The organism is Desulfocurvus vexinensis DSM 17965, assembly GCF_000519125.1.
GTDB lineage: Bacteria > Desulfobacterota > Desulfovibrionia > Desulfovibrionales > Desulfovibrionaceae > Desulfocurvus > Desulfocurvus vexinensis.
The window spans coordinates 1-55,543 of the sequence record NZ_JAEX01000016.1 but is presented as its reverse complement, the minus strand read 5'-3'; the positions used below and the strand labels follow the sequence as shown (position 1 = coordinate 55,543).

Genomic DNA, 55,543 nt, shown 5'->3' with positions numbered 1-55,543 from the left:
TGGTCCTTGTCCTGGCCCTCGAAGTAGGAGCGGATGAGCAGCTCACCCGTGAGCCCGAGGATGACCACCTGCAACCCGGAGATGAGCACCAAGGCCAGCAGGATGAACAGCGTGTCGTAGGACACGGGCAGGCCGCCCAGATCCTTGGCGGCCCACAGGGCGGCGATGCCCGCCAGCCCAAGGCCCGTGGCCTTGCGGGCGATCTTGCCGAAGAACTGGATGGGCCGGGTCATGTAGTCGGAGAAGAAGCGCACCACGATGAGGTCGAAGATGACCCGCCAGACGCGCGAAAGCCCGTATTTGGCCGCGCCGTGCACGCGCGGGCGGTGGTTCACGGGGATCTCGGCCACGCTCACGCCCAGCCAGGCCGCGAACACGGGGATGAAACGGTGCATCTCGCCGTAGATATGGATGTTCTTGACGATGCCGCGCTTGTAGGCCTTGAGGGTGCAGCCGAAGTCGCGCAGTTGCACGCCCGTGCCCTCGATGAGCTTGTTGATCAGCCGGTTGGCGGCCCAGGAGGGCAGGCGCCGCGACAGGGCCTTGTCCTTGCGGTCCTTGCGCCAGCCGTTGACCAGGTCGTAGCCCTCGGCCATCTTGTCCAGCAGGGCCGGGATGTCGCGGGGGTCGTTTTGCAGGTCGCCGTCCAGGGTGACCACGATCTCGCCCCGGGAATACTTGAACCCGGCGGACAGGGCGGCGGTCTGCCCGTAGTTGCGGCGGAACTGGACCACCCGCAGCCGGGGCTCCCCGGCGGCCAGGGCCTCCAGGGCCTCGGCTGTGCCGTCGGTGCTGCCGTCGTCCACCACGATGATCTCGGCGCGGGCCTCGATGCCATCAAGCACCCCGGCCAGTTCGCCCAGCAGCACGGGCACGTTCTGGACCTCGTTGTACACCGGGATGACCACCGACAGCGACGGCGCCTCGCCGCCCACGCCCTCGCCGAAATCCTTGACCATGCACATGGGGTCGATACGCCCCAGGGCACCGGACAGGCTCAGGGCCAGGGCCGGAGCCAGGGCCGGGCCCGGGGTGGGGGCGCCGGGAGCCGGAGCCTGGGCCAGCAGGGCCCGGCGCAGGGCCTGGGCCTCGGGCGGCTGCTCCCCGGCGGGGCCCGCCAGCCCGGCCAGGGCGTCCAGGGCCTCGCGGGCGCCCGGGGCGTCGCCGTTGGCCAGCAGCGCGTAGCCCAGGTTGACGCGGGCCTGGACGCTGCGGGGCGCGGCCAGCACGGCCCGGCGCAGGACGGCCTCGGCCTCGGCCAGCGCGCCGGAGAAAAAGAGCACCACGCCCAGGTCGTTCAAGGCCTCGGGGTCGTCCGGGCGCAGCTCCAGGGCCCGGCGCAGCAGCCGGACCGCGCCCGCGTGGTCGCCCGTGGCCGACAGGTGCTGGCCATACTGGGCCACGGCGTCGAAATCGTCCGGGGCCAGCTCCAGAGCCCGGGCCAGGCTGGCCCCGCTTGCGTCCAGCCGCCCCAGCCCGCGCAGCAGCACCCCCGCGAAGAGGTGCGGCTCCACGGCGCCGGGCCGCAGTGCCGCAGCCTTGTCCAGGCTGTCCAGGGCCTGGTCCGCCTCGCCGCGCTCGTGGTGCACCAGGGCCAGGGCCAGGTGCAGGCCGTAGGCGTCGGGGGCGGCCTTGAGCCGGGCCAGCAGGCCGCGCAGGGTATCGTTGGGCTGGGTGGTCATGCCACGCTCCGGTGACGGGTTTCAGACGCTTCCTGCGTCGGATGGCTTCTCAGGAAAAAACTTGCAATATCCGTACCCCCGGCGTCAGCTCCGCGCGGACTCCGCGCCGCCGCCGGGGGTGCCCAGGGCCACGATGTCCGTGCCCAGCCCCGCCGCGTCGAAAAAGGCCGCCAGGGGCGCAAACTCCCTGGCCCGGGCCGGATTTTCCGACGACAGGAACGCCTCGGCCTGCCCGCGCACGCCCTGGGGGGCTGCGGCGAGCAGCCGCCGGGCGTGGCTCAGGAACAGGGCGTAGATGTTGAACGGGTGCGGCGTCTGCGTGCGCAGCTCTAGCACCTCCAGCCCCGCGGCGGCCAGGAACCGCTCCAGGGTCGGCGGCGTGAAGGCGAACAGGTGGTAGGGCACGTCCTCGGCCCGGCGGAACGCCTGGCGGACCACCCCCGCATGGTTGGGCACGGCGACCACCAGCAGCCCGCCGGGCCGCAGCACCCGCCGGGCCTCGGCCAGGGCCCGCCCGGGGTCGTGCAGGTGCTCCAGAACGTGGTTGAAGCGCACCACGTCGAAGCTGGCGTCGGGGAACCCGGCGTCCCAGAGCTGCCCGCAGGCCACGTCAAGCCCCAGCTCCCGGGCCCGGGCGCAGGCCTCGGCGCTGGGCTCCACCCCGTGGCACGCGAACCCCCAGCGGCGCATGGCCGCCAGCCAGGCCCCGCGCCCGCAGCCCACGTCGAGGATGGCCCCGATGCGCGTGATGCGCTCCAGGCGGTGCGTGGCCAGAATGCGCCGCCAGGTGCGCTCCCAGGGCCAGGCCAGGCGCCGCACCGCCGCCCGCGCGGCGCCGCCGCCCTCGTAACGCAGGCGCAGCAGCACCCGCAGCAGGGCGTACACCGGCTGCCGCCAGGCGGGCTCGCGGTAGACGGAATGCCGGGCGTTGTAGGCCAGATCATACCACGCGGGCATGTCCGCCTCCCGGGGCCTGCGCGCCAGATAGCCCAGCCCGCAGGCCGCGCACTCCACCAGGGGAAACGCCTCGCCCGCCACGGTGTACTCCTCGAAGAGCACCCGCTCCCGCCCGCCGCACAGGGGGCAGGCCGCGACCTCCTCCATGGCCCCCGGGGGCCGGAGCGGCGCGCCGGGGCTCACCGCTTCCTCGCCAGCACGTGGTAGCCGTAGCACAGCAGCTCCGCCGAGCCCGCGTCGGCCCGCGACAGGCGGCCCAGCATGGCCAGCACCACGCGCAGGGCGGCGGATTCCCATTTGCGGGGCCGGGCCCGGGCGTAGCGCGCGGCCACGGTATGCACCCGGCGCAGCTCCTGGGCCAGGTATTCGAAGAAATTGCCGTTGGCCGCCAGCTCTTCGATGTCCAGGCCCAGGGCGGGCAGGTGGTGCTCGTAGAAATAGCGGTTGAAGCCGCTGGCGTGGTGGTAGGGCGCGTAGTGCGTCAGGCTGCAGAACGGCGCCGTGAGCACCAGCGTCCCGCCCGGGCGCAGCAGGCGCGCCAGCTCGGCCAGGGCCGCCAGGGGGTCGGGCAGGTGTTCCAGCACCTCGGTGCACAGCACGGCGTCGAAGCTGGCGTCCGGCTCGGGGATGGCCGTGATGTCGCAGACCAGGTGCAGGCCGCCGTGATCGCGCGCGCCGGTGTGCAGGCCCCGGCCATCGCCCGTGCCCTCGTAGCGCCCGAAATCCTGGGCCACATACTCGAAGCGCGCGCACAGCGGGGCGTAGCGCCCGCTGCCCGCGCCCGCGTCCAACAGCCGCGCCCCGTCCGGCAGCGCCTCCAGCACCCGGGTCACCCAGGCGTGGCGCGCGGCCTCGTTGGTGGTGCCTGCCGCGCTCATGAGCCGCCCTCCCCGCCCGGGCTCCCGGGCGCTGCGGGTTTCACGAAGCAGAAACAACCGCAGCCGTACTGCTGGGCGTCGGCCTGGGCAAAGGGCGCCCCGGGCAGCAGCCCGCCGTCCTTGGGGTCGTCGGGCACCAGGGCGAACTGCTCCAGGGCCAGCCCCGGGAACAGGGCCAGCACCTGGGCGCAGGCATAGACGCGGTGCAGGTTGAATTCCACCCGCGCCCGGCCCACGGGCACCGCCACCAGCAGCGTGCCCCCCGGGGCCAGCACCCGCGCCAACTCCGCCGCCGCCCGGCGGTCGCCGTCCGGGTCCAGGGCGTCGCCGTAGCGCCCCAGGCCGACGTGCTCGATGACGTGCAGGCACGACAGGCTGGGCACCGACGCATCGGGAAACGGCAGGGCCGCCAGGTCCGCCCGGGCGCAGCCCAGGCCCGGCAGGGCCAGGTCCGGGGGCCGGTAGTCGTAGAAATCCACGGGCACGAAGGCCGACACCTGGGCCACGAAATACAGGGACGAGGCGATGTCCACATGGCGCGCCGGGGCCAGCCGGGCCACCTGGCGCGCGGCCCAGGCCGTGTGCAGCACGTAGTGGCGGTCGAAGCCCTGCTCCGTCTCCCCGCTGCGCACCCCGGCCCCGGCCCACTGCGCGGGCAGTCCCCGGCCCGCGTGGCCGGGCATGGCGCAGAAGGCCGCGAACTGGCGGGCCACGGCGGCCCTGGCCCGGCGCCGGGCCAGGAAGGCCCCCAGGCGCCCGGCGGCGCTTTGGAAAAGACCGCTCACGGCCTGCCCCCTGCGGCGTCCAGCAGCTCCAGCAGCCGCCGGGCGAAGGCCTCGGCCCGGTGGGTCCAGGTATGCCGCGCGAAGACCTCGGCCTGGGCCGCCAGGGCCCGGCGCGCGGCCTCGTCCGGGTCGGCCAGGGCCCGGCGCCAGGCCTGCTCATACTCCTGCGGGCCCTCGGCCACGAACAGCCCGTCCAGCCCCAGGCGCAGGGGCAAAAGCCCCGGGCGGTCCACCACCTGGGGCACGCCGCAGGCGGCCAGCTGGTAGGTGCGCTCGTTGAGGTCCGCCGTGCGTGCGGTCTGCACGTCCAGGTGCAGGTTGAGCCCCGTGCGCGCCCGGGCGTAGACGTAGCGCTGGGCCGCCTGGGGCGCGTCGCACAGCAGGCAGCGCCCGGCCCAGGGCCAGCCCGGCCCGTCGATGAACCCCGGGCCCGAGGCCGCCACGGGCCCCAGCCAGGCCCGGTAGCGGCTCCACTTGCTGCGGTTCACCGAGCCCAGGAACACATGGCCCAGGTCGCGGGCCACCCCGGGCACGGGGTAGTATTCCAGCACGTCGGCCCCGAACTCCAGGGAGACGATGGGCCCCCCGGCCTCGCGCAGGGCCGCGAACCCGGGGTCGTCGCGGTAGTGCTCCGGGCAGCAGAAGCCGTAGTGGAAGCCCGCGCCCAGGGCCCGGGCCCGGCGGATGCGCCCGGGCAGGGGCGTGTTGCCGTCGGCCTCGCCCGACGCCGTGAGCCCCAGCAGCAGCGGCCCGGCCTCGCGCCGCCAGGCGGCCACGGCGCCCCAGTCGATGCGCTCCAGGTAGGGGTCGTTGTCGCTGGTCAGCAGCACCGTGGGCCGGAAGGCGGCCAGGGCCCCGGCCACGGGCTCGTCCCAGCCCAGGGCCCGCGCGGGCACGCCGAGGAGATCCAGGTTGCGCACCAGGTTGGAAAACAGGGAGTAGCCCCCGGGGGAAAGACCCGGCGGCGGCACGTGCACCAGCACCCGCAGCCGCTCCTCGCGGCGCAGCAGGCCCCGGAAATGGTCCAGCACCTCGCGGCGCAGGGCGTGCCCCTGGCGCACCAGCGGGTCGGGCGAGGCCGCATAGGCCGCGTCGGTTTCCAGCTCCTGCGCGCGGCGGGCCATGGCCACGGCCCAGTCCAGCACGGCGTCGTGCCCGGCGCGCGTGGCGGGATGCACCACGTCCAGGAAGCGGTGGAACTCCCAGCCCGGGTCGGGCCGGCCCAGGGCGCGCTTGGCCAGATGCCGGGCCAGGGCCAGGGGTGCGGCGCTCACGGCGCGGCCCTCCCGGCCACCCTGCGCAGCCGCCCCCAGGCGCGCCCGGCGGCGTAGCGCGCCAGGGTCAGCGGCGGGAAGCGCAGGGCCGTGCGCGCGGGGTCGGCGTGCTCCAGGTACACGGCGCCGCCCTGGTCCTCGTGGGCGCCCCAACGCTCCAGGTAGGCCGCCCAGTCGCGCTGCTGGACCTCCAGGTTGCTGCTGCGCACCGCCGAGGCCACGTGCGGGAAATGCTCCACGAAAGCCCGCGGGCAGTCGGCCACCTCCCAGCCGCGCGCCCACATGCGCAGGCACAGGTCGCCGTCGGCGTGGTAGAACACGTAGTGCTCCTCGTCGGCGAAACCCACGTCCTGCAGGGCCGCGCGCAGGTAGAGCCCGTGGTTCACGAACAGCCTGCCGCCCAGGGTGGTGCCCACCCAGTAGCGCTTGTGCAGGAAGGTGTCGCGCCAGTAGAAGGCCATGGCCCCCACGCGGCGCCCGGCGGCTTCCAGGGCCGCGAACTGGTCCAGGGCGGCGGCCAGGGAGCCCGGCACCAGCAGGCAGTCGTCGGAGACCATGCACACGAACCGCCCCCGGGCGGCGCGAAAGCCCAGGTTCATGAACGCGCCCCAGCCGCGCCGCTCCAGGGGCCGCCCGCGCCAGGCGCCCCGGTTGTGCTGCACGATGGTCAGCACGTCCTTCTGGCGCGTGAGCCAGCCCACGGCGCCGTCGGTGGACCCGCCGTCCACCACGATGATCTCGTGCTCCAGGCCCCGGCCCTCGGCGCGCAGCGAGGCGATGGTGGCGCGCAGCAGGGCCCGGCGGTTGTAGGAGCCAAGCACGAAGGAGACCACGGGCGCGCTCATGGCAGCAGGGCCTCCAGGCGGTCGCAGAAGGCGGCCATGGGCGCGCGCGGGTCCAGCCGCTCGGCGTAGAAGCGCCGGGCTTCGGCGGCGTAGGCCTCGCGGCGGGCGGCCATGCGCGCCAGCAGCTCCCCGGTCTGCTCCAGGCGGGTGTAGACCTCGCCGCAGCGGTAGGCGGCGAACTCGCGGCGGAAGACCGCCAGGTCCGAGGCCAGGATGGGCAGGCCGCACAGCGCCGCGTGGGCCACCTTGCCCGAAGACAGGCCCAGGTGCGCGATGTTGGCGCAGCTCGTCCAGTCGTCGGGCACGGGCATGTAGGGCGCCAGCAGGAAATCCGCCGAGGCGTACAGGGCGCCCAGCTCCGCTGCGGGCACGGGGTCCGGCGAGATTTCCACCCGCCCCGTGGCGCGCAGGCTGTCCAGCCAGGCGCGCATCCTCGGGCCGCTGGCCGCGCGGCTGTGCAGCACGAGCACGAACTCCCCGGGCCAGTGCCCGACCATCTCGCGCAGCAGGTGCAGCGAGGCCCAGCCCGCCAGGGAGCCCGTGTAGAGCACGATGCGCCGCTCCGGGGCGATGCCCAGGCGGCGGCGCAAGAGGTCCGACTGCGGCACGGGCTCGGGCGCCGGGGCGTTGGGCACCAGGGCCATGGCCGCGCGGGGCAGGCCCGTGGCCCCGGCCAGGGCTGCGGCGCGCTCCTCGTCCTGGACCAGGGTCAGGGCCACGTCGGCGCAGGCCGCCAGCTCGGCGGCCTTCATCCCCGCCTCGGCGGGCCCGACCTCCTCGCGGAAGAGAATCTCGAAGGACAGGTAGACCAGGGGCAGCCGGGCCCGGGCGTTGAGCCCCCGGGCCAGGGCCAGGCCCCGGGGGTCCACTCCCAGCAGCACCCCCCGGCGCCGCGCGCGGGCCAGCAGCGCCGGGCCCAGGGCGCGGCGCAGGCGGTCGGCCAGCCGCGCGCCCGGCCCGGCCCCGCCGCGCGGCAGGGGGTTGAGCACCCCGGGCGGCCCGGCGGCCCCCAGGCCCGGGCCACGCACGTCCGCCCCGGCGCACAGCAGCTCCACGTCCCAGCCCCGGCGGCCCAGCTCGGCGGCCAGGTTGGCCAGGGTCGGATTGCTGTCCGGATGCGGATAGGGATAGACCACGCGGGCCAGGGGTCTCATGGCACTTTCCGCCCGACGTAGAAGACGCTGAAGGTGCCCGGCCCCGGGGCCGCCCCGGTCAGCCACTGGCCCGAGGCCACGGGCTCCATGCCGCCGTGGGCCAAAAGCACCCGCACCTCGTCCGCGAACAGGTAGCGCATGGGGTGGCGCTCGCAGAAGGTGCCGATGGCCCCGCTGGCGCGGTCCTGCACGAAGAATTCATAGTCCACGGTGACGGTATGCGCGGCGCGGTCCCAGTGCGGCTCGCAGATGCGCGTGACGCGCATGGCCTCGTCCTCGGCGCGGCGCACGCGCACCTCGGGCGGCTCGGCCTCCACGCACGGCCCGTGCCAGCAGTCAAAAATGAAGACCCCGCCGGGGGCCAGGTGCGCCCCGGCCCGGGCAAAGGCCGCGCGCAGGTCGGCCTCGGCGGTCTGGTAGCTCATGACGTGGAACAGGGCGGTCACGGCGTCGTAAGGCCCGCCCGCATGCAGCTCGCGGATGTCGCCCCGGAGCCAGGCCAGCCGCGCGGCCACGGCGGGGGGCAGCGTGGCCGCGTGGGCCCGGGCGCGGGTGAGCATCCCCGCGCTGCGGTCCACCCCGGTGACGGCCAGCCCGGCGGCGGCGAACAGCGCGGCGTGGCGCCCGCCGCCACAGCCCAGCTCCAGCAGGGTCCGCGCGCCCGGGGCGTGGGCCGCCAGCAGGTCGAGCACGAAGCGCGCCTCGGCGGGGTAGTCCTTGTCGGCGTAGAGCAGCGCGTAGGTGCGGGCGTATTCGCCGAACACGGCGGCCTCAGGCATGGGCCAGCACCTCGCGCAGGGCGGCGGCCGCGCGCTCCTGCTGGGCCGGGGTCAGGGCCAGGCCGCCGGGAATGTAGAACCCGCGCCGGGCCAGCCGTTCGGCCACCGGGCAGCGCACCCCGGCGAACAGGCCCATGTCGCGCAGCACGGGCTGCTCGTGCATGGGCCAGAAAAAGGGCCGCGTGCCCACGCCCAGGGCCCCCAGGCGGCGCATGGCCTCCTCCGCGTCCAGGGGCACGGCCTCGTCCAGCACCACCCCGTAGACCCAGTAGATGTTCTCGGCGTGCTCCGTGGCCGCCAGGGGCAGGGTCAGCCCGGGCACGCCGTCCAGCAGCTCCGTGTAGCGCCGGCCCATGGCCCGCTTGCGCGCCACAGCCTCGTCCAGGCGCTCCAGCTGGGCCAGGCCCACGGCGGCCTGGAGGTTGGACATGCGGTAGTTCCAGCCCAGCGCATGGTGGACGAAGCGCCGGGGCGGCTCGAAGCAGAGGTTGGCCAGGGAGCGCACCCGCGCGGCCAGGGTCGCGTCGCCAGTGAGCACCATGCCGCCCTCGCCCGTGGTCACCAGCTTGTTGGGGTAGAAGCTCAGCACCGACACCGTGCCCAGCCCGCCGCAGGGCCGCCCCTTGTAGGTCAGCCCGTGGGCCTCGGCGGCGTCCTCGATGACGGCCAGCCCGTGGGCCTCGGCCAGCTCCAGCAGGGGGTCCATGTCCACGGGCAGGCCGTAGATATGCACGGCCATGACGGCCCGGGTGCGCGGGGTCAGCGCGGCCCGCACGGCGCCCACGTCCATGCACCAGGTGCGCGGGTCGCTGTCCACCACCACGGGCACGGCCCCGGCGCGGACCACCGCCGCGGCGCAGGAAATGATGGTGAACGAGGGCAGGATGACCTCGTCGCCGGGCCCCAGGCCCAGGGCGGCCACGGCCAGCTCCAGGGCGGCGGTGCCGTTGGCCACGGCCACGGCATGGGCCCGGCCCGTGCGCGCGGCAAAGCCCGCCTCGAAGCGCTCCACGAAGGGCCCTTCGGAGGAGACCCAGCCCGTGTCCACGCACTGGGCCAGGTAGCGGCCCTCGTTGCCGCCCAGCAGCGGCTCGTTGACGGGAATGAACTCGCCCATGTCCCCTTCCCGGGTTGCGGGGCTCATCGCCCGCCGCCCTTGATGCAGGCCTGGCAGGCGTCGATGCCCGCAAAGCGCGTCTTGTCCTCCTGGCCGGTGTAGGGCCCCTGCTTGACCTCGATGATCTCGGCGTCTTCGAGCATCTCGAAGCCGTGGCCGCCCGTGGCCAGCAGGATCACGTCGCCAGCCCCAAGGACGCGACTTTCCAGATAGTCCCTGTTTTGCGCGTAAAAGTCCACCCGCAGCCTGCCGCTGCGCACCAGGAGCACCTCGCGGGTGTGCAGCACCTCGCGCGGCACGGGGTTGTGCTCGTGGGCCTCGATGACGTGGCCCGCCGGGCGGCGCATGTAGGCCAGCTGCTGCGAAAAATGGTCCGGGGTGAAGAATTCGATGCCGTCCTTGCGGAACTCCGCGCGGATGATGATGCCCAGGATCTCGCCCCCGTGCTCGATGCGTTCCACCTGCGCGCTCATGGCCGCGCCTCCCCGCCCGGGCCTGCCGGGTCGTCGTCCATCCAGTTGTCGCGCCGCACCAGGGCGCGCAGGCGCGCGTCCCAGGTCAGGCGCAGCACGTAGCCCAGCCGCGCCAGGGTGGCGGCGGCGGCCATCTGCGTGTCCAGCTCGCCGGGGCCGGTGCGCCCGCGCAGCAGCCACGCCCGGGCCCAGGTGCGCCAGTGGCGCAGGGCCAGGCCCCCGGCGTGGCGCAGCAGCCGCGCCCGGCCCGGCAGGGCCCGGTGGAAGTCGGTGTACACGTCCGCCGCGCCCTGGTTGGCCATGCGCCTGCAAAAATAGACCGGGGTCATACGCTCCGGCGGAATGTGGTGATGCACCACGGCCCCGGCCAGGGCAGCCAGCCCGTGCCCGGCCCCGGCCAGCTTGCGCATGAGCCCCGTCTCGCCGTCGCCCAGCCACACGGCGCCGAAGCACTCCGGGTGGAAGCCGCCCAGGGCCACGGCCAGCTCGCGGCGCACGGCCATGTTCACCCCGTAGACGGGCGCCTCCGGGCCCCGGATGTCGGCGCCCAAGGGCTGCACCAGGCTCAGGACCGGGAACTCGCGCTGCCCGGCCAGGCGCCGCGTGAGCCAGTCCGGCGGCGGGGCCTCGAACACGGGCAACACCGGCCCCCCGGCGGCGCCCAACCCCGGGTCCGCCGCGAAGGCCCGCTGGTGGACGGCCAGCCAGCCGGGCTCGAAGGTCGCGTCGTCGTCGGTGAAGGCCAGCACGTCCGCCCCGGCCACGCGCAAGGCCAGGTTGCGCGCGCTGTGCAGCCCCGGCACGGGCTGGGCCACATAGCGCACGGGCATGGGCGCCGTGGCCGCGAACTCCCGCACCAGGGCCGCCACCTCGGCCTGGGCGGCGTTGTCCACCACCAGCACGGAAAAGTCCTCCAGGGTCTGGTGGCGCAGGCTTTCCAGGGCCCGCAGCAGGCTGGCGGGCCGCCGGAAGGTGGGGATCACCGCCGCCATGCGCGGGGCCGGGGTGCCCTGGGCGCTCATCGCCGCCCCCCGCCCGGGCGCGGGGCCAGGGCCTGCCAGGGCCAGGGCCAGGGGTAGCCCGCCCGGGCCATGTCGCGCCGCGCCGCGCGCCACACGCGCAGCATGTCCAGCCGCCCCAGCTCTTGGCGCCAGCCCCCGGCCCGGGCCCGGCGCACGAAGCCCTCGGGCTCGCCGGGGGCCGCGCCCGCGCGCGCCCACTGCCCGCCCACGGGCAGGGCGGCCCCGCCGCCCGCCTCCGCCCGGCAGGCCGCCACGGCCCGGGCCAGCCCGGCGGCGTCCAGGGGCAGGCCCAGGAAATCCACGGCCAGGGCGCGCAACCCGGCCTCGGGCGCCGCCAGCAGGGCCTCGTAGCGCACCTCAACGAAGCGCGGCCCGAACAGCTCGCGGCCCTGGGCGGCGGCGCGCACGTGGCGCGTCCACATGGCCGCAGCCCCCCGGGCCGTGGGCGGGGCCCAGCCCGCGCCCCAGCCGCGCGAGGCTGCCAGCAGCGAGGCCACGGCGTCGCGGCAGTCGCGCAGCACATGGACCACCCGGCAGCGCGGCAAAAGTTCGGCGATCTCGGGCAGGTACAGGGCGTGGGAGGGCGTCTTCTCCACGAACAGCTCGCCTGGGCCCAGCCCGGCGCGCATGGGCGCCAGCAGGCGCAGCAGGAACTGGCGCAGGATGTCCTGGAACTGCTCCTCGGTGTGGTGGCAGCCCATGCCCACGGGCCGCCCGGGGCTGGCCAGGTCGCGCCGCCAGTGGCGCAGGGCCGGGCCCACGTATTCGTCGAAGAGGTCCGACTCCTGCCCGGTGCGCACCCCGGGGCAGGCCGCCAGCAGCCGCTGGACCCAGGTGGTGCCGCTGCGCGGGCAGCCGACCACGAACACCAGATCCTGGCCCGCGTAGTCGCCGGTCATGGTCATGGCTCCTCCCCGGCGGCGCACGCCGCGCGGCCCGACAGCGTGGCCGACGCGAAGCGGCACGAGGCCTCCAGGCGCGCGGCCCAGTCCGCGAAGCCCGGGGTGCGCGCGCCGGGGTCCGCCGCCAGGTCCAGCACGGCCCGGGCCTGGCGCTGCGCCGCGCCGCCGTCCAGCCCATGGAGCATGGCGTCGTAGTACGGCCGGGCCAGGGCGCGCACGGCGTCGGCGGCCATGGGCTCGGCCACGGCGGCGCGCACGGCGGCCACCAGGGCCGCGTCGGTGTCGGCCACGGCCAAGGCCGCGAAGCCCGCGTAGGACGGCAGCCGGTCGCCGTAGACGCAGTTGAAGACCACGCGCACCCCGCAGGCCAGGGCCTCGGTGATGGCCGAGCAGTTCTGGGCCACCACCACGTCCGCCGCACGGACCACGTCGGTCAACAGCGGGTCCGGGGAAATCTGGAAATGCAGGTCGGCCCGGCCCAGGCCGCGCAGGTGTTCGCGCAGGGCGGTGTAGTCCGCGCCGTGGTGCACGCGGTAGACCAGTTGCAGCCCGGGCACGGCGTCCATCAGGGCCAGGGCCTGGCGCAGCACGGCCCGCGAGCAGTGGCGCCAGATGGTCGTCTTGGTGGTCCAGCCGCTCATGTCGCAAAAGACGCACACCGGGCGCTCCGGGTCCAGCCCGTGGCGCAGGCGCGCCGTGCGCGGGTCGCCGTCCGGGGCCAGGGCCTCCAGGCGCAGCTCGCCCACGGCGCGCACCACCCCCGGCCCCAGGCCGTGGACGCGCTCCATGGTCGCCTGGAAGCGCGCCCCGGGCACGGTGCAGCGCGCCGTGGCGAAGGTGTTGCGCACGGCGCCCATCTCGGCGGGATTGCCGTGGGCGATGTTCAGGGTCGCCACGCCGCGCAGGCGCGCCGGAAGCACGTCGGCCAGCCCCAGGGGCTGGAGGGCGAACTGCGAGACCAGCACATCGGGCGCGAAGGCGTCGAGGATGGCCTCGGCCCGGGCCAGGTCGCGCACGGTCTCGGGCAGGGTGGTGGTCAGTTCGCGGCCCAGGGCCAGTTCCAGGGGCCCGTCCAGCCCGCAGCCCTGGCCCTCGAAATAGGCGCGCGCCGCCGTGCTGCCGCGCAGGGCGTCCATGGCCTCGGCGCCCAAGGCCGCGACGCGGGCCATGCGCTCGGCCTCGCCGGGCACGCTCCAGGACGGCTTGTGGAAGCAGGCCACCCCCGCCGCGCGCAGGGCCGCGCGCTGCCCCGGGACGAAATTGCCGCCCAGCAGCCCCACGGCCAGCCGCGCCCCGGCCCCGCGCAGGTGCTCCAGCACGGGCAGGAGCTGGTGCAGGTAGTAGCCGCCCCAGGTCAGCATCAGGATGCCCGGGCCCGGGCCGGACTCCAGGAAGGCCCGGTCGCAGGGGGCGCCGCAGGCCCCGGGCCGGGAGCCCAGACGCAGGCGGCGGCGCAGACCCGAGGCCACGCGGCGCAGGGCCCGCAGGGCCGCCCGGGGCGCCGGGGCGCGCCCGCCCGCCTCCGGGCCCGGCCCGGGCTCCACCAGCTCCACGTCCAGCCCGCGCAGGCGGCACAGGGCCCGGGCGGCCTCGGGCTCCAGCCCGCCGTCGCCCGTGAGCGCCTGGAGCCAGTAGGCCCCGAAGGGATTCCCGCGCGCGGCCAGCACCACGCGGTCCGGCGCCTCGGCGTCCAGCACGGCGGCCATGAAGGCCCGGGCCTCCAAGACTTCCTTGAGGGAAAGCAGCAGCCAGCTCTGGTGCATGGCCAGCAGCGGATAGCCGCGCCAGGAGGCCACCCGGGCCACCGCAGGCAGGGCCGCCACCCCCGGGGCCTGGAACCACTCCCAGGCCAGGCGCCGGGCGCGGTCGAACAGGGCGTGCTTGTCCAGCCCCCAGGCCAGGGCCTCGTGGGCCCGGTGGGGCACACCCCGGGCCTCCAGGGCCAGGCGCGCCTCCAGGGTCGGGGCGAAGACCGTGGCCCGGCCCGCGCCCGCCTCCAGGCGCGCGGCGACCCACGCGGCGTCGCGTCCGGTCATGGCCAGCAGCAGTTCCTTCATGGCTCCAGGGCATCCTCGACGCGGTTTGCGGCAATGAACGCGGCCTCGGCGCGGACCATCCGCGCCCCGGCAGGCCCGGGCGGCACCACGCCCTCGATGGTCACCAGCGCAGGCCGCGCCTGGCGCAGGAAGCGCGCGGCGCGCTCCCCGGCCTGGGGCGCCAGATGGACCATGCTGTGCCGCGTGGAGAACCCCGGGCCCATCAGGGCCTGCGGGTAGAGGTTCCCCGGCCAGGAAAAATGCACCTGCCCCACCGCTGCCCCCAGGGCTCGCAGGAACTGTTCCGGCCCGGCCCCGCCCCGGGCCTCGGCTTCCAGGGCGTGGGCGTAGTCGAGCACCACGCCCCAGCGCGGGTGCTCGCGGGCCGCCGTCTGGCAGTCCTCGAGGCTCGCGCCCCGGGCGGCGTCGCCGTCCAGGTTCTCGAACAGCAACGGCAGGCCCCGGGGCGCGGCAGCGCGCGCGGCGGCAAAAAGCTCCGCCATGTCCAGGTGCAGGCTGGCGTGGACCACGAGCCCGGCCTCGAACAGCTCCCCGGCCAGGGCGATGCACGGCCCGAGGTCGGCCCACCCGGGCCGGGCCCCGCGCCGCGCGGCGAAATGCAGCGTATTGGCGGGAAACGCCCCCAGGGCCGCGCGCACGTCCGCGCGCTCCAGGGCCGCGCGGTGGCGCTGCATCTGATCGGTGAAAAAACCGATCTCGAAGCCGTCCACCACCCCCGCGTAGGTCCGCGCCGCGTGCAGCACCAGCGCCGCGCGGTCCTCCAGGGCCGGGTCCACCAGGCCTTGCAGGGCCAGGGATATGGCCGCCCGCCCGCTCACGGCGCTACAGCCCATGACGGAAGCCGCCGTCCCAGGCAAAGGGCGCAAAGCGCAGGCCCCGGCGGCGCAAGAAGTTGCGCAGCTCGTGGACCAGCCTGTCCTGCGGGCCGGAGAACTCCCGGGCCGCGAGGTCGAATACGGCGCACTCCGCGCCCGCCTCCGGCAGCGGGCCGAAGGCCAGCACCACGCTGCCCGGGGCCGGGGCCGCCTGCGCCCCGTGGGGCTCCTGGGCTTCGTGGGGCAGAAAAATGACGGTCCGCCGCGTGCCGTCCGCAAGCCCGACCTCCAATGCGTCGCCCTGGGCGCGCACGGTGCAGCCCTTGAAGGCCAGATGCCCGGCAAACTCGCGCAGCACGGCCCGCATGGCCTCGTCCTTGTCGACGGCGGGCAGCTCGCGGCGCAGGCCCCGGCGCGTGACCGTGGCCGGGACTCCTGCGGCCATGCATTCCGGCGGCACGGGCCCGGTGACGGTGGAGTTGGACATGACCACGGCCCCGGCGCCCACCACCACACCCGGCAGCACCTGGCAGCCCGCGCCGACCCAGGCGTTGGCGCACAGCCGCACCCCGGCGAAGGCCACGCTGTAGCCGTCCAGCACGCTCTGCCAGAAGCGGTGGGTGAACACGTAGACCCCCGGGCTCAGGGCCGATTCGTCCTCGAGCACCACCTCGCGGCAGGTGTTGACGAAGCAGCGCGGCGAGACAAGGCTCGCCCGGCCCACCAGCAGGCGCGATTCGGCACTGCGCCCGCCGCCCAGGTCCACTTCCACGCCCTCGCCGACATAGGCCCCGTCGGCAGCCACAAATTCTCCCGTGACCACGCTGGTGCGCGCCCCGACCTTGGCCTGGGGCCCCAGGTACACGGCGTCGGCCTCGATATGCGTGCCCGCGCCGACCACGGCGCCCTCGGCCAGCACCACCCGGCGGGCGACGATGCGCGCGCCCGGCGCGATGGTCGCCCCCGGCGCCACGGCCCAACCCGGCCCGCGCCCCGTGCTCCCGGGGCCCAGCTCCAGCGGGGGCGCGCCCGCAGGCAGGGGCTCCAGGGCGGCCAGGGCCGCGCGCGCCAGGCGCACGAAGTCCAGCCCGGCGCTGGGCACGGGGTCCGGTGTCCAGTTCGGGGGGGCCGGGGCGGCCTCCCGCGCGCCGTGCCCGCGTGCGCCACGCGCCAGCAGGCGTTCCTTGGCCGTGGAACGCGGGGCGGGCGGTTCTTCAGGCCCGGGTGCCCCGGCGGCGGCGCTCTCCCACTGCCCCAGGGGCTCGGCGGCGGAGTCGGAAAGCACCAGGGCCACGGCGCCCACGCGGGCCGTCTGCCCGGCGGCCACCAGCACCAGGCGCACATGCCCGGGGGCCTCGGCCTCCACGGACACGGCGGCCTTGGCCGTTTCCAGCACGAACAGTTCCTGCCCGGCGGCCACGAAATCCCCGGCCACGGGCAGAACGTCCGCCACCAGAATCTCGTCCTCGTTGGCGTTGAGCCTGGGTATGGTCACGACGTGCAGCATGATGCTCCGCTTGCGCTCCTTTCCCGCCGGGCCTCCCGGAAGGACTACAGGAAATCCTCGTCCACGGTGCGCACGGCGGCGGCCACGATGTCGCCCGCCTGGGGCAACACCCGGGCCTCGCAGTCGCGCCGCGCGGGGATGGCCTCCAGGGCCGCGCCCACGCGCTGGGCCGGGGCCGCCAACTCCAGGGGCGCCAGCAGGGCCAGCACCTCGGCGCCCCAGCCCCAGGCGCCCACGCCCTCCTCGGCTACCACCACGCGCCGCGTGCGCGCTGCGCTGGTCAGAATGGGCCCGGGGTCCAGCGGGCAGATGCGCTGCGGCACCACGAGTTCGCAGACCAGCCCTTCCTCGCGCAGCAGCGTCCCGGCGGCCTCCAGGGCCAGGGGCGTCATGCCCCCGTAGGCCACCAGGGTCACATCGGGGCGGCCCGGATGGGCCAGCACCGCCGTGCCCGGGGCGGCCCCGGCCAGGGTCAGTTCCATCCCGTGGCGCTCCCGCAGGGCTTCTGCGTCCAGAACATCCTCAAGATACAGCAGTTTGTTCTCCACGAAAAGCACGGGGCAGGCCGTGCCGAGCACGGTGGCGCGCAACAGGGCCCCGGGGTCGCAGACGTGGGTCGCGGCCACCACCTCCAGCCCCGGAACGCCGAAGAAGAGCTTCTCCAGCGTCTGGCTGTGGGTCGGGCCATAGCCCCGCCGCCCGCCCATGGGCGTGCGCACCACCAGCGGCACGGACGCGGCCTCGCCGTACATGGTCCGGAACTTGGCGGCCTGGTTGACCAGCTGGTCGGCCGCCAGGGTCACGAAATCGCCGAACATGATCTCCACCACGGGCCGCAAGCCCGCCAGGGCCAGCCCCGTGCCCAGGCCGACAATGCCCGCCTCGCTGATGGGCGTGCCCAGCACGCGCCCCGGGAAGGCCGAGGACAGGCCCGCCGTGATCTTGAACGCGCCGCCGTAGGGGTCGCGCACGTCCTCGCCCAGCACCAGCACGCCCGGGTCGTCGCGCAGCAGCCCGAGCAGGGCGCGATTCAACGCCTCGTGGACCCTCATGACGCACCTCCCTCCAGCCCGGACGCCACCGCCGCCAGGGCCGCATCGATGCGCGCCCGGGCCCAGGCCTCGGCGGCCTCCCGCTCGGCCTGGGCCAGCCGCGCGCCGTGCACGGCCAGCGGGTCCAGGGCGCACAGGGCGGCCACGGCCTCGGGGGGCCGGGTGTCGTCGCCCTTGCTGTGGGCGCACAGGCGCTGCGTGTGCACCACGGCGAACAGCGGCCGCCCCGAGTCGCGCACGGCGCCCACGGCCTCGCGCCCGAACTCGCGCAGGGCCAGAACGTCCGTGGAGTCGATCTCGGCGGTCCGGATGCCGAAGGCCGCGCCGCGCGCCACCATGGACCCGGCCACGGCATCGGCGGTCGGAGTGGTCTGGGCGTAGCCGTTGTCCTCCACCAGGAACAGCACGGGCAGGCTCCACAGGGCGGCCATGTTCAGAGCCTCGTAGAGCACGCCCTGGCCCAGGGTCCCGTCGCCCAGGCACAGGGCCGTGACCCCGCCCTCGCGGCCCGCGAGCCGCGCGCCCAGGGCCAGCCCACAGGCCACCGGCGCCCCGCCGCCCTGGATGCCGTTGGACAAAAAGCCCCCGTCGCGCAGGTGCTGGCTGCCGCCGCGCCCGGCGCAGACCCCGCCGTCCAGGCCCAGCACCTCGCCCAGCAGCCCGGCCAGGGAGCCGCCGAAGGCCAGGTAGTGCCCGTGGCAGCGGTGGTTGCTGACCACATGGTCCCGCCCGGGGTCCAGCAGGCCGATGATGCCCACGGCGTTGGCCTCCTGGCCGATGCAGGCGTGGGTGGTGCCGCTGACCAGCCCCCGGTTGAACAGCGCCAGCAGGCGCTCCTCGGTGCGCCGGACGAGCAGCATGGCGCTGTAGAGCCGCGCGTTGGCGGACAGGCCCGGGGCCAGCCCGGCGAAAAGGTGGTCGCTCACGGCGCGCCCTCCCCGGCCATGGCCAGCACAGCCCGGGCCACGCGCCCGCCCCCGGCGCCGTCCACGGCCTCGCGCCCGGCGCGGCTCATGGCCGCAAGCCGCGCGCGGTCGGGCAGCACGGCGGCGCACACGGCGGCCACGGCCCCGGGCAGGGCGTCGCGGTCGCGCCCCAGGTCCAGGCACGAGCCGCAGGCGGCGAAGAAACGGGCCGTCACCTGCTGGCGCTCGCGCGTGGACACGGCGGCGCAGGGCACGCCCAGGGCCGCCAGGTCGAACAGCGTGTTGCCCGAGGTGGAAAAGACGAAGTCGGCCCCGCCCAGGATTTCCGCCAAATCCGGCGCGCCCCGGTGAACGCGGGCCACACGGGCGGCGTATTCGCGCTCGCGCTGCGCGGCGTCGGGCGTGGCTGCGCCGAGCACGACCTCGACCTCGGCCCGCAGGCCCGAGGCCGCGATGCCGTCCAGGATCGGCCCGGTGAAACCCCGGTGGTCGTTGCCGCCGCAAAAGACCGCCACGCGCGGCACCTCGCGCGTGAAGGCCTTGCCCTGCGCGGCCAGAGCCGCGAAGCTCGGGGCCAGGATGTAGCCCTCGGGCCCCAGCAGCACGCGCGCGGCGCTGGCCTGGTACCACTGGCGGCGCTGGGCCGGGCAGGTGTTCACCAGCACTGCGGCCTGGAAATCCATGGGCCCGCAGCGGTCGGAGAACACGCACAGCGGCAGCCCGGCCCCGCGCGCCGCGCCCAGCTCGGCGTCCAGGTCCGCCGGGACGTACTGCGGGTTGTCCAGCAGGTCGTCGTCGCCCGGGTCGGGTTCGAGCAGATCGACCACCGCCCCCGCGTAGCGCCCCGAGGCGTAGGCCGCGCGCAGCAACTGCGGGTCGGCCCGCCAGGGGTCGCCCGGGCCGGACACGGGCACGGCCCGCAGCCCCCGGGCGGCCAGGAAGTCCGTCACCGGCGGCACCAGGGTCGCGCCCAGGGCCAGCACCTCGGCCCCGGGCCCGGCGGCCCGCAGGTGCTCGGCCAGGAACATGGCGCGGAACACATGGCCCATGCCGATGTGCCGGTTGCCGTCAACGCGCAGGGCAAAGGTCGGCACGGCCCCGCCTACCGTCCGCCCCGGGCCAGCACGGTGTCCAGGGTGAAGGGCGCGTCCATGGGCATGTCCGCAGCCAGGGCCCGGCCCAGGATCTGGGGCAGCAGCTCGGGCTCCAGGCCGTGCTCGCTGCACTTGCAGGCCACGTCGGCGCGCTCCAGCACCGTGCCCGCCGCCAGGGGCCGCGCGGCCACCAGCCGACGGCGGTGCAGGCGGCGCATCTCGTGCTCGGCGGCCACCGGGCGCTTGACCGGCGAGCCCAGGGCGGCCTCCACGCAGCGGATCTCGCGGGCCATGGCCGCGAAGTCGTCGGGGATGAGCGACAGGCGCTGATCCGGCCCGGGCAGGGCGCGGTCCAGGGTGAAATGGCGTTCGATGACGCAGGCGCCCAGGGCGGCGGCGGCGATGCTCACGCCGATGCCCGGGGTGTGATCCGAATAGCCCACGGGCACGTCGAAGCAGCGGGCCATGGTCTGCATGGCCGCGAGGTTCACGTCCTCGTAGCGCGGGGGGTAGTTGGAGGTGCAGTGCAAGAGGATCACCTCGCGCACGCCGTGGCGCTCCAGCACGCCCAGGGCCTTTTCCACCTCGCCCAGGTAGCACATGCCCGTGGAGAGGATCACCGGGCGGCCCGTGGCGGCCACGGCCTCGATGAGGTCCAGGTAGGGCACGTCCAGGGAGGCGATCTTGAACACCGGGACGCCCAGGCCGTCCAGCAGGGCGACCATGGAATGGTCCTCGGGGGTGGAGAAGAAGTCCAGGCCCCGGGCCTGGGCGTGGTCGCGCAGCAGGGCGTGGTTTTCCGGGCGCAGCTCCACTTCCTGGGTGGACTCGTAGGCCGACTTGGCCCCGCCGGAGGTCTCACGGATGTGCGTCGCGCTGGGCAGCTCGCGGATGAGCAGCTCGCGGGCGGTGAAGGACTGGAACTTCACGGCGTCGGCCCCGGCCTGGGCGGCGGCGTCGATCATCCGCCGGGCCAGGTCCATGTCCGCGTTGTGGTTGCGCCCGATCTCGGCGATGAGGTAGGCGGGGCAGCCCGCGCCCACCTGCCGGGACCCGATGGAAAACGTCTTGCGAAAAGCCATGATGGTCACTCCTTTGCCCGCAGGCGGTCGTAGGCGTCGATGAGTTCGGCCAGCCCGGCGCCCAGGCGGGCCTCCGGGTTCGGGCCCAGGCGCGCGGCCAGGGCCCGGGCCAGGGTCAGGTCCTGGGCGGTGTCCACGGTGACGCGCGCGTCCGGGCGCTCGCAGCCCGGCGGCGCGTCCACGCAGCCGATGCGCAGGCCCAGGTGGTTGTCCAGGAACCAGGTGTTGATATGCTCGCGGTGGCGCGGGTCCTGCGTGCGCTGGTGCAGCCCGGCCAGCAGCGGCCCGGGGAAGGCGTCGGCCCCGGCGCCGTAGGGCACGCGCGCGGCGTAGCAGTAGTCCAGCCCGGCGGCCAGGAAATGGCGCACCACGCGCTGCACCGTGGCCGGGTCCGTGAAGGGGTTGTCCGCCGTGATGCGCACCACGCAGCGCGCGGGATGCGCCTCCAGCACGGCGGCAAAGCGCGCCAGCACGTTGGCGGCCTCGCCGCGCACCACGGGCAGGCCCAGGGCCCGGCCCAGGGCGGCCACGGGCTCGTCCTCGGGCCCGGTGGTGGTGGCCAGGACCACGCGGTCCAGGGCCCGGCAGGCCAGGGCCCGGCGCAGCACCCATTCCAGCACCGGGCGGCCATCCAGGTCGGCCAGGGCCTTGCCCGGCAGCCGCGTGGAGGCCATGCGGCACTGCACCACGCCCAGGGCGGCGAGTTCGCTCATGCCCCCTCCCCGGCCCGGGCCAGGGCCGCCGGGGCCAGGGCCCGGGCGAAGTCCATGTCCTCGGGGGTGTTGATATCCCAGGCGGCGAAATGGTCCATGACCACGCCCCGGCTGGTGGGGCCGTAGAAGTGGCCCTGGCGCAGGAAGGCCTCGGGCCGCCCGGCGAAAATGCCCCCCGCCGGGTGGAACAGGGCGGGCACGTCCTGGGTGCGGGTCACGCGGGTCAGGGCGCCCTCGTGGACCGGATGGACCCCCGGGCCGCCGCCCTCGCCCAGGGCCAGGGCGAAGAACGGCGGCGAGGCAAAGGGCGCCACGCCCACGGCGAACTCGACCCCGGGCTCGTCCAGGGCGGCCAGCACCCGGCGGATGTCCCCCGCGCCCCGGAAGGGGCTGGTGGGTTGCAGCAGGCAGAAGGCTCCGGCGGGCCCGAAGCGTTCGGCCAGCCGCGGCAGGGCCCAGGCCAGCACGTCCAGGGCCGTGGCCGTCGCGGTGCACAGCGCCGCGGGCCGGGCCTCGGCCAGCACCCCGGGCAGCCCGGCGCACTGTTCCAGGATCAGCGGATCGTCGGTGCTGACCAGCAGCGGGTCGAACAGCCCCGTGGCCAGGGCCGCGTCCACGGTCCAGCGGTACAGGGGCCTGCCGTGCAGGTCCTGGCAATTCTTGCCCGCCAGCCGCGAGGAGCCCTTGCGGGCCACCACGATGCCCAGACGCCTCACGGCTCCACCCCCAGGGCCCGCACCCCGCCGGGATGCTCGCATTCCAGCGCCAGGGCCCGGCGGGCAAAGCCCACGTATTTCTCGAAATCCTTTTCATAGTAGCCATTCCCGGCCTCGCGCTCGCGCAGCACGAAGGCCAGCTTGGCCAGCACGTCCCAGGCCAGGGCCGCCAGCCCCGCCGCAGCCTCGGCAGCGGGCAGGGGCGCCAGGGCCGCATAGGCGGCCATGAAGCGGGCCATGCCCGCCGCATCGCCGCCCGAAAGGCGCAGGGCCGCGAACAGCGCGTCGGCCACCCGGGGCCCGCTGGCGAAAGAATCGTAGTCCAGCACCAGCGCCCCCTGCGGCCCGAGCAGGAAATTGCCCTGGTGCAGGTCGCGGTGCACGAGTTGCGCGGGCAGGGCCTGGGCGGCGGCGGCCAGGGGCGCCACGGCCCGGGCCAGATCGGCCAGCCCGGCGCGGGCCAGCAGCCCGGCGGCCTGCGCGGGCGCCACGGCCCGGGGGCAGGCCGCGCGGCCCGGCATCCGGGCCAGGGCCAGGTGCAGCCGGGCCACGGCCCGGGCCGCGCGGCCCAGGCCCTGCCCGGCCCGGGGCACCTCGCCCGGGGCCAGCTCCATGAGCCCGTACCAGCCGTCAGCCCCGGCCAGGACCAGGGCCCCGCCGCGCGTGCGCAGCATGGGTGGGGCCACCCCGGCGGCCAGGGCCGCGCCGAGCACGCCTTCGAGCAGCGGAGCCCGCTCCGGGGTCAGCATGCGGTGGCGCTTGGCCAGCAGGGTGCGGCCCGCGTGCTCCGCCGCCAGCAGGTCCGGCCCCAGGGGCCGCCAGGCCGTAGGGTCCGGCCCGGCGAGCCCGAAGGCCCCGGCCAGGGCCGAGAGGCCCCCGGGGCTGGCGAAACTTGCGGCGGCGGCGCGGGCCGGGGCGATGTGCATCACAAATCCTCGAAGCGGATGAAGGCCCCCGCGCGCACGGCGCGGCCCAGGGGGCGGCCTTCCAGTTCGTCCCAAAGCTCCACGCCGATGCCCAGGCGCGGCTTGCCGAAGGTCACGTTGTCCCAGGTGATGGGCTCGCCGGGGGCCAGGTCGCGCCGGGCCACCAGGGCCACGCGGTGCGGCGAGGTGGGCCGCAGCCCAGGGCCCATGGGCCGCGCGGGCTGGCCCAGGGCCTCCCAGGCCCGGCCCAGGGCGGCCACGAAGCCCGGCAGGTCGGCGCGGCTCACGGCCCAGATATGCTCGCATTCCTCGATGAAGCGGTCCTCGGACACGGGCTTCTCCACGGCGTGGGCCCCGGCGACCACGGCGGCGAAGGCCATGTCGTAGCCGTCGCAGTGGTCCGACAGGCCCACGGGGCAGCCGAAAAGCTCCTGGTAGCGGGCGATGGCGCGCAGGTTGTGCCCGGCGGGCGGGGCCGGGTGTCCGTCGGGGTTGTGGTTGACCACAAGCTGGCGGCAGCCCGCGTCGCGCGCGGCCTTCACGGCCATTTCCACCTCGTGCTGCCAGGCGCCGCCCGTATCCAGGAACAGCACCAGCCCCGAGGCCGCCGCATAGCGGATGAGCGGATAATGCACGATGTCCGGCGAGGCGATCTTCACCGCGCTGGCGCCGATGGCCACCAGGAAGTCCACGCGCTCGCGGGTGTGGGCCGTGGCCATGAAGGGCAGGCCCAGCTCGTCGGCCAGCAGCTTGACCTGGTGGTGCTGCTCCAGGGTGAACTGGTAGCGGCGCATGTGCTCCAGCAGGGGCACCGCGTGGCGGCCCGAGCGGGTGGAAAAGGTCTTGGTGGCCGAGGGATCGCGCACCTCGGACTCGTGGAACAGCTCGGTCTTGATGCACCCGGCCCCGGCCTCGGCGGCGGCGCGGGCGTTGTCCAGCGCCACGTCCAGCCGCCCCCGGTGGCAGATGCCCAGCTCGGCCACGAACAGCGGCGGCTGCCCGGGCCCGATCTCGCGCTCACCCAGCCTGACGGTCTGCATCGGCCCCTCCCCGGGCCGCGCGGCCCGCTGCGTCGTCCTGTTCCAGAAAGCGGATCACCGACACCGTGCGCCCGCCCACCGTGAGGGTATCGCCCGTGAACTGCCCGCCGTCGGGGCACAGGCGGCAGGCCTCGTAGTCCAGCCGCCGCCGGGCGCGCATGGCCGCGCGGAACTCGCGAAACCGCGCGCCGTTCCAGATGTCCGCAATGCTCTGCTCCCCCGCGTTGCCCATGCGGTTGTGCAGGAAATAGTCGCCGTGGCAGGGCACCACGTCGCCGTTCCAGGTCACGAACACGCGCTGGAAGGGCGAGGCGCAGACGTAGTCCGGGTCGTGGCGGATCAGCTCCGGGGCCTCGCGGTGCTGCTCGGCGATGACCGCGATGCGGTCCACCCACGGCTCCCAGAAGCCGAAATATTCCGGGTTGCGCGCGATGCAGCCCGAGATGGTCTGCACGCGCACCAGCGGCTTCACGCGGCCCTCGCGGCGCTTCAAGTCATGCAGGCCCTTCACCACGCCCTCGATCCAGGCAAAGGAGATGGGCCTGCGGATGCGCTCGTAGTCCGCGCCCAGGCCGTCGATGGAAAAGGAGATCCAGTCCAGCCCGGCGTCCACCAGGGCCCGGGTCAGCTCGGGGGTCATCAGCCCGCCGTTGGTCAAAAAGGCCACATCGGGGATGCCCGTGGCCTTGGCGTAGCGCACCATGTCGGGCAGGCGCGGGTTCAGAGTCGGCTCGCCGCGCCAGGAGAGCTTGAGGGAGAACACCCCGTGGGCCGCGCACTCGTCCACCACCTTGCGGAACAGGTCGAAGTCCATGTTCCCGCCCGCGGCGAACATGTCGGACTGGGCCCGGGTGCACATGGGGCACTGGAGCTGGCAGGACAGGGAGGCCTCCAGGTCCACGGTGAGCGGAAAGCGCGGCACCACGCCCAGCCGGGGGAACCAGTACCACTTGAAGCGGTCCCACAGCAGGCGCGCGGTGTGGCCCCGGCGCAGGAAATAGCGCAGGTTGTCCAGGGGCTTGGAAACTACGAAATAGTTGAAGTTGATGCGCATCATGGCCGCGCGGTCTCCTTGCCAGGTGCGCCCGGTGCGCCGGGCGCGCCCGCCGCGCCCAGGGCGGCGCCGAAGTCCTCGTACCAGCGGGCGGCCCCGGGGCGGCCCGCCTCGCGGCAGGCGCCCGCCACGGCCTCCAGGCACGGGCCCAGGCGTTCCAGCAGCGGGCCGTACTCCTCGGGGTGGCTGCGGGCCATGGCCGTCATCATGGCCACGTCGCCGCTGCCGCCATAGGCGTTGTAGAGCTGCTTGCGCTCGATGCCCAGGATGAACGACCGGAACACGGACTTGGCCACATGCAGCAGCGGCTCCAGGCGCCGCACGGGGTCGGCCTCGGCCCGGGCCTGGGCCAGGCGGCGGTCCAGGTCGGCCAGGTCCGGGCTGACCATGGCGATGAGGTCCAGGGTGCGCATCCCGGGGTGCAGGCGGGGGATGTCCGCCAGGGGGAAGGTGGACAGGTCCGCGCTGAAGGTGGACTTGAAGAGCACCTCGTCCACGCCCAGGTCCAGGGCCATGCGCTGGATGGCTTCCAGCTCGCGCAGGCTGTCGTTGTGGTTGAACAGGATGTACTGCCAGATGATGCGCGGGGTGGCCGAGCCCGTGGCCGCCCGGCGGGCGGCGATGGCCCGGGTCAGCTTGAGGATGGTCTCCAGCCGCCCGCCCCGGCGGTAGCGCACGTAGGTCTGCTGGTCCACGCCGTCGATGGCGATCTTGATCTTGTCCAGCCCGCTGTCCACGATGGCGTCGTCGTAGCTGGCGTTGCCGTTGGTGTTGACCAGAAAATCCGTGCCCAGCCGGTTCTTGGCCAGGGCGACCATGTCCCACAGCCGGGGGTGCAGGGTCGGCTCGCCGCGCCCGCTGAAATACATCCAGCGCACGCCCAGGCCCGCGCGCGCGATGGAGCCCACCACCGCCTCGTAGACCTTGTGGGGCAAAAAATGCGGCGGGGTGCGAAAGCTGGCGCGCTCGGCCCGGGGGATGCAGAAGCGGCAGTCCAGGTTGCAGTTGGAGGTGGCCTCCAGGTGCATCCACTCGATCTCGCTGCCCAGGGCCTCCAGGCGCGGCGGCTCCAGGGGCTCGAAATAGATGCACTTCAGGCACACGCCGGGGTGTGGCGGCAGGCCCGAGGCCATGGCCTCGCGCACGCGGGTGTGGGCCGCGTTGCGGTAGAAGTCGGACACGAAGTCGAAGGGCCGCCCGTCCACGGGCATGCGGCCCAGCACGACCTCCTCGCCGGGGCCGCAGTAGCAGGCCAGCTCGCCGTTGGCGCGCATGTACACCCCGCGGATCATCCTGCAATACATCGCTCGCGCTCCTTGGCGCCCGGGCCCGGGGCCCAGGCGCGCTACAGCCCCTGCACCCCGGGCAGGCGCAGCTGGTTCATGTCGTAGCAGGTCCGGCACAGGGGCAGGCGGTCGTGGCCCATGTCCGCGAGGATGTCGCGGTAGGCCTCCATGCGCCGCCCGGTCCAGATGGCCGCCAGGTCCTCGCGCAGCAGGTCGCCGACGATCATGAACTCGTCGTAGTCGCGGCAGCAGGCGCTGACCTTGCCGTCCCAGTTCACGGACAGCACGTCGAAGACCTGGAAGCACACGGGGTGGACCTTGACCACGCTCTCGGCGGCCTTGAGGCGACGCAGGGTCTCGCGGCCCTGCTCGTCCAGGGCGACCTTGTCGGGGTCGATATGCTCCAGCACCGTGCGGCCCACCTGGTGCGAATCGCTCACGGGGCGCACGCGCTCGCGGAAGGCCGCGATGGCCGGGGCGCCCTCGGCGGTCACGGTGGTGGAGACGTGGATGTACGGCCCCGGGGCGTCGCCGCGCAGGGCGTGCAGCCGGGCCACGCGCGCCAGCAGGTCCTCGAAGAAATTGCGCCCGCGCATCTCGCGGTAGCCGGCCTCGTCCACGCCCTGGAAGGAGAATTTGATGCTGTCCAGGCCCATGTCCACCAGGGCCTGCATGGCCGCCTCGTCCAGGCGGCTGCCGTTGGTGGTCAGGTGCACCAGCAGCCCGGCCTGCTTGGCCCGGCGCAGGTATTCCACCCAGCGCGGGTGCAGGGTGGGCTCGCCCCAGCGGATGAAGCGCAGGGGCATGGCGTGGCGCCCGGCCTGCTCCAGCAGCCGGACGAAGACCTCCTCGGGCATGGCGCCGGTCTTGCGGCGCTGCTGGCCGGTGCCCGTGGGGCAGAAGAAGCAGGAGAAGTTGCAGCAATTGGTCAGCTCCACGTCCATGTAGCGCGGCACGGGCGGCAGGTCGCGGCGCTTGGCGCGCGCGTCCTGGCGGTTGCACAGGTCGTAGGCGTCCTGGAAGGGGTTGCGGCGTTGCGGTGTCGGCATGGCTCAGGCGCCCCAGGGCAGCAGGCAGCGCACGGGCTCGAAGCATTCGGCGTAGGCCACGCCCACCCGGCGCCCGTCGTTGGCGTTCTGGTTGGCGAAATACTCGATCCAGCGCGCGCCCGTGCGGCCCATCTCGGACTCGTGGGCCAGGATGGCCCGGCGCTTGGTCTCGAACACGTCGGAGATGTCGCGGTAGACCGTGCCGTGGAAGGGTTGGCCCGCGTCGTACCAGTTGCTGCGGTACGCCAGAAACCGGGGCACATGCCGCCCGGCCATGAGCGTGGCGCGCGCGGTGCGGCGGTGGTCGCGGTGCAGGTCGTGCTCCCAGTGGGCGTAGAGGGTGTCGATGCCCAGGGCCTCCACCTGGCGCAGGATGGCCGCGCACAGCGCGTCGTCCTCGCGCACGGCCAGGGCGGGCAGCCCCAGGCAGACCAGCTCCGCGCCGATGACTGCGGCGGCGGCCCGGCCCTCGGCCAGGGCCGTGGCGGCGTCGCGCACGGGGCGCCCGTCCGGGTCGCAGAAGGCCGAGTCGGTGACCACGAGCATGATCACGCGGTCCCCGGCCAGCACATGCCGGGCCAGGGTGCCCCCGCAGCCCAGCTCCAGATCGTCGAAATGCGCGCCCACGGCGAGCACGTTCATGGCTGTCTCCCCGGGGCGGCGCCCGCTGCGGGCCGCCCCTGCAAAAGGCCCGCGTCTTCCAGCACCCGGGCCAGCCCCGGGCGCAGGCCGGTCTGCGCCCGCCAGCCGAAAAGCGCCTCGGCGGTGCGCACGTCGGCGATGCTCGCGGGGATGACCTCGGGCCGCCCCTGGTCATGCACGGGCAGGTCCAGGCCCAGCAGGTCGAGCATGGTCTCCACCACCTCGCCCACGCTGTGGCCCTGGCCGGTGCCCGCGTTGACCACGGCCACGCCCGGGCCCGGGCGCAGCGCGGCGCCCACGGCCAGCTCGGCCAGGTCGTCCACGAAGATGAAATCGCGCACCGCCGCGCGGCTGTAGACCGACACGGCCCCCGAGCGGATCTTCTCCACCATGTCGGCCACCAGGAAGCCCTGCTGCTGGCCCGGACCGTAGGGGTTGAATATCCTGAGCACCGTGGCCGAGGCCAGCCCGAAATGGCGGTTCCAGGCCGCGATGGCCTGCTCGCACACGGACTTGGACAGGGCGTAGGGGTTGCCCGCGGTGATGGGCTCGGTCTCCGGGGTGGGGATGACCCGGGCCCGGCCATAGTTGCACGACCCGGCGAAGACGAAATGCGCCCCATGGCGCCGGGCGTGGTCCAGGGCGTGCAGGGTGCCGGTGACGTTGATGTCCATCAGCCGCCGCTGGGCCTCGTAGCTGCCGTCGGTGCGCGTCAGCCCGGCCAGGTGGATCAGGGCGTCGCAGGCCGGGGCGGCCAGGAAGTCGGCACGGTTGCGCACGTCGCCCTCGAAGGCCACATGGTCCAGGCCCCTGTCGCGCAGGGTGCGCATCACGGCCCGGCCGATGAAGCCCGTGGCGCCGGTAACGAGTATGGTCATGCCCGTTCTCCCGCTGCCCCGTGGCCGCCCGGGGCCAGGGGTGTGGTGCTCCAGGGCAGCAGCGGCCGCAGGGGCGCGCCCCGGCGGCTCTGGTCCGTGGAGCCGGTGATGGAATGCCCGGCGAAATGCACGTCGAAGGACAGCACCCGGCGGTACACGTCGTGCTGCACGGTGAAGCGTTGCAGATTCACGGTAAGATGGAAGCGCCGCTCGGCGAACAGGTGCGGGGGCAGCGTCATCACGCACTCGTAGTCCCCGGGGTCCAGCGTCTGCGCGGCGCCGGGGTCGTCCAGGCGCTCGGCGCGCAACAGCGTCTCGCCGCCCTCGTCGGCCAGCAGCACCACCACGTTGGCCCCCGGGGTGCGGGCCAGCACCCGGAAGCGCACGCGCACCAGCACCGGCTCGGTGGAGGAAAAGGCCCGGCGCGGTGCGCCGTCGGCGCCCAGCACGGCGATCTCCAGGCACTCCAGGGTGATTTCCCGGTCCACCCCGCGCACGAGGTGCCGAGCCAGCTGCGCGCCGCAAAGCAGCGCGGCCTCGCTGGGGTCGTGCCCCAGGTAGGCGCCCACGCCCTCGTCCACGGGCCCGTCGAAGGCCACCCGCCCCGCGCGCAGCACCACCACCCGCTCGCACAGCCTGCGCACCGCCGCCATGTTGTGGCTGACGAACAGGATGGTCCGCCCGCTGCGGGCCACGCCGTCCATGCGGTCCAGGCATTTGCGCTGGAAATCCGCGTCGCCCACGGCCAGCACCTCGTCCACCAGCAGGATCTCCGGCTCCAGGTGCGCGGCCACGGCAAAGGCCAGGCGCACGTACATGCCCGAGGAATAGCGCTTGACCGGCGTATCCACGAAGCGCGCCAGCTCCGCGAAGTCCACGATGGCGTCAAACCGCGCGGCCACCTCGCGGCGGGTCATGCCCAGGATGGCGCCGTTCAGGAAGATGTTCTCGCGGCCCGTGAGCTCGGGGTGGAAGCCCGTGCCGACTTCGAGCAGGCTGGCCACGCGCCCGCGCAAAAGGGCCTGGCCTGCGGTGGGCGTGGTGATACGCGTCAAAATCTTGAGCAGCGTGGACTTGCCCGAGCCGTTGTGGCCGATGACGCCCACGATCTGCCCGGCGGGCACCTGGAAACCCACGTCGCGCAGGGCCCAGAAATGGTCCTCGGCGGTGCGCGTGCCGTCGGGCAGCACGGTTTCGGGCCGCGCGCCCGGGGCCAGCCGGGGCCAGCGCCGCCCCAGGGCGCGCCACAGCCGCGCCGGGCCGATGCCGCCCAGCTCGTAGCGCTTGGAGAGCCCGCGCGCGTCGATGGCCAGAGGTGGCTGCGCCATGGCTACACCGTGTCCATGAAGTTCTTCTCCACCCGCGAGAACGCCGCCAGCCCCAGCAGCAGCACGCCCAGGCTCACCGCCGCCGCCACGCCCAGGGGCAGCCCCGGGGCCAGCCCCTGGCCCAGCAGCCCGAAGCGCAGGGCTTCCAGGATGGCGGCCATGGGATTGGCCAGGGCCAGGGCCTGCCAGCCCTCGGGCACCAGGGACAGGGGGTAGATCACCGGGCTGGCGAACAGCAACAGCTGGACCCCGAAGGCGACCACGAAGCCCAGGTCGCGGTAGCGCACGGTCAGCGCCGCCACCAGCAGCCCCAGGCCCAGGCCCAGGGCGGCCATGAGCAGCACCAGCGCCGGAGTCAGCAGGGCCCAGGGCCCGGGCGCTGCCGGGGCGCCGGCCCACAAGAAATAGCCGAGAACGCACAGGAAAATGGCGAACTGCACCACGAAGGTCACCGCCCCGGTGAGCACCACGGCCAGGGGCACCGCCAGGCGCGGGAAATAGACCTTGCCCAGCAGGGCGGCGTTGGCCCGCAGGCAGGAGGAGACCGTGGTCAGGCAGTCGGCGAAAAACCGCCAGGCCACCACCCCGCACAGGTAGAACAGCGCCTGGGGCAGCCCGTCGGTGGGCAGCCGGGCCACCCGCCCGAAGACCACGGTGAAGACCAGGGTCGTCAGCAGCGGCTGGAGCACGAACCACAAGGGGCCCAGGGCGGTCTGCTTGTACTGCGCCAGGACGTTGCGGCGCACGAAAAGCGCCACGAGATCCCGCGCGGCCCACAGCTCGCGCAGGTCGAGGTCCAGCCAGCCCGACCGGGGCCCGATGACGCGAACCGGGTATTCGTGCTTGGGTGCGTCCATCCTCGCTGCGTCCTTCCTGGATGCTCCCGCCCGGGGCGGGCGGCGCGCGGCCATCCTGGCCGCCTTGCGCATTGTAACAGGTGACACGGGCGCCAGAAACACGAATTTCCGCGCCCGGGGCCGGGGCGTAAAAATGCCGCCCCGGGGGTCCCGCCAGCGGGGAAGCAAGAACCATGCCCCCCTCTGCCCCGCCCCGGCGGGCGGCGGGCACAAAAAACCCGGCCTGGGCCGGGTTCCTGTCGGGCTCTGCCCGGTGCGGCGGGGCCTCAGCCCCGCATGATGGTTTGCCTGCGGTCGGGCCCCACGGAGACCAGGGAGCAGCGCACGCCGAGCACGGCCTCGATGCGCTCCACGTAGCGGCGGCAGTTTTCCGGCAGGTCGGCGAAGGTGCGGCAGGCGCTGATGTCCTCGCTCCAGCCGGGCATGGCCTCGTAGACCGGCTCCACCAGGGCCATGGAGTTCTCCTCCAGGGGCGGGTAGTCCTGCTGGCGGCCCTTGTAGCGGTAGGCCGTGCAGAGCTTCAGCTCCGCCAGGCCGCCCAGCACGTCGAGCTTGGTCAGGGCGATGTCCGTGGGGCCGTTCAGGCGCACGGACTCGCGCAAGAGGGCCAGGTCGAGCCAGCCGCAGCGGCGCTTGCGCCCGGTGGTGGCGCCGAATTCGGCGCCCACGCGCTGCATGTGCTCCCCGGCGGCGTCGCCCAGCTCGGTGGGGAAGGGCCCGGAGCCCACGCGGGTCGTGTAGGCCTTGACCACGGCCACCACGCGGGTCAGGGCGCCGGGGGCGCAGCCGCTGCCCGCCGCCGCGTTGCCCGACACGGTGTTGGAGGAGGTCACGAAGGGATAGGTGCCGTGGTCGATGTCCAGGTGCGTGCCCTGGGCGCCCTCGAAGAGCACGTTGCGCCCGGCGGCCATGGCCTCGCCGACGATCCCGGCCACGTCGCCCACATACGCCGCCATGCGCCCGGCCACGGGCAGCACCTCGCGGAACACGGCCTCGGCGTCCAGGGCGGGCTGGCCGTAGAGCCCGGCCAGAAGAGCGTTCTTCTCCACCAGGGCCCGCTCGATCTTGGCGCGCAGCAGGCCGGGGTCGGCCAGGTCCGCGGCGCGGATGCCGATGCGGGCCATCTTGTCCTCGTAGCAGGGGCCGATGCCGCGCCCGGTGGTGCCGATCTTGTCGCCGCTGGCCTTGGAGGTCTCGCGGGCGGTGTCCAGCAGGCGGTGGTAGGGCATGATGACATGGGTCTTGGCGCTGACGACCAGCCGCCCCGGGCTCACGTCCACGCCCCGGGCCGCCAGCTTGTCCACCTCCTGGAGGAAGACCACCGGGTCCAGGACCACGCCGTTGCCCACCAGGCAGCGCTTGGAGCCGTGCAGGATGCCCGAGGGGATCAGGTGCAGGATGACCTGCTCACCGTCCACGACGAGGGTATGCCCGGCGTTGTTTCCGCCTTGGAAACGGACAATGATCTCGGCATCTTCGGTGAGAAGATCCACGATCTTGCCCTTGCCCTCGTCGCCCCACTGGGCGCCCATGACCACGGTGTTTGACATTTCGTTCTCCTTCTGTCAGAACCACGTTCCCCTTTTGCCGACGCCCGCGCAGAGCGCAGCAAAAGGCATCCTTGTCTAAATAACGCTTCCGGCAAAGTCAACAGTCTTTCATTGCTGTGAAAGAGACGCCGGGGCCCGGGTGGCAGGCTTCTTGCTTTGCCCCCTGTTTCCAAAGACCATGCACGTCAACATACCAACACGCCCCCGGGCCGGTGATCTGGTGATCCTGGCCGTGGCCCTGCTGCTTCTCGTGGAGCTGGTCTACGCCATGCATTGGCGCGAGGCTGGCTACCGCGCGCGCACGGTGCTGCGCGTGGCCGTGCCCGGGCACGAATGGATCCAGGGCGCGCCCGCCCGCCAGGGCCGGGGCTTCGAGCAGGAGCTGCTCGACGCCTACTGCCGCGACAACGGCCTGACCTGGAAGCTCCTGGAAACCGGCACCTGGGACCAGGCCTGGGCCATGCTGGAGCGCGGCAAGGCCGACGTGGTCATCGCCCTGGGCTCCGTCCCGCCCGCCGCCCTGGCCAAGCGCGCGGTGCCCGGCCCGGCCTACGCCCGCTTCAACCCCGTGATCATCCACAACGACCGCCGCTTCGGGGTGCGCACCGACTGCGAGCTGTGCGACCAGCCCATCCTGGTCAGCACCAACGCCGCCCTGCACGACGCCCTCCAGGGCCGGGGCGACGAGCTGGACTGCACGCCCAGCGCCGTGGTCGGCGACGGGCTGGACATCGTGCCCCTGCTGGACACCCTGGACGGCAACCAGGCCCGCTTCGCCCTGGTGGACGAGGGCCGCTTCCGGCTCTGGCAGCCCTTCTACCACCGCATCCGCACCTCGCGCGCCCTGCCCGAGTCCATCCCCTACCGCTGGTACTGGGACGGAACCGACCAGCCCCTGGCCCGCTCCCTGGAGGCATTCTGGACGCGCATGGACGGCAGCCCGGCCCTGGCCGACCTCTACGACAGGTATTTCGGCTTCCTGCCCGAGGAATCCGACCCCTTCGAGCTGGCGCACCTGCTGCGCACCGTGGGCACCCGCCTGCCGCGCTACGGCGCGACCATCGCCCGGGCCGCCGCCCAGAGCGGCATCGACCCGCTGCTGCTGGTGGCCGTGCTCTACCAGGAGTCGCGCTTCGACCCCGGGGCGGTTTCCAAGACCGGGGTGCGCGGGATGATGCAGCTCACCGCCGACACCGCCCGGCGCCTGGGCGTGGACCGCAACGACCCGCGCCAGAGCATCCTGGGCGGCGCGCGCTACCTGCGCATGCTCCACGACGCCCTGGACGACCCCGCCCTGGACGACGACACCCGCTGGCTCTTCGCCCTGGCGGCCTACAACCAGGGCCCCGGGCACCTGAACGACGCCGTGGCCCTGGCCCGGCGCCTGGGCGGCACGGGCGCCTCCTGGCGCGAGCTCAAGGACGCCTTCCCCAAGCTGGCCTGGGAGCGCTGGTACAAGGACGCCAAACACGGCTACACGCGCGGCTTCGAGGCCGTGGCCTTCGTGGAGAGCATCCGCTATTACCACTATGTCCTGCGCGGGCTGGTGGCCCTGGAGCGGCCCGAGGCCCAGGCGCTGGCCGCCGTGTACGACGGCCCCGAGGGCGAGGCCGCCCGCGCCCGGCTGGCGGCAACCCCCGCCGCGCCCACCGACGCCTCCGGCCCCGACGTGGCCGCCGCCGAGTAGCCGCGCCCGCCCCAAGCCCCCCAACGCAATCGGCCCCCTTCCTGCTCCGGGAAGGGGGCCGATTGCGTTGGCGCGCGCCCGGTTTCCGGCGCCGGGGCTAGTCGCCGTCCGGGGTTCCGGGGTCCTTGAAGGGCAGGATGCGCGCACTCCGGGGGGCCTTGGCCTCCTTGCGCGGCATGGGCGGGCGCGAGATGAGCTCCGGGCCGTGCAGCCCGTGCCCCGGCCCCTCGGACGACTGCTTCCAGTGGTAGTTGAAGAGCTGGTTCTTCCAGCGCATGGCCTGGATCATGCCGAAGACCAGCGCCGCCTCCTCCCATTTGCGGGTGGGCTCGAAATGCTGCACCCGGGCTGCGTACCTCTCCCACAGCGAGGCCAGGGAGGCCTCGTCGTAGCCCATGAGCTGGCGGGCCAGTCTTTCCAGAGCCTTTTCCACGGAAATCTCCTTGTTGCGAAACAGGGCGGGAGCACACGGCGGGGGGCGGCGCGACGGCGGCCAGCCCGCGCGCCGGGCCCTTCATTGCCCAGCGGGCCCCGCTATGCTATCAGCACTTCCTCAGCACGTAAATCGAGGAGAACAGCCATGAGCGACCTGAAGGCCATGTACCGCACCATCCAGGGCGACCCCTTCCCCGACGACCTGACCCTGCGCCTGGGCGACCAGGAACTGGTGCTGCGCAAGCGCGGCTGGACCATCGACGGAGAGCGGCGCGGCCTGCGCTACGGCGAGAACCCCGACCAGCCCGCCGCGCTCTTCGAGCTGGTGGGCGGCGGCCTGACCCTGGACGGCGTGACCTTCCGCGGCCCGGGCCAGGGGCTGGTCAGCGCCCTGACCGAGGAGCACATGCTCCAGGCGGGCAAGCACCCCGGCAAGATCAACCTCACCGACGTGGACAACGGGCTGAACATCCTGCAATACCTGACGGCCAAGCCCGCCGCCGTGATCCTCAAGCACAACAACCCCAGCGGCGCCGCCTGGACCGACGAGGGCCTGGCCACGGCCCTGGAACGCGCCTTCCTCGCCGACCGCATCGCGGCCTTCGGCGGCACGGTGGTGGTCAACCGGCCCATGGACGAAGCCTGCGCCGCCCTGGTCAACGGCTCCTATTTCGAGGTTGTCGCCGCGCCGGACTTCAGCGCGGCGGCCCTTGCCCTGCTGCGCCAGCGCAAGAACCTGCGCATCCTGCGCATCCCCGGGCTGGCGGACCTGGGCGCCCTGGCGGGCCAGCCCTTCCTGGACATCAAGAGCCTCGCCGACGGCGGGCTGGTGCTGCAATTCTCCTTCCGCAACCGCATCCTGTCCGCCGCCGATTTCCTGCCCGCCAGCGCGGAAAAGGACGGCTCGGCCTTCACCGCCCGCAAGCCCACGGCCCAGGAGGCCGACGACCTGCTCTTCGCCTGGGCCGTGGAGGCCGGGGTGACGTCCAACTCCGTGATCTTCGCCCGCGACGGCGCCACCGTGGCCATCGGCACCGGCGAGCAGGACCGCGTGGGCTGCGTGGAGCTGACCATCCACAAGGCCTACACCAAGTACGCCGACCTGCTGGCCTCGGGCGAGCTGGGCATGAGCCTGTACGAGCTCAAACTCAAGGCCGGGAGCGACCCGGCCCTGGCCGCCAGGCTGGAGGACATCCAGGCCCGCACCCGCGCGGCGCGCGGCGGGCTGCCCGGCAGCGTGCTGGTCTCCGACGGTTTCTTCCCCTTCCGCGACGGGGTGGACGTGGCCCTGGAGCAGGGCGTCACGGCCATTGCCCAGCCCGGCGGCTCCATCCGCGACTGGGAGATCATCCAGGCCGTGAACCAGGCCTCGCCCCAGGTGGCCATGGTCTTCACGGGCCAGCGTTCGTTCAGGCACTAGGCGGCGCGCGCCGCCCCTGCCGGGCGGCGCCAGCAGCCACAACCCGGCAGGAGCGGCCATGACCCCTGGCCCCCCCGGCCCGGCGGGCGCACCCGCCCCGGGCCCGCGCTTCGAGTTCGGCGCCAACTGGCGCGCCTTCTCCCGCCAGAGCCTGGACCCCCAGGCCCTGGAGGCGGCGCGCCTGTCCCTCACGGCCCTGCTGGGCCAGGGGCGCATCCGGGGCGCGCGCTTCGTGGACGTGGGCTGCGGCTCGGGGCTGTTCTCCCTGGCCGCCGCCGGGCTGGGCGCCGCCGAGGTCCTGGGCTTCGACCTCGACCCCGAGGCCGTGCGCACCAGCCAGGACAACCTGGCGCGCCTGCTGCCCGAACACGCCGGGCGCGTGCGCTTCGTGCAGGGCTCCATCCTCGACCCGGCCTTCACCGCCGCCCTGGCCCCCGCCGGGGTGGTCTACGCCTGGGGCTCGCTGCACCACACCGGGGCCATGTGGCGCGCGGTGGAGGCCGCGGCGGGCCTGACGGCCCCGGGCGGGGCCCTGGCCCTGGCCCTGTACGCCCGGCACTGGACCAGCCCGCTGTGGCTGGGCGTCAAACGGCTCTACAACGCCCTGCCCGGCCCGGGGCGCCGGGCCATGCAGTGGGCCCTGACCCCGCCGCTGCTGCTGGGCGCCTGGGCCACCACGGGCCGCTGGCCCCTGGCCCGGGCCAACCGCGACCGGGGCATGGATTTCCACCACGATCTGGTTGACTGGATCGGGGGCTACCCCTACGAATACGCCTCCCCGCAAGAGGTGGCGGACCGGGCCGCGCGCCTGGGCCTGCGGCCCCTGGCCATGCGCCCCCAGCGCGGCTGGACGGGCTGCGCCGAATACGTTTTCCTGCGCCCCGGCCCCTGAGGCCCGGGCCACGAGCCTGCAAGGCCCCCCGGGGCCATTGGAGCGGATAGAGACGATGAGTTCCCTTGTGCGCTACCCCGGCCCCGGCTGCGTGGTCGAATTCCTGCACGGCAACCGGACCAACGTGGCCTGGGTGCTGGCCGAACAGTCGGGGCGCTACCGCCTGCTGCTGGCCAACCGCCGCGAGACCAAGCTGCCCGCCGCGCGCCTGCTGCCGTGGTCCGGCCCGGCTTATTCCGGCGAGCACAGCCGCGAGGAGATCGTGGACATCCTGACCCGCCACGACCAGGAGCGCGAGGCCCTGGCCGCAGGCGTGGACCCCGCCGAGCTGTGGGAGCTGGCCCAGGGCGACGTGGCCCGGGCCTCCGCCGAGTGGTTCGCCTCCCTGTTGTGGGACGCGCCCGGGCCCGACCGCGTGGCCGCCGTGGGCCGCCGGATGCTGGAGCAGAAATCGCATTTCAAGTTCCAGCCGCCGGACTTCGACATCCACCCCCGCGAAAAGGTCGAGGCGCGCACCGCCGAGCTGGAGGTCCAGCAGCGCCGCGAGCGCGTGGTGGGCGCAGGGCAGAGCCTGTTCCGCGAGCTGTGGGACTGCCACGTCAAGGGCCGCCCGGCCCCCGTGTTCCCCGCCGGGCCGGGCGGGCCGCTGGACCCCGGCCCAGGCGGCGAGGACGGCGAGGCCGCCGACACGGCCCAGGCCCTGCGCGCCGTGCTCCTGGCCGCCATGGCCGAGGAGACCGGCACCCCCGAGGCCGCCATCTGGGCCACCCTCAAGAAGGGCCTGCCCGAGGACCCGCACCTGCCCCTGCTGCTGGCCCAGACCTGGGGTGTGGTGCCCGAGCACTTCAACGCCCTGCTGCTGGCCGAGGGCTACGCCTGGGGCGACGCCTGGAGCGAACCCTTCGCCGACGACATCGCCGCCGCCCGCCAGCGCCTGGCGGCCCTGGCCCGCGAGCCCGAGCCCGAGCCCTACGTCAGCGTGGACTCGGCCACCACCCGCGACATCGACGACGCCTTTTTCGTGCAGCGCACCCCGGACGGGGGCTACCGCCTGCAACTGGCCCTGGCCTGCCCGGCCCTGACCTGGGACTTCGGCTCGGCCCTGGACCGCGCCGTGCGCGAGCGCGCCAGCTCGCTCTACCTGCCCGAGGGCACGAGCCACATGCTGCCCGAGGCCTACGGCCTGGGCCTGTACAGCCTGGAGCAGGGCCAGCCGCGCCCGGCCCTGGTCATGGACTTCACCCTGGACGCCGCAGGCGCCCTGCTCTCCATGCAGCCGCGCCCGGCCTGGGTCCGCGTGGCCGAAAACTCGACCTACGAGGCCCTGGAGGCCGCCCTGGACGGCGCAGCCCCCGACTCCCAGCCCGCCCTGGGCGTGGAGCTGGGGCTCAAGCTGCGCGGGCAGCGCATCGCCCGGGGCGCCGTGGTGGTGGACCGGCCCGACCCGGGCATCACCCTCACGGGCGAGGGCGCCCAGACGCGGGTGGACATCGAGCAGCACCCGGCCTGCCCCGGGGCCCAGACCGCCGTCAGCGAATTCATGATCCTGGCCAACTCCGCCGCCGGAGACTGGGGCCGCGAGCACGGCGTGGCGCTCATCCACCGCACCCAGGACATCACCCTGCCCGGCGACGCCGCCGGGGTCTGGACCAGCCCCGAGGACGCCCACCGCGTGGTGCGGCTCATGGCACCCACCTGCCAGGAGCTGACCCCGCGCCGCCACGCGACCATCGCCGCCGAGGCCTACGCGCCCCTGACCTCGCCCCTGCGCCGCTATGCGGACCTGGTGAACATGGCCCAGATGCTCCACGTGCTCGAACACGGCGCCCCGCTGTGGGACGCCGAAGAGCTGGGCCGCATACTGCCGCACCTCACGGCGCGCACCGAGGCCGCCGGGCGCATCCAGCGCTTCCGCCCGCGCTACTGGAAGCTCGTGTACTTCCGCCAGAACCGCAAGGAGCAGTTCGAGGCCGTGGCCGTGGAAGACGGGCAGTTGGTAACCCTGGCCCTGCCGCGCGAGCAGTTGTACGTGCGCGTCCCGCGCCAGATGCTCGGCGACAAGATCTACCCCGGCCAGCGCTTCCTCGTCCGCATGCACAAGGTCAACCCGCTGACCAACGAGCTGCGCGTGGCCGAGGCCTGGGAGCAGTAGCCCGGGCGGGCCCCCGCGCTCCCCGCTGGTCTGCCCGCAGGCCTGCAACCAGCCCCGGCGCCCCTGCGGCAACGCGCCCCGGGGCTGTCCCGGCGCCGCAAAAAACCGGGGCTGTCCTCGCTGGCGAGGGCAGCCCCGGTTTTGCACCCGGCCAGCGGCGCAAGGCCCTAGAGGGAAGTGGCATCGCCCGGCTCGGGCAGGAAGGCCTCCACGTCCGCCGCGTCGCGCAGCAGGGCTTCGATCTCGCCGCGCCGTTCGCGGCGCACCTCGCGGTTCATGTGCACCAGCCACAGCCGCCGGGCCCGGGCCTGGCGGGCAAAGGCGATGGCCCCGGCCACGGTGCCGTGCCCGGGGGTTTCGGCGTCCAGGGCGTAGGCCTCGTGGGCCAGCAGGTCCGCGTCGCGGGCCAGGGCCAGGGTGGCCTCCGTGGGTTTGCCGTCGCCGGAGTAGAACACCGCCGCGCCCTCGGCCTGGGCGCGCACGGCCAGGCACGGCGCGCCGTGGTCCGCCAGGGCGCAGGCCCAGGTGAACCCGGCGGCCTCCACCTCCCGGCCCGGGTCCATCTCGTGGACCTCCAGCCCGAAGCGCATCCGGGCCCGGAACCCGGGGTAGGCCATGTCCATGGCCTGCACGGCCAGTTCGCCCACGCCCCGGGGCCCCAGCAGGGCCAGCGGCGCCGTGCGGCCCTGCTCCCAGAAGCGCAGGAAGAGCAGCGGCAGGCCCAGGAAATGGTCGCCATGGAAATGCGAGATCCACACCGCGTCCAGGCGCAGGGGTGCGCCCGCGCAGGCCCAGAAGGCGTGGGCGGCGGTGAAGCCGCAGTCCAGCAGCGCCGAACGCTCCCCGGCTTCCAGCAGCAGGCAGGTGTTGGGCAGGGTTTCGTCGAAGGCCTCGCCCACGCCCGGAAAGGTCACGCGCATGGCCGCCCCCTAGTCGAAGATGACGGTCTTGTTGCCGTTGAGCAGGATGCGGTCTTCCAGGTGCCAGCGCACGGCCCGGGCCAGGATCTGGCGTTCCAGGTCGCGGCCCAGGTCCTTGAGGGCCCCGATGTCGTGGCGGTGGGTCACGCGGGCCACGTCCTGCTCGATGATCGGCCCGGCGTCCAGCTCCTCGATGACGTAGTGCGCCGTGGCGCCGATGAGCTTCACGCCCTTGTCGTAGGCCTTCTGGTAAGGGTTGGCGCCCACGAAGGCGGGCAGGAAGGAATGGTGGATGTTGATGATGCGCAGCGGGAAATGGGCCACGAAGGCCCCGGAGAGGATTTGCATGTAGCGCGCCAGGACCACCAGGTCCACGCCCTCGGTCAGCTCCAGCAGGCGCGCCTCGGCCCGGGCCCGGCCCTCGGGGCCGGGGGCCACGGGCACGTGGTGGAAGGGGATGCCGAAGCCTTCCACCACCGGGCGCAGCTCGTCGTGGTTGCTGGCCACCAGGGCGATGTCCGTGGGCAGCTTGCCGCGCCGCCACAGCCAGAGCAGCTCCAAAAGGCAGTGGTCCAGCCGCGAGACGAGGATGGCCGTGCGCTTGACGCGCGCGGCGTAGCTGATGTGCCAGCGCATGTCGAAGCGCGCGGCCACGGTTTCGGCAAAGGCCTTTTCCAGCGCCGGGCCGGACACGTCCATGTGCGGGGTGTGGAATTCCAGGCGCGAGAGGAACGTGCCGCCCTCGGGATCGGTGGAATACTGGTCGAGGGTGGTGATGTTCACCGCGTGGGAGTAGAGGAAACTGCTCACCGCCGCGACGATGCCGGGGCGGTCCGGGCAGGAGATGAGCAGCCGGGCGATGGAATCGGTGCTGGGCATGGGCGTCCTTGCTGGCCGCGCGCGGCGGCGGGTGTCGGTGCCGCAGGACTGTAGGCAAAACCCGGGGCGGGAGCAAGCCCGGGCCGCCCCCCTTGCCCAAGCGCCCCGGCGTCGCCTGCGGGGTTGCGCAAGGCGGCCCAGGGGCGCTACATATCAGGAAATGGAGCCCCGGGCGGCAAGTCCGCCACGGGCAGCAGGACCCGCGCAACGGAGGACGCATGACCCCACCCCACGCAAGCCCGGGCGCCCCGGGCCGCTTCGGCCTCGAAGGGCTGCGCCTGGGCGCTCTGGGCGCGGCGCCCGTGGCTCTGGGCGTAGCCGCATACGGGCTGGTCTACGGCATGCTCGCCGGGCAGGCGGGCATGACCCTGGCCGAGGCAGGCGCCATGAGCGCCCTGGTCTTCGCCGGGGCCTCGCAGTTCGTGGCCCTGGAGATGTGGAGCCCGGACGTGCTGGTCCAGCCGCTGCCCGTGGCAACCCTGGCGCTCATGGCCCTGGTGGTCAACCTGCGCCATGTGCTCATGGGCGCCTCCCTGGGGCCGCACCTGGCCGGAATCGGGCCGCTGCGGGCCTACGGCAGCATGTTCTTCCTGGTGGACGAGGGCTTCGCCCTGGCGGCGGCCTACCACGCCCGGGGCGGGCGCAAGGCGTCGTTCCTGCTGGGCACGGGGCTTGTGATCTACGCGGCCTGGCTGGGCGCCACCCTGGCCGGGCACGCCGCCGGGGCCCTGGTGCCCGACCCCGCGCGCTACGGGCTGGACTTCGCCTTCACGGCGGCCTTCCTGGCCCTTCTGGCCGGGCTGTGGCGCGGGCGGGGCGACGCGGGCATCTGGCTGGTGGCCGCCGTGGTGGCCGTGGCCGGGCAGCAGCTTCTGCCCGGCAAATGGTACATCCTGCTGGGCGGGCTGGCCGGAGGGCTGGCCGGGCTGGTGCACCATGAGCGCTAGCGCCCAGGCCCTGGCGGCCATCGCGGCCATGGCGGCGGTGACCTACGCCACGCGCGCCGCCGGGCTGTTCCTGGTGGGCCGCCTGCGCATGGGGCGGCGCGCCGAGGCGTTCCTGTCGGCCATTCCCGGGGCGGTGGTGGTCTCGCTGGTGGCCCCGGCGGTGCTGACCCAGGGGCCGGCCGAGGCCCTGGCCGGGCTGGTGGCCCTGGCCGTCGCCGCCACCACGCGCAGCCTGCCCCTGGCCATGGTCGCGGGCGTGGGCGCGGTGTGGGCGCTGCGCCTGGTGCTCTAGGGCCGCGTTCTTTCCTTTTCCCCCGGGCCCGGGGCGTGCTAGGCTGCGCACAAACCCCAAGGAGGCCCGATATGCACCGCATCCCGACCCGCCGCGCGGCTTTCGCCTGCGCGGCCCTGCTGCTGGCCCTGCTGCTGGCCCTGCCCGCCCTGGCCGGAGCACCCCAGCGCATCATGACCAGCGTGACCACCGCCGACGTGAACCGCGCGGCCATGGCCATCCAGTTCACCCACGCGGCCATGAAATCCAAGGGCGTGCCCGCCACGCTGTTCTTCAACGTGGACGGCGTGCGCCTGGTCAACCGGGGCGTGCCCTCCCCGGTCTACCCCACGGGCCAGTCCATCCGCGAGATGATCGAGGCCTTCATGCGCGACGGCGGCACGGTCCTGGCCTGCCCCATGTGCATGAAGCACATCGCCGGCATGACCGAGGCCGACCTCATGGACGGCGTGGCCTCCAAGGCCGGGGCCGGAGTGGATGCGGCCATGGCGCCGGACACGCTGGTGCTGACGTATTGACGCAGCGGGGCCTTGCGGCGCCGCAGGAAGGACGCCCAGGGCGGCAAAAGATGCATCGCATCCGCAAAAATGAACAAAGCATTCTGGACAAGAATGCAGTTTTGCGGTTTATATGCAACCATGACCACCATCGAAGAATACCACTTCGGGGTCATCCGGGTCGATGGAGAGACCTACCGCAACGATGTGAAAATCGTGGAAGGGGCGGTGGTGCCCAAGTGGTGGCGCAGGCGCGGGCATGTGTTCGACGTGCGCGACGTGCGCGACATCCTGGCGGCGCGGCCTGCCGTGCTGGTGTGCGGCACGGGCTCCTCGGGCATGGCCCGGGTGTCCGAGGCTCTGGAGCGGCGTCTGGCCGCCGAGGGCATCGCCCTGCACGCCCTGCCCACGGCCCAGGCGGTGGAGGCCTTCAACCGCCTGGGCGGCGAAGGCGTCGCCGTGGCCGGGGCCTTCCACCTGACCTGCTAGGCGGCCCCCCCGGGGCGGCAGGTGAATCCATCATCGGTTGTTTGCCCGCCAGCCCGCGCCCGGCGCGGGCTGGCGGGCTATGCGCCACCTGCAACCAGCCGGGAAAGCGGCAGGTTTTCCCGAGGCTGTGAATTTTTCCCTTGACACCCCTTCCCTCCGGGGATATTTGCTCCCCCATGCGCAACCAAACCCCCCTCCCGACCAGCACCGGTACCGCCGCCTCCAGCTTCGGCTGGATGTACTTTTGGTACTTTATGCCGGCCTGCGGTCAGGGACGGGGTGCTGTGTAGCGTCAACACACATCAGACCTCCAGGGCCGCGGGCAGAAAGTCCGCGGCCCTTTTTGTTCCTTGGGGGCCGTGGGCCCGGGCGCCGGAGCGCAGCAGCAGGAGCAGCAGATGAACACGAACATGGGCAAAGCCGTGCGCCTGGAGCGCCTCTTCGACCGCAACACCGGGCGCATCATCGTCGTGCCCCTGGACCACGGCGTCACCGTCGGGCCCATCTACGGCATCGTGGACCTGCGCGACACGGTGAACCAGATCGCCGAGGGCGGCGCCAACGCGGTGCTCATGCACAAGGGCATGCCGCGCTGCTCGCACCGCGGCTCGGGCAAGGACGTGGGCCTGATCATCCACCTCTCGGGCAGCACGTCGCTGTCGCCCTTCCCCAACGCCAAGACCCTGGTGGGCACGGTGGAGGACGCCCTGCGCCTGGGCGCAGACGGCGTGTCGGTGCACATCAACCTGGGCGACGAAACCGAGCGCGACATGCTGCACGCCCTGGGCGAGGTGACCAGCAAGGCCGACTCCTGGGGCATGCCCGTGCTGGCCATGATGTACGCCCGGGGCCCGCGCATCAAGAACGAGTTCGACCTCGACGTGGTGCGCCACTGCGCACGCGTGGGCCAGGAACTGGGCGCCGACGTGGTCAAGGTGCCCTACACCGGCGACATCGCCAGCTTCTCCCGCGTGGTGGAGTCGTGCTGCATCCCGGTGGTCATCGCGGGCGGGCCCAAGCTCGAATCCACCACCGACCTTTTGGCCATGGTCCACGACTCGGTGCAGGCCGGGGGCGCGGGCCTGTCCGTGGGCCGCAACGTGTTCCAGCACAAGAACGTCTCGCGGCTGCTCAAGGCCCTGAACGGCATCGTCCACGGCGACTGGGACCTGGACCAGGCCGTGGAATTCATGGGCGAAGACCTCTAGCCCCCACTCAGGAGACGCCCATGAAGACCATCTATTTCCAGGCCATCCCCTTCGACAAGGCCCAGGTGACCCTGGCCCTGGAATCCGGGGTGGACGGCGTGATCACCACCGCCAAGGACGCCGACGCCGTGCGCGCCCTGGCCAAGATCGAGGTGCTGACCCCCGGCGACTTCACCCGCGTGGCCCTGGGCTCCAAGGCCGACGAAAAGGACGCCGCCAAGGCCCTGGCCGCCGGAGCCCGCGTCATCCTGGCCCACGGCTGGGAGATCATCCCCGTGGAGAACCTGCTGGCCCAGGGCACGGGCCTGGGCTGCGAGGTGAAGAGCCTGGACGAAGCCCGGCTGGCCGCTGGCATCCTGGAGCGCGGGGTGGACTTCGTGGTCCTTCTGCCCGAGGGCGCCGGGGCCATGAAGGCCGTGGTGGCCGACCTCAAGCTCAGCCAGGGCACCCTGGCCCTGGAGGCCGCCACGGTCACCGCCGTGCGCCCCGCCGGGCTGGGGCACCGCGTCTGCGTGGACACCATGAGCATGCTGCGCACCGGGCAGGGCATGCTGGTGGGCAATTCCAGCGCCTTCACCGTCCTGGTGCACGCCGAAACCGAGGCCAACCCCTATGTGGCGGCCCGGCCCTTCCGGGTCAACGCGGGGGCCGTGCACGCCTACGCGGCCATGCCCGGCGACCGCACGCGCTACCTGGAAGAGCTGGCCGCAGGCGACGAGGTGCTCATCGTGGACGCGCGCGGCGCCACCAGCCTGGCCACCGTGGGCCGGGTCAAGGTCGAGGTGCGGCCCATGCTGCTCGTCACCGCGCGCACCGACGCCGGGCGCGAGGGCGCGGTGTTCCTGCAGAACGCCGAGACCATCCGCGTGGTGCGCGAGGACGGCTCGCCCGTGTCGGTGGTCACCCTGGCCGAGGGCGACCGCATCCTGGTGCGCACCGATCAGGCCGGGCGCCATTTCGGCATGCGCATCGCCGAGGACATCAAGGAAGGATAAGGCCATGCCCGACACCAAGGACTGCGCCGCGCGCATGGACGCCCTGCGCGCCGAGATCGACACCCTGGACCGCGAGCTGCTGGCGCTGCTCAACCGCCGCGCGGCCTGCTCCCAGGAGGTCGGGCGCATCAAGGCCGAGGAGCGCGACCTGATCTTCAAGCCCTTCCGCGAGAAGGAAGTGCTGGCCGGGCTGGCGGCGGCCAACACGGGCCCGCTGCCCGAAGAGCACCTGCGCGCCATCTACCGCGAGATCCTCTCCTCCAGCCGCAGGCTCCAGCGCCCGCAGCAGGTGGCCTACCTGGGCCCGGAGGGCACCTTCTCGTACTTCGCGGGCGTGGAATTTCTGGGCCACAGCGTGGACTTCGTGCCCAAGGCCGGGCTGGAGGGCGTGTTCCGCGCCGTGTCCCAGGGCGAAACCGAGCTGGGCATCCTGCCTCTGGAGAACTCCCTGCACGGCACCGTGGGCCAGAGCCTGGACCTGTTTTTGCGCTTCGAGGTCCACGTGCTGTCCGAGCTGTTCTGCAAGATCAGCCACACCCTGCTGTCCACGGCCCCGCGCCTGGCCGACGTCAAGGCCGTGTACTCGCACCCCCAGCCCCTGGCCCAGTGCGACGCCTGGCTGCGCACCAACGTGCCCGGGGCCAAGCTGATCCCCGCCGAAAGCACCGCCGCCGCCGCCGCCCGCGTGGCCGAAACCCCGGGCGCCGCAGCCATCGGCCACAAGGCCCTGGCGGCCATGTTCGGGCTGAACGTGCTGGCCCGGGGCATCGAAGACCTGCCCGACAACTGGACGCGCTTTGTGGTCATCGGCCCGCGCCCGGCGGCGGGCGGGGTCCGCGACAAGACCTCGCTGCTGTTCACCGTGCCCGACAAGCCCGGGGCCCTGGTGGGCGTGCTGGCGGCCCTGTCGGCCCACGGCATCAACATGAAGAAGCTCGAATCGCGGCCCATGCGCGGCGAGAAGTGGAAGTACGTGTTTTTCGTGGACCTGGAATGCGACCTGGGCAGCGAGGCCTACGCCCGCGCCCTGGCCGACGTGGCCGCCAACTGCCACACCATGCGCATCCTGGGCAGCTACCCCCAGGGCCCGTCCCTGGACGTGTCCGCCGGGCTGGACTAGAACGGCGCGCAAGACAATCCCTGGCCCGCGACCCGGGCCGCAAGCGAGGATACCGCCATGCAACTGTGCTACGACTCCAAGAACGACGTGCTGACCATCGTGCTCTCCTCCACCCCGGTGCGCACCCTGGACACCGAAAAACCCGGCGTGGTGCTGGGCTACGGCGGCGACGGCACCCTGGTCAACTTCGAGATCAAGAACGCCTCGCGGCGCATCGACAACCCCCGCTCGGTGGATCTGTGCGTCAACGGGCGCAACGTCCAGGGCATGAAGCTCCTCTAGGGCCGCCGCCATGACCGCGCACGTCGTTTCCGTCCAGGCCCCGCCGAGCAAGTCGCTCTCGCACCGCATGGTCATCGCCGCCGCCCTGGCCGACGGGGTGAGCGAGGTCCGCCGCGTGCTGCAAAGCGACGACCTGGAGCGGACCATGGGCTGCCTGGCGGCCTGCGGCGCGCGCTTCGAGGCCGACGGCGACGCGCTGCGCGTGGAGGGCGTGGCCGGGCGGCCCCGGGGCGGGCAGGCCGAGCCCGTGAGCCTGGACGTCCACGAATCAGGCACCACCTGCCGGCTGATGACCGCCGTGGCCGCCGCCGGGCAGGGCCTGTTCCGCGTGCACGGCGCCCCGCGCATGCACGAGCGGCCCATCGGCGCCCTGGCCCGGGCCCTGGAAGCTCTGGGCACGCGCTTCCACTGGGAGGCCCGCCCGGGCTACCCGCCCTTCGTGATGACCGCTGCGGGCCTGAGCGGCGGCGAAATCACCGTGGACCTGGACGAGTCCAGCCAGTACCTCTCGGGCCTGCTGCTGGCCGCGCCTTCGGCGTCGCGCCATATGGTCATCGCCGTGGGCGGCACCAAGGTCGTGTCCTGGCCCTATGTGGCCCTGACCCTGGCCGTGCAGGAGCTGTTTGGCGTGCGCGCCAAGGCCCAGCGCCACGACGGCGAGTCCTGGATTTCCGCCGACTGGCGGACCATGCGCCGCGTGGACCCGGGCCGGGTGCGCTTCGTGGTCCGCCCCGGGGCTTACCGCGCCGGGAGCTACGTGGTCGAGGGCGACTGGAGCAACGCCTCGTATTTCCTGGCCGCCGGGGCCGTGGGGCCGCACCCGGTGCGCGTGGCGGGCCTGCGCGAGGATTCGCTCCAGGGCGACCGCGCCATCCTGGACATCCTGCGCCAGATGGGCGCGCGCGTCATGTGGCACGACGACGCCGTGACCGTGGCCCCGCCCGAGGCCGGGCCCCTGGCGGGCGTGACCGTGGACATGGCCGCCTGCCCGGACATCGTGCCCACCGTGGCCGCCGCCGCCTGCTTCGCGGCAACGCCCACGGAGATCCACGGCGCCGCGCACCTGCGCATCAAGGAATGCGACCGCCTGGAGGCCACGGCCACGGAGCTGGGCCGCGCCGGGGCCCGGGTCACGGTGCTGCCCGACGGGCTGCGCATCGACCCCGCGCCCCTGGCCGCCGGGAGCACGGTGCCCGTCACCACCTACGGCGACCACCGCATCGCCATGAGCACCTCCCTGCTGCGCCTGGCGGGCGTGCGCCCCGAATTCGACACCCCGGGCTGCGTGGCCAAGTCCTTCCCGGGCTTCTTCGACGAATGGAACAAGCTCGTTTCGCAACTTGAGTCGTGATTCCAGATGCCTAGGACTGTTATGAACATTGGCGACATCCTGCTCGTGGGCGCCCGGGGGCGCATGGGGCGCCTGCTGGCCGAGCGGGCCCGCGCCACCGGGCTGGCCGTGCGCGGGCTGGACGCGCCGCTCTCCCCCGAGGCCCTGGCCCAGGGTGCCCGGGGGGCGGACCTGGTGCTCCTGGCCGTGCCCGCCGCGGCCATGGCCGAGGTGGCCGGGCTGTGCGCGGCGGCCATGGCCCCGGGGCAGATCCTGGCCGACATCTGCTCGGTGAAGGTCCAGCCCCTGGCCGAAATGCTGGCGGCCCACCCCGGCCCGGTGGTGGGCACGCACCCGCTCTTCGGCCCCACCCCGGGGCCGGACGCCACGCGGGTGGCCATCGTGCCCGGGCGCGGCGAGGCCGCCGCCGGGGCCGTGGCCGACCTCATGGCCCGCCTGGGCTTCACGCCCTTTGCCACCACCGCCGAAGCCCACGACGAGGCCATGGCCCACGTCCAGGGCCTGAATTTCGTGACCAGCGTGGCCTACCTGGCCACCCTGGCCCAGCGGCCCGACCTGGCCGACTTCGCCACCCCCAGCTTCACCCGCCGCCTGGAGGCCGCGCGCAAGATGCTCACCGAAGACAGCGCGCTCTTCGCCGGGCTCATGGACGCCAACCCCTACACCCAGGACGCCGTGCGCACCTACCGGTCCATGCTCAACATCGCCGCTGGCGGCGACATCGAACTGCTGTGCGAGCGGGCCAACTGGTGGTGGCGACACGACACCGGCGGGGGAGGCTGATGCACGCAGGTCGATAGATCATCGATGACACGCCGCATCCTCCCCCGGGGAATGCGGCGTTTTCTTTTGCACCGCGCGCGGGCCAGGCCCGGGCGCCCAACCGGAGCACAGGGAAGAAGGAGGAGTCATGGAACCCATGGAACTGAGGCAGTACGGGCAATGGCTGCCCGCCGACATCCAGACCCCGGTCAGCCTGTTCCTCGGGCTGGTGGGGCACAAGCAGGGCCTGCTGCTGGAAAGCGCCGAGGTGGACGGCCGCTTCGGGCGCTACAGCATCGTGGCCTACAACTACGCCATGCGCCTGTCCTGCACCCGCGGCAGGCTGGACGTGGGCGTGCGCGACGAGCGCCTGCAGGGCATGAAGGCCTTCAACGGCCTGCCCTTCCTGGACGGGGTGCGCCAGGTCATGGCCCACCTGCGCATCGTGCCCGCCGAGGGCTTCGAGGAGCTGCCGCCCATCACGCGCTCGCTCATGGGCTACTTCGGCTACGGGGTGGCGGGCATGTTCGAGCCCAAGCTCGCGCCGCTGCTGCCCGCCGGTGAGGCCGAGGCCTGCCTGGTGCTGCCCGGCAACGTGGTCATGTTCGACCACCTCTACCACCGGCTGTGCTTCCTGACCCTGACCAAGGGCGTGCGGCCCCAGGCGGACATCCGCAACGTGACCCGCACCCCCGTGGTGCCCAACGTCGGCGAGGTGCGCACCGACCCCGGCGAGGGCTCCTACAAGAAGGGCGTGGCCGACGCCATCGAGCTGATCCGCCAGGGCGAGTGCATCCAGACCGTGCTCTCCACGCGCTTCTCGGCCTCCTTCGAGGGCGACAGCTTCGTGCTCTACCGGCGGCTGCGCCAGGTGAACCCCTCGCCGTACATGTTCTACATGCGCCTGCCCAAGGTCGAGCTGCTGGGCTCCTCGCCGGAGATGCTCGTGCGCTGCCGGGGCGGCGAGCTGACCACCTGCCCCATCGCGGGCACCCGCCCGCGCGGCGACAGCCCCGCCCAGGACGAAGCCCTGGCCGCCGAGCTGCTGGCCGACCCCAAGGAACGCGCCGAACACGTCATGCTCGTGGACCTGGGCCGCAACGACCTGGGGCGCATCGCCACCCCCGGCTCGGTGCGCGTGGACAAGTACATGCAGGTGGAGCGCTTCTCCCACGTCATGCACCTGACCTCCTACGTCAGCGCCCGGCTCAAGGACGGCCTGGACGCCCTGGACGTGCTGGCCAGCACGTTTCCGGCGGGCACGGTGTCCGGCGCGCCCAAGGTGCGGGCCATGCAGATCATCGCCGATATCGAGCGCCAGGGGCGCGGGCCCTACGCGGGGGCCATCGGCTGGCTGGGGCTGGACCCGGGCCGCGTGGACCTGGACACCGGCATCACCATCCGCAGCATGTGGGTGCGCGGGGGGGTGCTGTCCTGGCAGGCGGGCGCGGGTATCGTCTACGACTCCGACCCCGACCGCGAATGGCAGGAATGCCACAACAAGGCCCGCGTCATCCGTGAAATCCTGACCGGCAAGGGAGGCCTCGATGTTCTTGCTGATTGACAACTACGACTCGTTCACCTTCAACCTCGTGCAGGCCTTCCAGCGCCAGGGCCGCGACCCGCTGGTGAAGAAGAACGACGATCCCGCCCTGCTGGAGCTGGCCACGGACCCGGCCCTGGCCATGGTCTGCCTCTCCCCGGGCCCCAGCCGCCCCGAGAACGCGGGGCTGTGCCTGGAATTCCTGGCCCGGCTGCCCCACGCGGTGCCCGTGCTGGGCGTGTGCCTGGGCCACCAGGCCCTGGGCCTGTTCGCGGGGGCGCCCGTGGTGGTCAACGCGCGCATCATGCACGGCAAGACCTCGCTGGTGGACCACGACGCCACGGGCCTGTTCGCGGGCCTGCCCCGGCCCATGGAGGTCGGGCGCTACCATTCGCTGGTGGTGGACGTGGACAAGGCCCCGGCCCCGACCCAGGCGCTGTTGCGCGTCACCGCGCGCACGGACCAGGGCGAGGTCATGGGCCTGGAATACACCGACCGCCCCTGGGCGGGCGTGCAGTTCCACCCCGAATCGGTGCTGACCCCCGACGGCGAGCGCCTGCTCGCCAATTTCCCCCAAGCCCTGCTGCCCCAAGGAGAGATGCGATGACCATGCACATGGCCGACGTTCTGGAACTTCTGGCCTACCACAAGGATCTGCCCGCAGAGATGGCCGACGAGGCCTTCGCCCGGCTCATGGACGGCACCATGACCCCGGCCCAGGCCGGGTCGTTCCTCATGGGCCTCAAAACCAAGGGCGAGACCGCCCGCGAGCTGGCCGCCGCCGTGCGCGCGGCCCTGCGCCACGCCCGGCCCGTACACGGCCTGTCCGGCCCGCGCATCGACACCTGCGGCACCGGCGGCGACGGCACGTGCAGCTTCAACTGCTCCACGGCCACGGCCCTGGTGCTGGCGGGGCTGGGCCACGACGTGGTCAAGCACGGCAACCGCTCGGTGTCGAGCACCTGCGGCAGCGCCGACGCCCTGGAGGCCCTGGGCCTGTCCCTGACCACCGAGCCCGACGCCGTGGCGGGCGAGCTGGCCGCGCGGCACTTCGCCTTCCTCTTCGCCCCGGGCTACCACCCGGCCTTCAAGCATATCATGCCCGTGCGCCGCGAGATCGGCTGCCGCACGCTGTTCAACCTGCTGGGGCCGCTGCTCAACCCGGCCCGGCCCACGCACCAGCTCCTGGGCGTGGGCATCCCGGGGTTCGCCCCGCGCATGGCCAAGGTCCTGGCGCTGACGGGCGTGTCGCGGGCCTGCGTGGTCCACGGCGCGGGCGGATTCGACGAGCTGACGCCCTTTGGTGTAAACTCCGTGGTCTGGGTTCGCGACGGCTGGCTGCGCGAGGACGTCATCGACCCCCAGGCCCTGGGCCTTGCGCAGCACAAGCCCGAGGACGTGGCCGTGGCCAGCAAGGACGCCGCCGTGGCCGTGCTGCGCGAGCTGCTGGAAGGCGGCGGCCCGCAGGCCATGCGCGACATGCTCGTGCTCAACGTGGCCGCGTGCCTGCACCTGCTGGACGCCGCGCCGGACATGGCCGCCGCCGTGGAACAGGCCCGGGCCGCCGTGGCCGCCGGAGTCGGGAGGGCGCTGCTCCATGCTTGAACGTTTCGCCCAGGCCAAGCGCCGCGAGATCATGGACCTCATGGCCCTGGACGCCGGGGGGCGGATGCCCGCGCCCCGGCCCGGCCCGCGCCCGCCCTTCGCGGCGGCCCTGCGCGCGGCGGGGTCCGGGGCCGTGGTGGCCGAATACAAGCGCGCCTCGCCCAGCCGGGGCGACATCAACCTCGCCCTGGGGCCCCTGGACGTGGCCCGGGCCTACGCGCGCGGCGGGGCCGCCGCCATGAGCGTGCTCACCGAGGCCGACCACTTCCGGGGCGAGCTGGGCTTCCTGGACGCCTGCGTTCCAGCGGGGCTGCCACTCTTGCGCAAGGACTTCGTGCTCCACCCGCTCCAGGTGCGCCACACGGCGGCCACCCCGGCCTCGGCCCTGCTGCTCATCGCGCGCATGGTCGAGCCCCGCGAGCTGGCGCACATGATCGCCCTGGCCGCCGACCTGGGCCTGGAAACCGTGACCGAGGTCTTCGACGGCGAAGACCTGGCCCGGGCGCGCGGCGCCGGGGCGACCCTGATCCAGGTCAACAACCGCGACCTGGACACCCTGGAAATCTCGCTGGATGTCTCGCGCCGGCTGGCTGGCGCCAAGATGCCCGGCGAAACCTGGATCTCGGCCAGCGGCATCACGCGCGGCGCCCAGGTGGCCGAGCTGGCCGCCCTGGGCTACGACGCCGTGCTGGTGGGCACCTTCCTCATGGAGGGCGCCGACCCCGGCGCGGCCCTGGCCCGGCTCATCGAGGAGAGCAGACAATGAGCGACACCCGCCCCGCCGGGGCCCCCGCACCCCACCCCGCCCGGCCCCTGGTCAAGGTCTGCGGCATCACCCGCCAGGAGGACGCCGACGCCTGCCTGGACGCGGGCGTGGACATGCTCGGGTTCATCTTCCACCCCCCGAGCCCGCGCTGCGTGACCCCGGCCCGAGCCGCCGCCCTGCACACCCCCGGCGCCCTGCGCGTGGGCGTCTTCGTGCGCCAGACCCAGGCCGAGGTGCTTCACGTCATGGCCGCCGCCCGCCTGGACCTGGCCCAGCTGTGCGGCGACAACGACCCGGCCTTCTGCCGCGCCGTGGGCCCCGGGCGGGTACTGCGCGTGTTCTGGCCCGAGCGCTACCCCGCGCGCGCGGCCCTGGAGGACGACCTGCACCGCATGGCTCCGGCCATGGCCTACGCCCTGCTGGACGCCGGAACCTCCGGCGGCGGCCATGGCCGCGCCCAGGACGCCGAACGCCTGGCTGGCCTGGAAAGCCCCGTGCCCTGGCTGCTGGCGGGCGGGCTGTCGCCCGAAACCCTGCCTGCGGCCATGGCTGCCTGCACCCCGGCGGGCTACGACCTCAACTCCGGCCTGGAATCGGCCCCCGGCGTCAAGGACCACGCGCGCATCCGCGCGGCCCTGGCCCTGCTCCGCCCCCGGGGCTGACCCCGGCGCACCCGCAACCACCAAACCGGGCCGGGCCCCCGCCCGCCCGAAAAGGACGACGCACCATGAGAAAAGGATACTTCGGAGAATTCGGCGGGCAGTTCGTGCCCGAGCTGCTCATGCCGCCGCTCAAGGAACTGGAGGACGCCTACCGCACCATCGCCCGCTCCAAGCCCTTCCTCACGGAATTCGGACAGATCCTGGCCGAATACGTGGGCCGCTCCACCCCGCTCTACCGCTGCCCCAACCTCTCGGCGGAGCTGGGCTTCAACCTCTACCTCAAGCGCGAGGACCTGGCGCACACCGGCGCCCACAAAATCAACAACACCATCGGCCAGGCCCTGCTGACCCGGCACATGGGCAAGCGCGTGCTGCTGGCCGAAACCGGCGCGGGCCAGCACGGCGTGGCCTCGGCCACGGCGGCGGCCATGCTCGGCCTGTCGTGCATCGTCTACATGGGCGCCACCGATGTGGTCCGCCAGGCCCACAACGTGCAGCGCATGCGCCTGCTGGGCGCCGAGGTCCGCCCCGTGGAGTCCGGCACCAAGACCCTCAAGGACGCCATCAACGCCGCCCTGCGCCACTGGATCGCCGAGCAGGCCGACACGCACTACTGCATCGGCTCGGTGGTCGGCCCCGCGCCCTTCCCCGAGCTGGTGCGCGACTTCCAGTCCGTCATCGGCCACGAATGCCGCCAGCAGTGCGTGGAGCGCTTCGGCACCCTGCCCGACCTCGTGGTGGCCTGCGTGGGCGGCGGGTCCAACGCCATGGGCATCTTCCACCCCTTCGTGGAGGACCGCGAGGTGCGCCTGGTGGGCGTGGAGGCCGCAGGCACCGGCCAGCCGGGCTGCTACCACTCGGCCTCCGTGACCCAGGGCACCCCCGGCGTGCTCCACGGCACGCGCACCCGCCTGCTCCAGACCGCCGACGGCCAGATCCTGCCCTCGCACTCCGTGGCCCCGGGCCTGGACTACCCCGGCGTCGGCCCCGAGCACTCCTGGCTCGACGCCTCGGGCCGCGCCGAATACGTGACCGTCAACGACACCCAGGCCCTGGCCGCCTTCCAGGTCCTGTGCCGCCGCGAGGGCATCATCCCGGCCCTGGAGTCGTCCCACGCCCTGGCCTACGTGCTGGAAAACCGCGACGCCATCGAGCCCGGCTCCAACGTGGTGGTCAACCTCTCGGGGCGCGGCGACAAGGACCTGGGCATCGTGGCCGAAGTGCTCGGCGTCTAGCCGACCCCGCACCCAACGCACCCAACCGCGCGGCCAGCCCGCGCAGGAGAACGCATATGCCTTCCAAACTCACCCAACGCATCCGCGAGGCCCAGGCCGCCGGGCGCAAGGCGCTCATCCCCTACCTGCCCGCAGGGTTCCCCGGCCTGGACCAGTTCTGGGACGCCGTGGCCGACCTCGACCGCGCAGGCGCCGACATCATCGAAATCGGCGTGCCCTTCTCCGACCCCGTGGCCGACGGCCCCACCGTGGAACAGGCGGCCCTGGAATGCCTGGAACGCGGCGTGACCCTCAAATGGATCCTCCAAGAGCTGGAAAAACGCGCCGGGCAGTTCCAGGCGGGCATCGTGCTCATGGGCTACCTGAACCCGTTCCTGCAATACGGCCTGGACGCCTTCGCCCGCGACGCCGCCCGCGCCGGGGTGAGCGGCGTCATCATCCCCGACGTGCCCCACGAAGAATCGGCGGACATCCGCGCGGCACTCACGGCCCACGGCCTGGACCTCATCCCCCTGGTGGGCCTGAACACCAGCCCCGCGCGCCTGGCCCTCTACGCCAAGGACGCCACCGGCTTCGCCTACTTCGTGTCCGTGCTGGGCGTCACCGGCGAGCGCGCCGCCCTGCCCGGCGCCATCCGCGACAAGCTGGCCGAGGCCAAGCGGACCTTCAGCGTGCCCCTGGCCCTGGGCTTCGGTCTCAAAACCCCCGACCAGCTCGCCGCCCTGGGCGAGGGCCCCGACGCCGTGGTCTTCGGCTCGGCGCTTATCACCCACCTGCGCGCCGGAGGCACCCCGGCCCAGTTCCTGGCCGCCTGGCGCTAGCGAGGGGGGGGCCAAGCCTGGGGACGGTGCGTGCTCCTTGGGGTTGATTGGCCTCCGGCGGCTTAAGGGCCGTGGGCCCTTAAGAATCCCATTCGGGGTGGGCGTGGCGGCGCGCCGCCACGCCCACCCAATGCGGGATTCTC

Annotated in this window: 54 protein-coding genes and 1 pseudogene (1 of these 55 cut by a window edge); 21 read left to right on the top strand and 34 right to left on the bottom strand. The window is 73.5% G+C overall.

What is annotated here, in order from left to right; genetic code table 11:
• From G495_RS20450 to G495_RS0111120, 31 genes and pseudogenes are all read right to left on the bottom strand, one after another.
• On the bottom strand, positions 1-1,682 hold the 5' portion of the coding sequence (locus G495_RS20450; protein WP_051445300.1) for a glycosyltransferase family 2 protein. It extends 31 nt beyond the left edge of the window; 1,682 of the gene's 1,713 nt are visible here — the first part of the coding sequence; its start codon is at positions 1,680-1,682; its stop codon lies beyond the left edge, outside the window.
• Positions 1,683-1,766: 84 nt separating this feature from the next.
• A complete protein-coding gene (locus tag G495_RS20445; RefSeq protein ID WP_051445299.1) occupies positions 1,767-2,786 on the bottom strand; it encodes a class I SAM-dependent methyltransferase in 1,020 nt (339 codons plus the stop codon).
• Between the two features lie 32 nt (positions 2,787-2,818).
• The gene (locus G495_RS0111260) at positions 2,819-3,517 is read right to left on the bottom strand and encodes a class I SAM-dependent methyltransferase (RefSeq protein WP_028587898.1); all 699 of its coding nucleotides are present in this window, start codon (positions 3,515-3,517) and stop codon (positions 2,819-2,821) included.
• Positions 3,514-4,302: a DUF268 domain-containing protein gene (locus G495_RS20440; protein ID WP_051445298.1), complete on the bottom strand. Its 789-nt coding sequence runs from the start codon at positions 4,300-4,302 to the stop codon at positions 3,514-3,516. Before G495_RS20440 ends, G495_RS0111260 begins: the two co-directional genes overlap by 4 nt.
• Complete coding sequence (locus G495_RS0111250) at positions 4,299-5,576, bottom strand: glycosyltransferase family protein (RefSeq protein ID WP_028587897.1); 1,278 nt, start codon at positions 5,574-5,576, stop codon at positions 4,299-4,301. The genes G495_RS20440 and G495_RS0111250 overlap by 4 nt, the downstream gene beginning before the upstream one ends.
• Positions 5,573-6,421 carry a glycosyltransferase family 2 protein gene (locus G495_RS18770; RefSeq protein WP_051445297.1) on the bottom strand — a complete coding sequence of 283 codons (849 nt, stop codon included), beginning with the start codon at positions 6,419-6,421 and terminating at the stop codon, positions 5,573-5,575. Before G495_RS18770 ends, G495_RS0111250 begins: the two co-directional genes overlap by 4 nt.
• On the bottom strand, positions 6,418-7,575 hold the full coding sequence (locus tag G495_RS0111240; protein ID WP_028587896.1) for a glycosyltransferase: 1,158 nt from the start codon (positions 7,573-7,575) through the stop codon (positions 6,418-6,420). The genes G495_RS18770 and G495_RS0111240 overlap by 4 nt, the downstream gene beginning before the upstream one ends.
• Positions 7,572-8,354, bottom strand: coding sequence for a class I SAM-dependent DNA methyltransferase (locus G495_RS0111235; RefSeq protein WP_028587895.1), 783 nt, complete (start codon positions 8,352-8,354; stop codon positions 7,572-7,574). The genes G495_RS0111240 and G495_RS0111235 overlap by 4 nt, the downstream gene beginning before the upstream one ends.
• Positions 8,347-9,471 carry a DegT/DnrJ/EryC1/StrS family aminotransferase gene (locus G495_RS0111230; RefSeq protein ID WP_028587894.1) on the bottom strand — a complete coding sequence of 375 codons (1,125 nt, stop codon included), beginning with the start codon at positions 9,469-9,471 and terminating at the stop codon, positions 8,347-8,349. Before G495_RS0111230 ends, G495_RS0111235 begins: the two co-directional genes overlap by 8 nt.
• 23 nt (positions 9,472-9,494) lie before the next feature.
• A complete protein-coding gene (locus tag G495_RS0111225) occupies positions 9,495-9,944 on the bottom strand; it encodes a cupin domain-containing protein (RefSeq protein WP_035251858.1) in 450 nt (149 codons plus the stop codon).
• Positions 9,941-10,966 (bottom strand): glycosyltransferase family 2 protein, encoded by a 1,026-nt coding sequence (locus G495_RS0111220; RefSeq protein ID WP_028587892.1) that lies wholly within the window; start codon positions 10,964-10,966, stop codon positions 9,941-9,943. The genes G495_RS0111225 and G495_RS0111220 overlap by 4 nt, the downstream gene beginning before the upstream one ends.
• On the bottom strand, positions 10,963-11,871 hold the full coding sequence (locus G495_RS0111215) for a sulfotransferase family protein (RefSeq protein ID WP_028587891.1): 909 nt from the start codon (positions 11,869-11,871) through the stop codon (positions 10,963-10,965). Before G495_RS0111215 ends, G495_RS0111220 begins: the two co-directional genes overlap by 4 nt.
• Complete coding sequence (locus tag G495_RS0111210) at positions 11,868-13,925, bottom strand: hypothetical protein (RefSeq protein ID WP_028587890.1); 2,058 nt, start codon at positions 13,923-13,925, stop codon at positions 11,868-11,870. Before G495_RS0111210 ends, G495_RS0111215 begins: the two co-directional genes overlap by 4 nt.
• A complete protein-coding gene (locus G495_RS0111205; protein ID WP_028587889.1) occupies positions 13,922-14,758 on the bottom strand; it encodes a TIM barrel protein in 837 nt (278 codons plus the stop codon). Before G495_RS0111205 ends, G495_RS0111210 begins: the two co-directional genes overlap by 4 nt.
• Positions 14,748-16,247 (bottom strand): biotin/lipoyl-containing protein, encoded by a 1,500-nt coding sequence (locus G495_RS0111200; protein WP_028587888.1) that lies wholly within the window; start codon positions 16,245-16,247, stop codon positions 14,748-14,750. Before G495_RS0111200 ends, G495_RS0111205 begins: the two co-directional genes overlap by 11 nt.
• A gap of 44 nt (positions 16,248-16,291) precedes the next feature.
• Positions 16,292-17,299 carry an alpha-ketoacid dehydrogenase subunit beta gene (locus G495_RS18765; protein ID WP_035251853.1) on the bottom strand — a complete coding sequence of 336 codons (1,008 nt, stop codon included), beginning with the start codon at positions 17,297-17,299 and terminating at the stop codon, positions 16,292-16,294.
• Entirely contained in the window at positions 17,296-18,225 is a 930-nt protein-coding gene (locus G495_RS18760; protein ID WP_051445296.1) for a thiamine pyrophosphate-dependent dehydrogenase E1 component subunit alpha, read from the bottom strand. The genes G495_RS18765 and G495_RS18760 overlap by 4 nt, the downstream gene beginning before the upstream one ends.
• Positions 18,222-19,319, bottom strand: a complete 1,098-nt coding sequence (locus G495_RS0111185; protein WP_028587887.1) for a hypothetical protein — start codon at positions 19,317-19,319, stop codon at positions 18,222-18,224. Before G495_RS0111185 ends, G495_RS18760 begins: the two co-directional genes overlap by 4 nt.
• 8 nt (positions 19,320-19,327) lie before the next feature.
• Complete coding sequence (locus G495_RS18755) at positions 19,328-20,401, bottom strand: N-acetylneuraminate synthase family protein (RefSeq protein ID WP_035251851.1); 1,074 nt, start codon at positions 20,399-20,401, stop codon at positions 19,328-19,330.
• 5 nt (positions 20,402-20,406) lie between these two features.
• Positions 20,407-21,114 (bottom strand): cytidylyltransferase domain-containing protein, encoded by a 708-nt coding sequence (locus tag G495_RS18750; RefSeq protein WP_051445295.1) that lies wholly within the window; start codon positions 21,112-21,114, stop codon positions 20,407-20,409.
• On the bottom strand, positions 21,111-21,830 hold the full coding sequence (locus G495_RS0111170) for an acylneuraminate cytidylyltransferase family protein (protein WP_028587886.1): 720 nt from the start codon (positions 21,828-21,830) through the stop codon (positions 21,111-21,113). Before G495_RS0111170 ends, G495_RS18750 begins: the two co-directional genes overlap by 4 nt.
• The gene (locus G495_RS0111165; RefSeq protein WP_028587885.1) at positions 21,827-22,756 is read right to left on the bottom strand and encodes a phosphotransferase; all 930 of its coding nucleotides are present in this window, start codon (positions 22,754-22,756) and stop codon (positions 21,827-21,829) included. Before G495_RS0111165 ends, G495_RS0111170 begins: the two co-directional genes overlap by 4 nt.
• A complete protein-coding gene (locus G495_RS0111160) occupies positions 22,756-23,796 on the bottom strand; it encodes an N-acetylneuraminate synthase family protein (protein ID WP_028587884.1) in 1,041 nt (346 codons plus the stop codon). Before G495_RS0111160 ends, G495_RS0111165 begins: the two co-directional genes overlap by 1 nt.
• Positions 23,774-24,853, bottom strand: a complete 1,080-nt coding sequence (locus G495_RS0111155) for a radical SAM/SPASM domain-containing protein (RefSeq protein WP_028587883.1) — start codon at positions 24,851-24,853, stop codon at positions 23,774-23,776. Before G495_RS0111155 ends, G495_RS0111160 begins: the two co-directional genes overlap by 23 nt.
• Positions 24,850-26,154 (bottom strand): radical SAM protein, encoded by a 1,305-nt coding sequence (locus G495_RS0111150; protein ID WP_084458161.1) that lies wholly within the window; start codon positions 26,152-26,154, stop codon positions 24,850-24,852. Before G495_RS0111150 ends, G495_RS0111155 begins: the two co-directional genes overlap by 4 nt.
• Positions 26,155-26,195: 41 nt before the next feature.
• Positions 26,196-27,185, bottom strand: a complete 990-nt coding sequence (locus G495_RS0111145) for a radical SAM/SPASM domain-containing protein (protein WP_028587881.1) — start codon at positions 27,183-27,185, stop codon at positions 26,196-26,198.
• A gap of 3 nt (positions 27,186-27,188) precedes the next feature.
• On the bottom strand, positions 27,189-27,827 hold the full coding sequence (locus G495_RS0111140) for a PIG-L deacetylase family protein (RefSeq protein WP_028587880.1): 639 nt from the start codon (positions 27,825-27,827) through the stop codon (positions 27,189-27,191).
• Complete coding sequence (locus G495_RS0111135) at positions 27,824-28,705, bottom strand: NAD-dependent epimerase/dehydratase family protein (protein WP_028587879.1); 882 nt, start codon at positions 28,703-28,705, stop codon at positions 27,824-27,826. The genes G495_RS0111140 and G495_RS0111135 overlap by 4 nt, the downstream gene beginning before the upstream one ends.
• Positions 28,706-29,277: 572 nt before the next feature.
• Positions 29,278-29,895, bottom strand: a pseudogene (locus G495_RS23000) (ABC transporter ATP-binding protein); the annotation flags it as partial.
• A 140-nt stretch (positions 29,896-30,035) separates the two neighbouring features.
• On the bottom strand, positions 30,036-30,890 hold the full coding sequence (locus tag G495_RS0111125; RefSeq protein ID WP_028587878.1) for an ABC transporter permease: 855 nt from the start codon (positions 30,888-30,890) through the stop codon (positions 30,036-30,038).
• Positions 30,891-31,156: 266 nt separating this feature from the next.
• Positions 31,157-32,440, bottom strand: coding sequence for an adenylosuccinate synthase (locus G495_RS0111120; protein ID WP_028587877.1), 1,284 nt, complete (start codon positions 32,438-32,440; stop codon positions 31,157-31,159).
• Between the two features lie 178 nt (positions 32,441-32,618).
• Between G495_RS0111120 and G495_RS18740 the strand changes: the two genes are divergently transcribed.
• The gene (locus G495_RS18740; protein WP_156939686.1) at positions 32,619-34,127 is read left to right on the top strand and encodes an MltF family protein; all 1,509 of its coding nucleotides are present in this window, start codon (positions 32,619-32,621) and stop codon (positions 34,125-34,127) included.
• A gap of 97 nt (positions 34,128-34,224) precedes the next feature.
• Here G495_RS18740 and G495_RS0111110 read toward each other — a convergent pair whose 3' ends face one another.
• On the bottom strand, positions 34,225-34,560 hold the full coding sequence (locus G495_RS0111110; RefSeq protein WP_035251848.1) for a hypothetical protein: 336 nt from the start codon (positions 34,558-34,560) through the stop codon (positions 34,225-34,227).
• A gap of 147 nt (positions 34,561-34,707) precedes the next feature.
• On the opposite strand from G495_RS0111110, the gene G495_RS0111105 reads away from it, so the two are divergent.
• From G495_RS0111105 to G495_RS0111095, 3 genes are read left to right on the top strand one after another with little or no spacing between them, the layout of a single operon-like run.
• A complete protein-coding gene (locus G495_RS0111105) occupies positions 34,708-35,982 on the top strand; it encodes an IMP cyclohydrolase (protein ID WP_028587875.1) in 1,275 nt (424 codons plus the stop codon).
• A gap of 58 nt (positions 35,983-36,040) precedes the next feature.
• Entirely contained in the window at positions 36,041-36,874 is an 834-nt protein-coding gene (locus tag G495_RS18735; protein WP_051445292.1) for a class I SAM-dependent methyltransferase, read from the top strand.
• 55 nt (positions 36,875-36,929) lie between these two features.
• Positions 36,930-39,026: a ribonuclease catalytic domain-containing protein gene (locus tag G495_RS0111095; RefSeq protein WP_051445291.1), complete on the top strand. Its 2,097-nt coding sequence runs from the start codon at positions 36,930-36,932 to the stop codon at positions 39,024-39,026.
• Between the two features lie 167 nt (positions 39,027-39,193).
• Here the strand turns inward: G495_RS0111095 and G495_RS0111090 are convergent, their stop codons facing one another.
• Positions 39,194-39,946, bottom strand: a complete 753-nt coding sequence (locus G495_RS0111090) for an MBL fold metallo-hydrolase (protein WP_028587873.1) — start codon at positions 39,944-39,946, stop codon at positions 39,194-39,196.
• 9 nt (positions 39,947-39,955) lie between these two features.
• Entirely contained in the window at positions 39,956-40,825 is an 870-nt protein-coding gene (gene purU / locus G495_RS0111085) for a formyltetrahydrofolate deformylase (RefSeq protein WP_028587872.1), read from the bottom strand.
• Positions 40,826-41,043: 218 nt separating this feature from the next.
• Here purU and G495_RS18730 point away from each other — a divergent pair, with 218 nt between their 5' ends.
• From G495_RS18730 to trpA, 17 genes are all read left to right on the top strand, one after another.
• Positions 41,044-41,772 (top strand): AzlC family ABC transporter permease, encoded by a 729-nt coding sequence (locus G495_RS18730; RefSeq protein ID WP_035251846.1) that lies wholly within the window; start codon positions 41,044-41,046, stop codon positions 41,770-41,772.
• On the top strand, positions 41,762-42,064 hold the full coding sequence (locus G495_RS0111075) for an AzlD family protein (protein ID WP_028587871.1): 303 nt from the start codon (positions 41,762-41,764) through the stop codon (positions 42,062-42,064). Before G495_RS18730 ends, G495_RS0111075 begins: the two co-directional genes overlap by 11 nt.
• Positions 42,065-42,135: 71 nt before the next feature.
• Positions 42,136-42,582, top strand: coding sequence for a DsrE family protein (locus G495_RS0111070; protein ID WP_051445290.1), 447 nt, complete (start codon positions 42,136-42,138; stop codon positions 42,580-42,582).
• 120 nt (positions 42,583-42,702) lie between these two features.
• Positions 42,703-43,050: an Mth938-like domain-containing protein gene (locus tag G495_RS0111065; RefSeq protein ID WP_028587869.1), complete on the top strand. Its 348-nt coding sequence runs from the start codon at positions 42,703-42,705 to the stop codon at positions 43,048-43,050.
• A gap of 398 nt (positions 43,051-43,448) precedes the next feature.
• The gene (locus tag G495_RS0111060; RefSeq protein WP_028587868.1) at positions 43,449-44,258 is read left to right on the top strand and encodes a 2-amino-3,7-dideoxy-D-threo-hept-6-ulosonate synthase; all 810 of its coding nucleotides are present in this window, start codon (positions 43,449-43,451) and stop codon (positions 44,256-44,258) included.
• A gap of 20 nt (positions 44,259-44,278) precedes the next feature.
• The gene (locus tag G495_RS0111055) at positions 44,279-45,253 is read left to right on the top strand and encodes a 3-dehydroquinate synthase II family protein (RefSeq protein ID WP_028587867.1); all 975 of its coding nucleotides are present in this window, start codon (positions 44,279-44,281) and stop codon (positions 45,251-45,253) included.
• A gap of 4 nt (positions 45,254-45,257) precedes the next feature.
• On the top strand, positions 45,258-46,373 hold the full coding sequence (pheA, locus tag G495_RS0111050) for a prephenate dehydratase (protein WP_035251844.1): 1,116 nt from the start codon (positions 45,258-45,260) through the stop codon (positions 46,371-46,373).
• A gap of 57 nt (positions 46,374-46,430) precedes the next feature.
• Positions 46,431-46,655 carry a DUF2283 domain-containing protein gene (locus G495_RS0111045; protein WP_028587865.1) on the top strand — a complete coding sequence of 75 codons (225 nt, stop codon included), beginning with the start codon at positions 46,431-46,433 and terminating at the stop codon, positions 46,653-46,655.
• Between the two features lie 10 nt (positions 46,656-46,665).
• Positions 46,666-48,006 carry a 3-phosphoshikimate 1-carboxyvinyltransferase gene (gene aroA / locus G495_RS0111040; protein ID WP_028587864.1) on the top strand — a complete coding sequence of 447 codons (1,341 nt, stop codon included), beginning with the start codon at positions 46,666-46,668 and terminating at the stop codon, positions 48,004-48,006.
• A 6-nt stretch (positions 48,007-48,012) separates the two neighbouring features.
• Complete coding sequence (locus tag G495_RS0111035) at positions 48,013-48,789, top strand: prephenate dehydrogenase/arogenate dehydrogenase family protein (protein ID WP_245588415.1); 777 nt, start codon at positions 48,013-48,015, stop codon at positions 48,787-48,789.
• Positions 48,790-48,916: 127 nt separating this feature from the next.
• Positions 48,917-50,332: an anthranilate synthase component I family protein gene (locus tag G495_RS0111030; RefSeq protein ID WP_028587862.1), complete on the top strand. Its 1,416-nt coding sequence runs from the start codon at positions 48,917-48,919 to the stop codon at positions 50,330-50,332.
• On the top strand, positions 50,316-50,918 hold the full coding sequence (locus G495_RS0111025) for an anthranilate synthase component II (RefSeq protein ID WP_028587861.1): 603 nt from the start codon (positions 50,316-50,318) through the stop codon (positions 50,916-50,918). Before G495_RS0111030 ends, G495_RS0111025 begins: the two co-directional genes overlap by 17 nt.
• Positions 50,915-51,916 carry an anthranilate phosphoribosyltransferase gene (gene trpD, locus G495_RS0111020; RefSeq protein WP_028587860.1) on the top strand — a complete coding sequence of 334 codons (1,002 nt, stop codon included), beginning with the start codon at positions 50,915-50,917 and terminating at the stop codon, positions 51,914-51,916. Before G495_RS0111025 ends, trpD begins: the two co-directional genes overlap by 4 nt.
• Positions 51,909-52,682, top strand: a complete 774-nt coding sequence (locus tag G495_RS0111015; protein ID WP_028587859.1) for an indole-3-glycerol-phosphate synthase — start codon at positions 51,909-51,911, stop codon at positions 52,680-52,682. The genes trpD and G495_RS0111015 overlap by 8 nt, the downstream gene beginning before the upstream one ends.
• Positions 52,679-53,344, top strand: coding sequence for a phosphoribosylanthranilate isomerase (locus tag G495_RS0111010; RefSeq protein WP_051445289.1), 666 nt, complete (start codon positions 52,679-52,681; stop codon positions 53,342-53,344). Before G495_RS0111015 ends, G495_RS0111010 begins: the two co-directional genes overlap by 4 nt.
• A gap of 65 nt (positions 53,345-53,409) precedes the next feature.
• The gene (gene trpB / locus G495_RS0111005; protein WP_028587857.1) at positions 53,410-54,579 is read left to right on the top strand and encodes a tryptophan synthase subunit beta; all 1,170 of its coding nucleotides are present in this window, start codon (positions 53,410-53,412) and stop codon (positions 54,577-54,579) included.
• A 56-nt stretch (positions 54,580-54,635) separates the two neighbouring features.
• The gene (gene trpA / locus G495_RS0111000; protein WP_028587856.1) at positions 54,636-55,400 is read left to right on the top strand and encodes a tryptophan synthase subunit alpha; all 765 of its coding nucleotides are present in this window, start codon (positions 54,636-54,638) and stop codon (positions 55,398-55,400) included.
• Positions 55,401-55,543: the final 143 nt, after the last annotated feature.

Bases quoted from the DNA above. Each gene is read 5' to 3' on its own strand.
- G495_RS0111260 (WP_028587898.1), bottom strand. From the start codon at position 3,517: ATGAGCGCGGCAGGCACCACCAACGAGGCCGCGCGCCACGCCTGGGTG.
- G495_RS0111015 (WP_028587859.1), top strand. From the start codon at position 51,909: ATGCTTGAACGTTTCGCCCAGGCCAAGCGCCGCGAGATCATGGACCTC.
- G495_RS0111035 (WP_245588415.1), top strand. From the start codon at position 48,013: ATGCCTAGGACTGTTATGAACATTGGCGACATCCTGCTCGTGGGCGCC.
- G495_RS0111075 (WP_028587871.1), top strand. From the start codon at position 41,762: ATGAGCGCTAGCGCCCAGGCCCTGGCGGCCATCGCGGCCATGGCGGCG.
- G495_RS18740 (WP_156939686.1), top strand. From the start codon at position 32,619: ATGCACGTCAACATACCAACACGCCCCCGGGCCGGTGATCTGGTGATC.
- purU (WP_028587872.1), bottom strand. From the start codon at position 40,825: ATGCCCAGCACCGATTCCATCGCCCGGCTGCTCATCTCCTGCCCGGAC.
- G495_RS0111145 (WP_028587881.1), bottom strand. From the start codon at position 27,185: ATGCCGACACCGCAACGCCGCAACCCCTTCCAGGACGCCTACGACCTG.
- G495_RS0111215 (WP_028587891.1), bottom strand. From the start codon at position 11,871: ATGACCATGACCGGCGACTACGCGGGCCAGGATCTGGTGTTCGTGGTC.
- G495_RS0111165 (WP_028587885.1), bottom strand. From the start codon at position 22,756: ATGCACATCGCCCCGGCCCGCGCCGCCGCCGCAAGTTTCGCCAGCCCC.
- trpB (WP_028587857.1), top strand. From the start codon at position 53,410: ATGAGAAAAGGATACTTCGGAGAATTCGGCGGGCAGTTCGTGCCCGAG.
- G495_RS0111210 (WP_028587890.1), bottom strand. From the start codon at position 13,925: ATGAAGGAACTGCTGCTGGCCATGACCGGACGCGACGCCGCGTGGGTC.
- G495_RS0111095 (WP_051445291.1), top strand. From the start codon at position 36,930: ATGAGTTCCCTTGTGCGCTACCCCGGCCCCGGCTGCGTGGTCGAATTC.
- G495_RS0111070 (WP_051445290.1), top strand. From the start codon at position 42,136: ATGCACCGCATCCCGACCCGCCGCGCGGCTTTCGCCTGCGCGGCCCTG.
- G495_RS0111200 (WP_028587888.1), bottom strand. From the start codon at position 16,247: ATGCTGCACGTCGTGACCATACCCAGGCTCAACGCCAACGAGGACGAG.
- G495_RS0111045 (WP_028587865.1), top strand. From the start codon at position 46,431: ATGCAACTGTGCTACGACTCCAAGAACGACGTGCTGACCATCGTGCTC.
- G495_RS0111065 (WP_028587869.1), top strand. From the start codon at position 42,703: ATGACCACCATCGAAGAATACCACTTCGGGGTCATCCGGGTCGATGGA.
- trpA (WP_028587856.1), top strand. From the start codon at position 54,636: ATGCCTTCCAAACTCACCCAACGCATCCGCGAGGCCCAGGCCGCCGGG.
- G495_RS20445 (WP_051445299.1), bottom strand. From the start codon at position 2,786: ATGGAGGAGGTCGCGGCCTGCCCCCTGTGCGGCGGGCGGGAGCGGGTG.
- G495_RS0111120 (WP_028587877.1), bottom strand. From the start codon at position 32,440: ATGTCAAACACCGTGGTCATGGGCGCCCAGTGGGGCGACGAGGGCAAG.
- G495_RS0111235 (WP_028587895.1), bottom strand. From the start codon at position 8,354: ATGCCTGAGGCCGCCGTGTTCGGCGAATACGCCCGCACCTACGCGCTG.
- G495_RS18770 (WP_051445297.1), bottom strand. From the start codon at position 6,421: ATGAGCGCGCCCGTGGTCTCCTTCGTGCTTGGCTCCTACAACCGCCGG.
- G495_RS0111140 (WP_028587880.1), bottom strand. From the start codon at position 27,827: ATGAACGTGCTCGCCGTGGGCGCGCATTTCGACGATCTGGAGCTGGGC.
- pheA (WP_035251844.1), top strand. From the start codon at position 45,258: ATGCCCGACACCAAGGACTGCGCCGCGCGCATGGACGCCCTGCGCGCC.
- G495_RS0111010 (WP_051445289.1), top strand. From the start codon at position 52,679: ATGAGCGACACCCGCCCCGCCGGGGCCCCCGCACCCCACCCCGCCCGG.
- trpD (WP_028587860.1), top strand. From the start codon at position 50,915: ATGACCATGCACATGGCCGACGTTCTGGAACTTCTGGCCTACCACAAG.
- G495_RS0111155 (WP_028587883.1), bottom strand. From the start codon at position 24,853: ATGATGCGCATCAACTTCAACTATTTCGTAGTTTCCAAGCCCCTGGAC.
- G495_RS0111220 (WP_028587892.1), bottom strand. From the start codon at position 10,966: ATGAGCGCCCAGGGCACCCCGGCCCCGCGCATGGCGGCGGTGATCCCC.
- G495_RS0111205 (WP_028587889.1), bottom strand. From the start codon at position 14,758: ATGGGCTGTAGCGCCGTGAGCGGGCGGGCGGCCATATCCCTGGCCCTG.
- G495_RS18750 (WP_051445295.1), bottom strand. From the start codon at position 21,114: ATGAGCGAACTCGCCGCCCTGGGCGTGGTGCAGTGCCGCATGGCCTCC.
- G495_RS0111240 (WP_028587896.1), bottom strand. From the start codon at position 7,575: ATGAGACCCCTGGCCCGCGTGGTCTATCCCTATCCGCATCCGGACAGC.
- G495_RS0111025 (WP_028587861.1), top strand. From the start codon at position 50,316: ATGTTCTTGCTGATTGACAACTACGACTCGTTCACCTTCAACCTCGTG.
- G495_RS0111135 (WP_028587879.1), bottom strand. From the start codon at position 28,705: ATGACCATACTCGTTACCGGCGCCACGGGCTTCATCGGCCGGGCCGTG.
- G495_RS18735 (WP_051445292.1), top strand. From the start codon at position 36,041: ATGACCCCTGGCCCCCCCGGCCCGGCGGGCGCACCCGCCCCGGGCCCG.
- G495_RS18730 (WP_035251846.1), top strand. From the start codon at position 41,044: ATGACCCCACCCCACGCAAGCCCGGGCGCCCCGGGCCGCTTCGGCCTC.
- G495_RS0111230 (WP_028587894.1), bottom strand. From the start codon at position 9,471: ATGGGCGAGTTCATTCCCGTCAACGAGCCGCTGCTGGGCGGCAACGAG.
- G495_RS0111225 (WP_035251858.1), bottom strand. From the start codon at position 9,944: ATGAGCGCGCAGGTGGAACGCATCGAGCACGGGGGCGAGATCCTGGGC.
- aroA (WP_028587864.1), top strand. From the start codon at position 46,666: ATGACCGCGCACGTCGTTTCCGTCCAGGCCCCGCCGAGCAAGTCGCTC.
- G495_RS0111105 (WP_028587875.1), top strand. From the start codon at position 34,708: ATGAGCGACCTGAAGGCCATGTACCGCACCATCCAGGGCGACCCCTTC.
- G495_RS0111060 (WP_028587868.1), top strand. From the start codon at position 43,449: ATGAACACGAACATGGGCAAAGCCGTGCGCCTGGAGCGCCTCTTCGAC.
- G495_RS0111125 (WP_028587878.1), bottom strand. From the start codon at position 30,890: ATGGACGCACCCAAGCACGAATACCCGGTTCGCGTCATCGGGCCCCGG.
- G495_RS0111030 (WP_028587862.1), top strand. From the start codon at position 48,917: ATGGAACCCATGGAACTGAGGCAGTACGGGCAATGGCTGCCCGCCGAC.
- G495_RS0111090 (WP_028587873.1), bottom strand. From the start codon at position 39,946: ATGCGCGTGACCTTTCCGGGCGTGGGCGAGGCCTTCGACGAAACCCTG.
- G495_RS18755 (WP_035251851.1), bottom strand. From the start codon at position 20,401: ATGGCTTTTCGCAAGACGTTTTCCATCGGGTCCCGGCAGGTGGGCGCG.
- G495_RS18765 (WP_035251853.1), bottom strand. From the start codon at position 17,299: ATGAGGGTCCACGAGGCGTTGAATCGCGCCCTGCTCGGGCTGCTGCGC.
- G495_RS0111055 (WP_028587867.1), top strand. From the start codon at position 44,279: ATGAAGACCATCTATTTCCAGGCCATCCCCTTCGACAAGGCCCAGGTG.
- G495_RS0111150 (WP_084458161.1), bottom strand. From the start codon at position 26,154: ATGTATTGCAGGATGATCCGCGGGGTGTACATGCGCGCCAACGGCGAG.
- G495_RS0111160 (WP_028587884.1), bottom strand. From the start codon at position 23,796: ATGCAGACCGTCAGGCTGGGTGAGCGCGAGATCGGGCCCGGGCAGCCG.